At 65.6% G+C, this 55,126-nt stretch carries 64 protein-coding genes and 2 tRNA genes (2 of these 66 only partly in view); 56 read left to right on the forward strand and 10 right to left on the reverse strand.

The window, feature by feature from the left end:
• Positions 1-48, forward strand: partial view of an MBL fold metallo-hydrolase gene (locus CIHUM_RS00755; protein ID WP_034996941.1) — the final stretch only. It extends 765 nt beyond the left edge of the window; only the last 48 of its 813 coding nucleotides appear in the window; its start codon lies off the left edge, out of view; the stop codon is at positions 46-48.
• A 66-nt stretch (positions 49-114) separates the two neighbouring features.
• Here CIHUM_RS00755 and glxR read toward each other — a convergent pair whose 3' ends face one another.
• Complete coding sequence (glxR, locus tag CIHUM_RS00760; protein ID WP_034996942.1) at positions 115-798, reverse strand: CRP-like cAMP-activated global transcriptional regulator GlxR; 684 nt, start codon at positions 796-798, stop codon at positions 115-117.
• Between the two features lie 264 nt (positions 799-1,062).
• Between glxR and nth the strand changes: the two genes are divergently transcribed.
• From nth to CIHUM_RS00780, 4 genes are read left to right on the forward strand one after another with little or no spacing between them, the layout of a single operon-like run.
• Positions 1,063-1,836, forward strand: coding sequence for an endonuclease III (gene nth, locus CIHUM_RS00765; RefSeq protein ID WP_074431973.1), 774 nt, complete (start codon positions 1,063-1,065; stop codon positions 1,834-1,836).
• Positions 1,833-2,366 (forward strand): TlpA family protein disulfide reductase, encoded by a 534-nt coding sequence (locus CIHUM_RS00770; protein ID WP_034996946.1) that lies wholly within the window; start codon positions 1,833-1,835, stop codon positions 2,364-2,366. The genes nth and CIHUM_RS00770 overlap by 4 nt, the downstream gene beginning before the upstream one ends.
• The gene (locus CIHUM_RS00775) at positions 2,367-3,065 is read left to right on the forward strand and encodes an NUDIX hydrolase (protein ID WP_034996947.1); all 699 of its coding nucleotides are present in this window, start codon (positions 2,367-2,369) and stop codon (positions 3,063-3,065) included.
• Between the two features lie 10 nt (positions 3,066-3,075).
• The gene (locus tag CIHUM_RS00780; RefSeq protein ID WP_034997774.1) at positions 3,076-4,263 is read left to right on the forward strand and encodes a MarP family serine protease; all 1,188 of its coding nucleotides are present in this window, start codon (positions 3,076-3,078) and stop codon (positions 4,261-4,263) included.
• Here CIHUM_RS00780 and CIHUM_RS00785 read toward each other — a convergent pair.
• Complete coding sequence (locus CIHUM_RS00785) at positions 4,253-4,810, reverse strand: phage holin family protein (RefSeq protein WP_034996949.1); 558 nt, start codon at positions 4,808-4,810, stop codon at positions 4,253-4,255. The genes CIHUM_RS00780 and CIHUM_RS00785 overlap by 11 nt on opposite strands.
• A 119-nt stretch (positions 4,811-4,929) precedes the next feature.
• Between CIHUM_RS00785 and CIHUM_RS00790 the strand changes: the two genes are divergently transcribed.
• On the forward strand, positions 4,930-5,955 hold the full coding sequence (locus CIHUM_RS00790; protein ID WP_034996951.1) for an alpha/beta hydrolase: 1,026 nt from the start codon (positions 4,930-4,932) through the stop codon (positions 5,953-5,955).
• A gap of 7 nt (positions 5,956-5,962) precedes the next feature.
• On the opposite strand, the gene CIHUM_RS00795 is transcribed toward CIHUM_RS00790, so the two are convergent.
• Positions 5,963-6,775, reverse strand: coding sequence for an HAD family hydrolase (locus CIHUM_RS00795; protein ID WP_034996953.1), 813 nt, complete (start codon positions 6,773-6,775; stop codon positions 5,963-5,965).
• 179 nt (positions 6,776-6,954) lie between these two features.
• On the opposite strand from CIHUM_RS00795, the gene ssd reads away from it, so the two are divergent.
• The 7 genes from ssd (at position 6,955) to CIHUM_RS00830 (ending at position 11,197) form a co-directional block, all read left to right on the forward strand.
• Positions 6,955-7,971 carry a septum site-determining protein Ssd gene (ssd, locus tag CIHUM_RS00800; protein WP_034996954.1) on the forward strand — a complete coding sequence of 339 codons (1,017 nt, stop codon included), beginning with the start codon at positions 6,955-6,957 and terminating at the stop codon, positions 7,969-7,971.
• Positions 7,972-9,093, forward strand: coding sequence for a TadA family conjugal transfer-associated ATPase (locus tag CIHUM_RS00805; RefSeq protein WP_034996956.1), 1,122 nt, complete (start codon positions 7,972-7,974; stop codon positions 9,091-9,093).
• Entirely contained in the window at positions 9,090-9,833 is a 744-nt protein-coding gene (locus CIHUM_RS00810) for a type II secretion system F family protein (RefSeq protein WP_034996958.1), read from the forward strand. Before CIHUM_RS00805 ends, CIHUM_RS00810 begins: the two co-directional genes overlap by 4 nt.
• Entirely contained in the window at positions 9,830-10,378 is a 549-nt protein-coding gene (locus tag CIHUM_RS00815) for a type II secretion system F family protein (protein WP_034996959.1), read from the forward strand. The genes CIHUM_RS00810 and CIHUM_RS00815 overlap by 4 nt, the downstream gene beginning before the upstream one ends.
• A gap of 76 nt (positions 10,379-10,454) precedes the next feature.
• A complete protein-coding gene (locus tag CIHUM_RS00820; protein ID WP_286205689.1) occupies positions 10,455-10,613 on the forward strand; it encodes a DUF4244 domain-containing protein in 159 nt (52 codons plus the stop codon).
• On the forward strand, positions 10,613-10,882 hold the full coding sequence (locus CIHUM_RS00825; RefSeq protein ID WP_034996962.1) for a hypothetical protein: 270 nt from the start codon (positions 10,613-10,615) through the stop codon (positions 10,880-10,882). Before CIHUM_RS00820 ends, CIHUM_RS00825 begins: the two co-directional genes overlap by 1 nt.
• Positions 10,883-11,197, forward strand: a complete 315-nt coding sequence (locus tag CIHUM_RS00830; protein WP_273680226.1) for an Rv3654c family TadE-like protein — start codon at positions 10,883-10,885, stop codon at positions 11,195-11,197. It abuts the gene before it with no gap.
• A gap of 12 nt (positions 11,198-11,209) precedes the next feature.
• Here CIHUM_RS00830 and CIHUM_RS00835 read toward each other — a convergent pair whose 3' ends face one another.
• Positions 11,210-13,555: a DEAD/DEAH box helicase gene (locus tag CIHUM_RS00835; RefSeq protein ID WP_034996966.1), complete on the reverse strand. Its 2,346-nt coding sequence runs from the start codon at positions 13,553-13,555 to the stop codon at positions 11,210-11,212.
• 181 nt (positions 13,556-13,736) lie between these two features.
• Between CIHUM_RS00835 and CIHUM_RS00840 the strand changes: the two genes are divergently transcribed.
• The gene (locus CIHUM_RS00840) at positions 13,737-13,940 is read left to right on the forward strand and encodes a cold-shock protein (protein WP_034996968.1); all 204 of its coding nucleotides are present in this window, start codon (positions 13,737-13,739) and stop codon (positions 13,938-13,940) included.
• A 44-nt stretch (positions 13,941-13,984) separates the two neighbouring features.
• Here CIHUM_RS00840 and CIHUM_RS00845 read toward each other — a convergent pair whose 3' ends face one another.
• The gene (locus tag CIHUM_RS00845; RefSeq protein WP_034996969.1) at positions 13,985-14,611 is read right to left on the reverse strand and encodes a DedA family protein; all 627 of its coding nucleotides are present in this window, start codon (positions 14,609-14,611) and stop codon (positions 13,985-13,987) included.
• Positions 14,612-14,747: 136 nt separating this feature from the next.
• Here CIHUM_RS00845 and topA point away from each other — a divergent pair, with 136 nt between their 5' ends.
• Complete coding sequence (gene topA, locus CIHUM_RS00850) at positions 14,748-17,630, forward strand: type I DNA topoisomerase (RefSeq protein WP_034996971.1); 2,883 nt, start codon at positions 14,748-14,750, stop codon at positions 17,628-17,630.
• Positions 17,631-17,784: 154 nt separating this feature from the next.
• Entirely contained in the window at positions 17,785-18,822 is a 1,038-nt protein-coding gene (locus tag CIHUM_RS00855) for an HNH endonuclease signature motif containing protein (protein ID WP_034996972.1), read from the forward strand.
• A gap of 56 nt (positions 18,823-18,878) precedes the next feature.
• Here the strand turns inward: CIHUM_RS00855 and CIHUM_RS00860 are convergent, their stop codons facing one another.
• Positions 18,879-20,402 (reverse strand): adenylate/guanylate cyclase domain-containing protein, encoded by a 1,524-nt coding sequence (locus tag CIHUM_RS00860; RefSeq protein WP_034996976.1) that lies wholly within the window; start codon positions 20,400-20,402, stop codon positions 18,879-18,881.
• A gap of 37 nt (positions 20,403-20,439) precedes the next feature.
• On the opposite strand from CIHUM_RS00860, the gene CIHUM_RS00865 reads away from it, so the two are divergent.
• From CIHUM_RS00865 to CIHUM_RS00875, 3 genes are all read left to right on the forward strand, one after another.
• A complete protein-coding gene (locus tag CIHUM_RS00865; RefSeq protein ID WP_034996977.1) occupies positions 20,440-21,639 on the forward strand; it encodes a DNA polymerase III subunit delta' in 1,200 nt (399 codons plus the stop codon).
• A 65-nt stretch (positions 21,640-21,704) separates the two neighbouring features.
• Positions 21,705-21,780, forward strand: a tRNA-Thr gene (locus tag CIHUM_RS00870).
• 178 nt (positions 21,781-21,958) lie between these two features.
• Entirely contained in the window at positions 21,959-22,966 is a 1,008-nt protein-coding gene (locus CIHUM_RS00875; RefSeq protein WP_034996979.1) for a DUF3644 domain-containing protein, read from the forward strand.
• A 270-nt stretch (positions 22,967-23,236) separates the two neighbouring features.
• On the opposite strand, the gene CIHUM_RS00880 is transcribed toward CIHUM_RS00875, so the two are convergent.
• The 4 genes from CIHUM_RS00880 to CIHUM_RS00895 all read right to left on the reverse strand — a co-directional run bounded on the left by CIHUM_RS00880 (position 23,237) and on the right by CIHUM_RS00895 (position 25,979).
• Positions 23,237-24,457 carry a tyrosine-type recombinase/integrase gene (locus CIHUM_RS00880; RefSeq protein WP_034996981.1) on the reverse strand — a complete coding sequence of 407 codons (1,221 nt, stop codon included), beginning with the start codon at positions 24,455-24,457 and terminating at the stop codon, positions 23,237-23,239.
• Positions 24,458-24,566: 109 nt separating this feature from the next.
• On the reverse strand, positions 24,567-25,163 hold the full coding sequence (locus CIHUM_RS00885) for a hypothetical protein (RefSeq protein ID WP_034996982.1): 597 nt from the start codon (positions 25,161-25,163) through the stop codon (positions 24,567-24,569).
• Positions 25,164-25,174: 11 nt separating this feature from the next.
• Positions 25,175-25,546, reverse strand: coding sequence for an ImmA/IrrE family metallo-endopeptidase (locus tag CIHUM_RS00890; protein WP_243427112.1), 372 nt, complete (start codon positions 25,544-25,546; stop codon positions 25,175-25,177).
• Between the two features lie 4 nt (positions 25,547-25,550).
• Complete coding sequence (locus tag CIHUM_RS00895; protein WP_051106225.1) at positions 25,551-25,979, reverse strand: hypothetical protein; 429 nt, start codon at positions 25,977-25,979, stop codon at positions 25,551-25,553.
• Between the two features lie 164 nt (positions 25,980-26,143).
• Between CIHUM_RS00895 and CIHUM_RS00900 the strand changes: the two genes are divergently transcribed.
• The 37 genes from CIHUM_RS00900 to CIHUM_RS01080 all read left to right on the forward strand — a co-directional run.
• Positions 26,144-26,377, forward strand: a complete 234-nt coding sequence (locus CIHUM_RS00900) for a hypothetical protein (protein ID WP_034996986.1) — start codon at positions 26,144-26,146, stop codon at positions 26,375-26,377.
• Between the two features lie 24 nt (positions 26,378-26,401).
• Positions 26,402-26,692, forward strand: a complete 291-nt coding sequence (locus CIHUM_RS00905; protein ID WP_034996987.1) for a hypothetical protein — start codon at positions 26,402-26,404, stop codon at positions 26,690-26,692.
• A gap of 51 nt (positions 26,693-26,743) precedes the next feature.
• Positions 26,744-26,944 (forward strand): helix-turn-helix domain-containing protein, encoded by a 201-nt coding sequence (locus tag CIHUM_RS00910; RefSeq protein WP_034996989.1) that lies wholly within the window; start codon positions 26,744-26,746, stop codon positions 26,942-26,944.
• Between the two features lie 241 nt (positions 26,945-27,185).
• Positions 27,186-27,893, forward strand: a complete 708-nt coding sequence (locus tag CIHUM_RS00915; protein ID WP_034996991.1) for a hypothetical protein — start codon at positions 27,186-27,188, stop codon at positions 27,891-27,893.
• 102 nt (positions 27,894-27,995) lie between these two features.
• The gene (locus CIHUM_RS00920; protein WP_034996992.1) at positions 27,996-28,226 is read left to right on the forward strand and encodes a hypothetical protein; all 231 of its coding nucleotides are present in this window, start codon (positions 27,996-27,998) and stop codon (positions 28,224-28,226) included.
• Positions 28,223-28,402, forward strand: a complete 180-nt coding sequence (locus tag CIHUM_RS00925; protein WP_148363818.1) for a hypothetical protein — start codon at positions 28,223-28,225, stop codon at positions 28,400-28,402. The genes CIHUM_RS00920 and CIHUM_RS00925 overlap by 4 nt, the downstream gene beginning before the upstream one ends.
• Positions 28,389-28,544 carry a hypothetical protein gene (locus CIHUM_RS00930; RefSeq protein WP_158293356.1) on the forward strand — a complete coding sequence of 52 codons (156 nt, stop codon included), beginning with the start codon at positions 28,389-28,391 and terminating at the stop codon, positions 28,542-28,544. Before CIHUM_RS00925 ends, CIHUM_RS00930 begins: the two co-directional genes overlap by 14 nt.
• Positions 28,544-28,762, forward strand: coding sequence for a hypothetical protein (locus CIHUM_RS00935; protein WP_034996993.1), 219 nt, complete (start codon positions 28,544-28,546; stop codon positions 28,760-28,762). Before CIHUM_RS00930 ends, CIHUM_RS00935 begins: the two co-directional genes overlap by 1 nt.
• Positions 28,759-29,748 carry a coiled-coil domain-containing protein gene (locus CIHUM_RS00940; RefSeq protein WP_051106227.1) on the forward strand — a complete coding sequence of 330 codons (990 nt, stop codon included), beginning with the start codon at positions 28,759-28,761 and terminating at the stop codon, positions 29,746-29,748. The genes CIHUM_RS00935 and CIHUM_RS00940 overlap by 4 nt, the downstream gene beginning before the upstream one ends.
• A gap of 2 nt (positions 29,749-29,750) precedes the next feature.
• Positions 29,751-30,035 (forward strand): hypothetical protein, encoded by a 285-nt coding sequence (locus tag CIHUM_RS00945; RefSeq protein WP_034996996.1) that lies wholly within the window; start codon positions 29,751-29,753, stop codon positions 30,033-30,035.
• A complete protein-coding gene (locus CIHUM_RS00950) occupies positions 30,032-30,280 on the forward strand; it encodes a hypothetical protein (RefSeq protein ID WP_034996998.1) in 249 nt (82 codons plus the stop codon). The genes CIHUM_RS00945 and CIHUM_RS00950 overlap by 4 nt, the downstream gene beginning before the upstream one ends.
• Positions 30,277-30,573: a hypothetical protein gene (locus tag CIHUM_RS00955; RefSeq protein WP_034996999.1), complete on the forward strand. Its 297-nt coding sequence runs from the start codon at positions 30,277-30,279 to the stop codon at positions 30,571-30,573. The genes CIHUM_RS00950 and CIHUM_RS00955 overlap by 4 nt, the downstream gene beginning before the upstream one ends.
• 425 nt (positions 30,574-30,998) lie before the next feature.
• Complete coding sequence (locus CIHUM_RS00960; protein WP_034997000.1) at positions 30,999-31,736, forward strand: hypothetical protein; 738 nt, start codon at positions 30,999-31,001, stop codon at positions 31,734-31,736.
• Entirely contained in the window at positions 31,733-32,008 is a 276-nt protein-coding gene (locus CIHUM_RS00965; RefSeq protein WP_148363819.1) for a hypothetical protein, read from the forward strand. The genes CIHUM_RS00960 and CIHUM_RS00965 overlap by 4 nt, the downstream gene beginning before the upstream one ends.
• On the forward strand, positions 31,963-32,520 hold the full coding sequence (locus CIHUM_RS00970) for a hypothetical protein (RefSeq protein ID WP_262360347.1): 558 nt from the start codon (positions 31,963-31,965) through the stop codon (positions 32,518-32,520). Before CIHUM_RS00965 ends, CIHUM_RS00970 begins: the two co-directional genes overlap by 46 nt.
• Positions 32,521-32,551: 31 nt before the next feature.
• Positions 32,552-33,727, forward strand: coding sequence for a hypothetical protein (locus tag CIHUM_RS00975; RefSeq protein ID WP_034997005.1), 1,176 nt, complete (start codon positions 32,552-32,554; stop codon positions 33,725-33,727).
• A gap of 149 nt (positions 33,728-33,876) precedes the next feature.
• Positions 33,877-34,338, forward strand: coding sequence for a MerR family transcriptional regulator (locus tag CIHUM_RS00980; RefSeq protein WP_051106229.1), 462 nt, complete (start codon positions 33,877-33,879; stop codon positions 34,336-34,338).
• Positions 34,339-34,408: 70 nt separating this feature from the next.
• The gene (locus CIHUM_RS00985; protein WP_051106232.1) at positions 34,409-35,698 is read left to right on the forward strand and encodes an ATP-binding protein; all 1,290 of its coding nucleotides are present in this window, start codon (positions 34,409-34,411) and stop codon (positions 35,696-35,698) included.
• Between the two features lie 135 nt (positions 35,699-35,833).
• Positions 35,834-36,229, forward strand: a complete 396-nt coding sequence (locus tag CIHUM_RS00990) for a hypothetical protein (RefSeq protein ID WP_051106234.1) — start codon at positions 35,834-35,836, stop codon at positions 36,227-36,229.
• A 22-nt stretch (positions 36,230-36,251) separates the two neighbouring features.
• Complete coding sequence (locus CIHUM_RS00995) at positions 36,252-37,775, forward strand: hypothetical protein (RefSeq protein ID WP_034997006.1); 1,524 nt, start codon at positions 36,252-36,254, stop codon at positions 37,773-37,775.
• A gap of 15 nt (positions 37,776-37,790) precedes the next feature.
• Positions 37,791-39,092, forward strand: coding sequence for a phage portal protein family protein (locus CIHUM_RS01000; RefSeq protein WP_034997007.1), 1,302 nt, complete (start codon positions 37,791-37,793; stop codon positions 39,090-39,092).
• Positions 39,082-40,425 (forward strand): phage protease, encoded by a 1,344-nt coding sequence (locus CIHUM_RS01005; protein WP_034997008.1) that lies wholly within the window; start codon positions 39,082-39,084, stop codon positions 40,423-40,425. Before CIHUM_RS01000 ends, CIHUM_RS01005 begins: the two co-directional genes overlap by 11 nt.
• 9 nt (positions 40,426-40,434) lie before the next feature.
• On the forward strand, positions 40,435-40,827 hold the full coding sequence (locus tag CIHUM_RS01010; protein ID WP_034997010.1) for a structural cement protein Gp24: 393 nt from the start codon (positions 40,435-40,437) through the stop codon (positions 40,825-40,827).
• A gap of 12 nt (positions 40,828-40,839) precedes the next feature.
• Complete coding sequence (locus CIHUM_RS01015) at positions 40,840-41,766, forward strand: phage major capsid protein (protein ID WP_034997011.1); 927 nt, start codon at positions 40,840-40,842, stop codon at positions 41,764-41,766.
• Positions 41,766-42,188, forward strand: coding sequence for a hypothetical protein (locus CIHUM_RS01020; protein ID WP_034997013.1), 423 nt, complete (start codon positions 41,766-41,768; stop codon positions 42,186-42,188). The genes CIHUM_RS01015 and CIHUM_RS01020 overlap by 1 nt, the downstream gene beginning before the upstream one ends.
• 24 nt (positions 42,189-42,212) lie before the next feature.
• Positions 42,213-42,650, forward strand: a complete 438-nt coding sequence (locus CIHUM_RS01025) for a Gp19/Gp15/Gp42 family protein (protein WP_034997014.1) — start codon at positions 42,213-42,215, stop codon at positions 42,648-42,650.
• A 9-nt stretch (positions 42,651-42,659) separates the two neighbouring features.
• Positions 42,660-43,019, forward strand: coding sequence for a hypothetical protein (locus tag CIHUM_RS01030; RefSeq protein ID WP_051106235.1), 360 nt, complete (start codon positions 42,660-42,662; stop codon positions 43,017-43,019).
• Complete coding sequence (locus CIHUM_RS01035) at positions 43,006-43,323, forward strand: hypothetical protein (RefSeq protein WP_034997015.1); 318 nt, start codon at positions 43,006-43,008, stop codon at positions 43,321-43,323. The genes CIHUM_RS01030 and CIHUM_RS01035 overlap by 14 nt, the downstream gene beginning before the upstream one ends.
• A gap of 9 nt (positions 43,324-43,332) precedes the next feature.
• A complete protein-coding gene (locus CIHUM_RS01040) occupies positions 43,333-43,752 on the forward strand; it encodes a hypothetical protein (RefSeq protein ID WP_051106236.1) in 420 nt (139 codons plus the stop codon).
• Positions 43,745-44,551 (forward strand): hypothetical protein, encoded by an 807-nt coding sequence (locus CIHUM_RS01045; protein WP_034997017.1) that lies wholly within the window; start codon positions 43,745-43,747, stop codon positions 44,549-44,551. Before CIHUM_RS01040 ends, CIHUM_RS01045 begins: the two co-directional genes overlap by 8 nt.
• Before the next feature lie 45 nt (positions 44,552-44,596).
• Positions 44,597-44,683 (forward strand) — tRNA-OTHER (locus CIHUM_RS01050).
• Between the two features lie 88 nt (positions 44,684-44,771).
• Entirely contained in the window at positions 44,772-45,110 is a 339-nt protein-coding gene (locus CIHUM_RS01055) for a hypothetical protein (protein ID WP_034997018.1), read from the forward strand.
• 3 nt (positions 45,111-45,113) lie between these two features.
• Positions 45,114-45,728, forward strand: coding sequence for a hypothetical protein (locus CIHUM_RS01060; RefSeq protein WP_034997020.1), 615 nt, complete (start codon positions 45,114-45,116; stop codon positions 45,726-45,728).
• A 26-nt stretch (positions 45,729-45,754) separates the two neighbouring features.
• A complete protein-coding gene (locus CIHUM_RS01065) occupies positions 45,755-52,039 on the forward strand; it encodes a VldE C-terminal domain-containing protein (protein ID WP_051106237.1) in 6,285 nt (2,094 codons plus the stop codon).
• Positions 52,039-52,788, forward strand: a complete 750-nt coding sequence (locus CIHUM_RS01070) for a hypothetical protein (protein ID WP_034997022.1) — start codon at positions 52,039-52,041, stop codon at positions 52,786-52,788. Before CIHUM_RS01065 ends, CIHUM_RS01070 begins: the two co-directional genes overlap by 1 nt.
• Positions 52,789-52,856: 68 nt before the next feature.
• On the forward strand, positions 52,857-53,828 hold the full coding sequence (locus CIHUM_RS01075; protein ID WP_034997023.1) for a hypothetical protein: 972 nt from the start codon (positions 52,857-52,859) through the stop codon (positions 53,826-53,828).
• Positions 53,829-55,126: the start of a hypothetical protein gene (locus CIHUM_RS01080; protein ID WP_034997025.1), read on the forward strand. 1,573 nt of this gene lie beyond the right edge of the window; the window shows 1,298 of its 2,871 coding nt (coding positions 1-1,298); the start codon lies at positions 53,829-53,831; the stop codon falls past the right edge of the window.

Here is a 55,126-nt window from a genome sequence, read left to right on the forward strand (position 1 = left end):
GAGCAGTCCACCCGCGTGGCCCTGCGCTACTTGAAGGCCGCGCCCTAGGGGCGCCCGTCGTAAAAGCTCCGGCCTCTCCCTTAAATGGAAAAGCCGGAGCTTTGTCGCTTCGTGCTAACGGGCGCGGCGGGCCAGGTGCTCGGTGTCGACGATGAGCACGCTCTTGCCCTCCAGGCGGATCCAGCCGCGGTGGGCGAAGGTGGCCAGCGCCTTATTCACCGTCTCGCGGGACGCGCCGACGAGCTGGGCGATTTCTTCCTGCGTCAGGTCGTGGTTGACGCGCAGCGCCCCGCCTTCGTGAGTGCCGAAACGGTTGGCCAGCTGCAGCAGCGTCTTGGCCACGCGGCCGGGCACGTCGGTGAAGATGAGGTCCGCCAGCGAGGCGTTAGTGCGGCGCAGGCGGCGGGCCAGCACGCGCAGCAGCTGCTGGGAAATTTCCGGGTGGGTGTCAATCCAGGTGCGCAGCATGGTGGAGTCCATGGTGGCGCAGGTGACTTCGGTGACGCACACGGCGGAGGAGGTGCGCGGGCCCGGGTCGAAGATGGACAGCTCGCCGAACATGTCGGACGGGCCCATCACGGACAGCAGGTTCTCACGGCCGTCTGGGGCGTGGCGGGCGAGCTTAATTTTGCCGTCCACGATGATGTAGAGACGGTCGCCGGGCTCGCCTTCGTCGAAGATGGTGGTGCCCTTGGGGAAGGTCACCGTGTCCATCTCGTTGATCAGCGCGGCTACGGCTTCCGGGTCCACGCCCTGGAAAATGCCGGCGCGGGCGAGTGTGTCCTGTACACCTTCCATGAATCCTCCTCATTGCGGGACGGCCAGGGGTAGTGGTTACAGTCACTTTCGCGTAACTTTTTAGCAGCCGTCACAGTGCGTTTCGCACTTTACCACCCATTTGCAGTCTTGGTCAGGTGGTTGGCCAAGTTGGTGTTAATCCACTACGCGCGCCTCGAGCCGCTCCATCGCCAGTGGGAACGCCCCGAGCACAAGCGGGACCAGCAGCACGAGGATCACATTCATAGGTGTCATTTTACGCCACGGGTAACTAGCATGTCCGTCATGTCCTCCACCTCTCCGAAGAAGCACCGCCGTGCCGGGGCGCACCCGGCGGCGAAGGGGGCGGAGACGGATTTAGGGCGCACCAGGAGGGCCCGCCGCATCAACCGCACGCTGGCGGAAACGTTCCCAAATGCGCACGCTGAGCTGGACTTTTCCAACCCGCTGGAGCTGCTGGTGGCAACGGTGCTCTCGGCGCAGACCACGGACGTGCGCGTCAACATGGTCACCCCGGCGTTGTTTGCCAAGTACCCCACCGCCGAAGCGTATGCGGAAGCGGATCAGGCGGAGATGGAGGAGCTGATCCGCTCCACCGGTTTTTACCGCTCGAAGGCCAAAAATCTGATCGGCCTGGGACAGAAGCTTGTCACCGATTTCGGCGGGGAAGTGCCCACCAAGCTGGAGGATCTCGTGTCGCTTCCGGGGGTGGGCCGCAAGACGGCGCACGTGGTGCGCGGCAACGCGTTCGGCATCCCGGGGTTGACGGTGGACACACACTTCCAACGGCTGGTGGGCCGCCTCATGCTCACGGATGAGACGGATCCGGTGAAGATCGAGCATGCCATCGCCGAGCTCATCCAGCGCCGCGAGTGGACCATGTTCTCCCACCGCATCATCTTCCACGGCCGCCGCATCTGTCACGCCCGCAAACCGGCGTGCGGCGTGTGCCCGATCGCGTTCGACTGCCCTAGCTTCGGCGCCGGCCCGGTGGACCCCGAGGCGGCCGCGGGGCTGGTCACGGGCCCGGAGCGCGAGCATATTTTGGGGCTTGTATGAAGCGCGCGATCTGGGTGAGTGTTGCGGTCATCGCGGCGGCCACGGTGCTGCTCGTGTTCGGGGTGCGCAGTTTGCTTATGGACGATCAACCTCCGGGGGAACCTGTGGCCGTCGACAAGCAAGTGCCTCAACGGCCCGACTGCCCGGCTGGGCTGGACCTGCCGTGCCTGGGCGGGGACGTGGCCGGCGAAGCCAAGGAGATCACCGTGGTCAACGTATGGGCCTGGTGGTGCGACCCGTGCCGCGCGGAGCTGCCGGCGGTAGAGGAGTTCGCGCGGACGCACCCGGAGTACACCGTGGTGGGCGTGCACGCGGACCGAAACGCCGGCAACGGCGCGGCGCTGCTGGAGGATCTCGGCGTGAGCCTGCCCAGCTACCAGGACGACTCAGGCGCCTTCGCCGCGACGCAGGGGCTGCCGCCAGTGGTGCCGGTGACGGTGGTGCTGCGCGGCAACGAGCAGGTGGCGGTGTTTGCCAAGGAGTTCACCTCGGCCGAAGAGCTCGCCGAGGCGGTCGAGGGGGCCGTGTAAGTGGACGTGCCGCTGCGCCCGGACCGCGCGCCCAGGTGGCTCGTGCCGCTACTTGAGGCCATCGCGGATGGCGGGGCAGAGATCCCGCGCAGGCTCCTGTCGCCGCGCGTGCCGCAAAAAGACGGCGCAGATCAAGCCGCGGTGCTGATCCTGTTCGCCGGCGACCCGCGCGCCACCGAGCTGCCGGAAGACGCGCGGGTGCTGATTACCCACCGTACCCCGCGCATGCGCAGCCACTCCGGGCAGATGGCGTTTCCTGGCGGCCACATCGACGCCGCGGACGGCGGGCCGGTTGGCGCCGCGCTGCGTGAAGCGTGGGAGGAAACCGGCCTGGACCCGGACCGGGTGATCCCGCTGGCCATGCTCGACGCGGCCACCACCGGCGGCAGCAACCGCCGTGTGCGCCCCGTGGTGGCGTTCACCCCGGAGCCGGGCGAGGTCTACCCGGCCAGCGAGGAGGAGACCGACGCGGTGTTTTTCGTGCCGGTTCGCGAGCTAGTGGATCCGCGAAACCGGGCGATGCTGGGCATCAAGGAGTGGTCGGGGCCCGCGTTTTGGGCGGGCGAGTTTCTGGTGTGGGGCTTTACCGGGGTGCTGCTCGCCGTGGTGCTGAAGCTGGGCGGCTGGGTGCGGCCCTGGGACGAAAAGCCCGGCGACTTGCGGGCTGCGCTGGCGCGCTCTGCCAACCGTGAGCGGTAACATCACCGAAATGCACCTGGTTATCGACGTCCTGCTCGCGCTCGCCGTCGTCGCCGCCTTTATCAGCGGCTGGCGTCAGGGGGCGCTGTCCGCGGTGCTTTCTGCTGTTGGCGTTGTGGCGGGCCTGGTCATCGGTCTTGCGTTGGCGCCGTTCACGCTGGACCTGTCGGAATCCCAGACGGTGCGCATCGTCCTGCTCATCGCCCTGGTCGTGCTGTTTGTGGGGCTGGGAAACCTGGTCGGCGTCACCGTCGGCGGGAACCTGCGCGGGCGCGTGCGTTCGAAGGGTCGCCGCACGCTGGATTCCGCGCTCGGCGCGACGTTCCAGTCGGTGGCGGTGGCGGCGGTGCTGTGGTTCATCTCCATCCCGTTGGCTGCCTCGGTGCCGGGCGAGATCGGCGACGGCATCCGCTCCTCCCGCGTCTTCGGCACCATCGACGCCGCCGCCCCCGAGGCGGCCTCGAAGCTGCCGGCGAGGTTCGCCGCGCTTCTCGACGAATCCGGGCTACCGCCTTTGGTCTCGCCCTTCCAATCGCCGGGCGGGGCGCAGGTGGCGGCGCCGGATGAGTCCGTGGTGGCCCCGGGGGTCGTGGAGAAGCTGCGCCCAAGCGTGGTGCACGTGATGGGTGATGCGGAAACCTGCCGGCGGCGCCTCATGGGCACCGGTTTTGTCATCGAGGACGGCTACGTGCTCACCAACGCGCACGTGGTGGCCGGCACCGAGCGGGTGGCACTGGACACCGTGGTGGGAGTCAAGCCCGCGCAGGTGGTGCTGTTCGACCCCGACACCGACATTGCGGTGCTGCGCGCCGAGGCGCTGGGTCTTCCGGAGCTGCAGTGGGCGGACGACGAGCTAGCAGTGGGCGATGACGCCGTGGTGATGGGCCACCCCCGCTCCGGCCCGTTTGAGGCGGCGCCGGTGCGCATCCGCGGCAAGCTGGACATCGCAGGCCCGGACATCTACACCACCGGGCGCGTGGAGCGCGAGGCGTACACCATCCGCGGCAACATCCGCCAGGGCAACTCCGGCGGGCCGCTGCTCACTCCGGACGGTGAGGTCGCGGGCATGATCTTCGGGGCGTCGCTGGACACCTCAGAAACGGGATACGCGCTGACTGCACACCAAGTGCAGCAGCGCGTAGGGGATGTGCGGAGCTTAACGCGCCCCGCGGATACGCAAGCGTGCGTTAGCGGTTAACGGCGGTGGAGCCAGTGCGCGGCAAAGAGGAGCCGGTGCCGGTGGAGGTGTAAAGACCAGCCTCGTCCTTTGCCAGGTTCTTCTGTGCCTGGCCCGGCTTGAGGTTCTTCAGCTCGTTGACAGACTCGATGGTCTTCTCCGGCGCCTTGATCTTCTTGACCTTCTTGAAGCCGATGAAAGCGAGCAGGCCCGCCAGCGCCAGCATGGCCAGGAAAACGATCAGGAACGCCCAGCCGCGGTGCATCCAGGACGCGAGCATCTCCGCGATGGCGAAGAAGAGGAAGAAGGTGGAGTACAGCGCGATCACGCCGGCCGCGGCGAACAGGCCGCCGCCCATCGCGCCCTTCTTCACCTCGCCGACAACCTCGGCCTTGGCCAGCTCGATCTCGCCGCGGACCAGGGTGGAGACCTGCTGGGACGCGTTGGAGATCAGGGCGCCGATGGAGTCGTTGCCCGGCTGGGTGGCGTAGGTGTCGCGCAGCGGGATGGAGTCCACCTTGGCGTTCACGGCGGTGGAGCCGCTGGTGTAAAGGCCTTCGTTGCTCACTTGTAGTTCACCTTCCTGGGTGGCATTTATACGGCACCCGGGAAGGTGCCTGGAAATTCTTCACACGATGTTAGCGATGTATGGAGGTATTTGCCCGAATCGGGGTAGAAAAGTAAAGCATGAGGACGCTGAAACGAATTGGCAAGGCGGTGGCGTGGTGCGTTGCCGTGGTTGTGGCGCTGGGGCTGGTGGTCGCTGGCCTGCGCGCGTACAACGCGAACAAGTACCCGATCGCGCAGATGGAAGCCTCGGGCGGAGCAAGCGGGGAGGAGTACCCGGAAAGCGATCGGGTGCGCAAGATCTCCGGCGAGTACCTCAACGGCTTCCACTTCCTGCCCGCCGAGGGCGCGGAGGCGCGCCGCGGCGTGGTGGTGGTCTACGGCGGGTCCGAGGGCTCGCCGGACTACGCCCGGGCCGAAACGCTGGCCCAGGACGGCTACGAGGTGCTCAGCCTGTACTTCTTCGGCCAGGACAACCAGCGCCCGACGCTGGCCGAGGTGCCCCTGGAGCAGTTCGACGAGGTCACTGATTACATCCGCGAGCATGTCGCGGATCCATCGCCGGTGACGGTCATGGGTACCTCCAAGGGTGCGGAATTTGCAGCGCTGCTGGCCGCCAACGGGTTCGCGGTGGATAACCTTGTCGGGTTCGTGCCCGCGCACTTCTCCTACAGCGGACTGGATTTCTCCTCGGGCCAGGACCTGCCGTCGTTCACCCTGCGCGGCGAGGCAGTGCCGTTCGCCTCCTCCTGGCAGTCCGGCGTGCTCACCGGGCTGAAGATGTTCGGGCGGATGATTGCGGCATACCCCGCGTCCTACCGGCCAACTTACGAGGGGGCGGCAGGATCGGCGGGTGACGATGCCCGGATTGATCTCGGCGGCTTCGACGGCAACGCCGTATTCTTCGGCGCGGGTGACGACCAGATGTGGCAGTCCGACGTCGCTGCGCGTGCGCTAGCGGAGCAGTCCCCGCGCGCCGAGGCGCACGTTTTTGAGGACGCGGGCCACATCTTCTTCGAGGACTCGGACGCGCAGCAGAACGGCTGGCAGATCATGTTCGGCGGCACGCAGGAGGCCAACCGTCGCGCCCACGACGAGTCTTGGCAGGTGCTGCGCGAGCGCCTGGCCAAGTGGCACGGACAGTAGGGGTGGCTTAGGCCGAGCGCTCGCCGTCGCTGCCGCCCATTGCGCGGGCGATGAGGACGCCGGCAACCGCCAGGGCCGTCACGCCCGCGATCACGCCGGCGCCGATACCCACCTCGCGCGCGTTCGGCATCTGGAACAACGGCTCCGGGTTTTTGAAGGTGCGGGCCTGCCAGCCGTTGGCCAGTGCGTGCTTCTTCAGCGCCCGGTCCGGGTTCACGGCCACCGGGTTGCCCACCAGCTCCAGCATGGGGATGTCGGTGGCGGAGTCGGAGTACGCGTAGCTGTTGTCCAGGTCGAAGTCGTGCTCGGCGGCGAACTGGCGCACCGCCTCGGCCTTCGCGTCGCCTTTGAGGTAGCGGGTGATCTCGCCGGTGAGCTTGCCGTTTTCAACAGCCATTTCGGTGGCCACCACGGTGTCCACACCGAGTTCTTCGGCGATCGGCTCCACCAGGATTTTTGCGGAGGCGGAGATGATGATGACGTGGTGGCCGGCGGCGACGTGGTCGTCGATAAGTTGGCGCGCCTCGGCGTAAATGGCGGGGGCGACGACCTCGCGCAGGGTGTCGCGGGTGATGCGCTGGATGTCTTTGACGTCCCAGCCGGCGACCATCTGCGACAGCGCGTCGCGGGTGGAGTCCATCCTCTCGCTGGACTGTCCCACCAGCATGTACTGCGCTTTGGTGATGTAGAGCTCCCAGGCTTCCTGGCGGGTGATCATCCCGTTGTTCAGGAATTCTTTGCCGAAGGCGAACGCGGACGACGTCGCAATGATCGTCTTGTCCAGGTCGAAGAAGGCCGCCACCGGCGTGTTAGCAGACATACTCCTGCAGTGTAGACCCCAATCCCTACGGCTGCGTAGCTATGCGCTGAGAAACCAGTGTGACGTGTGGTGCGACTTATCCACAGGGAAATTGTTGAAGCGTCCGCAAATGGGGCGGGTTATCCACAGAAAAAATTTTGCCCATTGTTTCCGGGTTGTCGCGGTTGCACGCTACCGCCATGACACATACGAACACAGGCCCCATCGTCGTCGCGGTCGCGGACCCGGCGCTGCACTCCGAAGCCATCCATATCGCCGCCGCCACAGGCCGCAAGGTCATCGACGCCGCCGACGACACCCAGCTCGCCCGCCACGCACCCAAGGCGCATGCCTTGCTTATCGACGACCTCCGGGCCCCCTCCCTACACCCCCAACCACGGGGACCGAACGTGTTCACCGTGGTGGCGGACACCGCCCCGGCCGCGACGCGCGAGGACGTCTTTGCCCTGCCTGCGCAGGCCGCGGACGTGCTGCGCAGCATCGGCGCGCTGGCGCTGGCACCGGCGGCGCACACGGCGCGCGGCAAGGTGGTCGCCGTCCTCGGCGCGTGCGGCGGGGCTGGCGCCTCGGTGTTTTCCGCGGTGCTGTGCCGCGTGGCCGGCGACGCCACGTTGATCGACGCCCACCAGTTCTCCGGCGGGCTGGACCTGCTGCTGGGCCTGGAGGCCACGCCCGGCGCGCGCTGGGGCGACATCGATTTCACCGCCGGCGGGGCGGTCTCGCGCGCGGAGATGCGCGGCGCGCTGCCCGCCACCGAGGACGACACCGCCCTTTTGACGTTTCCGCGCACAACCGTGGCGGATCCCTTCCGGCTCTCGCCAGAGGAACTCAACGCGGTGGTCCATGCCGCCGGCACCGAGGGCCTGACAGCGGTGGATACACCGCTTGCGCTGCTGCCGGACCGGTGCGACCTCGCCGTGGTGGTGCTGCGCCCGGAGCTGCGCGCCGCCGCTGCCGCCGCCCGGATCGTCGCCGAGTGCAACGCCGCCGGGGTGGCCAACGCGCTGCTGCTGCGCCAGAGTTCGTGGGCGTCGCTGGAGCCGGCGCAGGTGGAGGACACGGCGAAAGCGTCCGTGATCGCGCAGGTACAGCAGGTCCGCGGGCTGACCAAGCAGCTGGACCAGTCCGGCCTGTCGGCGAAGCTGCCACGCACGCTCGCTCGCGCCGCCGAGGCTGTGCTGGGGGAGGTGGCCTAGATGGACGACGTGCTCGCCCGCGTGAAGCACCGCCTGGCCGACGAGCCGGCCCAGCCCGACCCGGCGCGCATCGCCGCGATCATCCGCGAGGAAGCAGTGGTGATCAGCGACATCGGGGTGCTAGACATCATGCGCAAGCTTCGCGACGACACCACGGGCGCCGGGCCATTAGAAGCCATCCTGGCGGACCCGGCCGTGACCGACATCTGCGTCAACGCCCCGGACGAGGTGTACGTGGACACCGGGCAGGGGCTGGAGCGGACGAGCCTGACGTTCGACTCGGAAGCCTCCGTGCGCCGCCTGGCCACCCGCCTGGCCGTCAGTTGCGGGCGCAGGTTGGACGACGCGCAACCGTTCTGCGACGGGCACGTCACCCGCGACGACGGCACCTTGCTGCGCTTCCACGCCGTGCTCGCACCGACCGCCCAGGCGGGCACCTGCATCTCCCTGCGCGTGCTGCGCACCGCCTCGGCCACGCTGGACGACTTGGTGGCGCGCGGCGCTCTCGACGATGAGAGGGCGGCGCTGGTGCGTGGGATCGTCGCCAAGCGAAAGGCGCTCGTGGTCGTCGGCGGCACCGGCTCCGGCAAGACCACGCTGCTGTCCGCCCTGCTCGCGGAGACGGATCCGGCCGAGCGCATCGTGGCGATTGAAGACACGCTCGAGCTCACGCCGGACCATCCGCACGTGGTGAACCTGACCAGCCGCGGCGCCAACGCCGACGGCGCTGGCGCGATCACGATCGCGGACCTGGTGCGCCAATCGCTGCGCATGAGCCCGGACCGCATCGTCGTCGGCGAGATCCGCGGCGGGGAAGTGGTGGACCTGCTCGCCGCGCTCAACACCGGCCACGACGGCGGCGCCGGCACCCTGCACGCCAACTCCATCGAGGAGGTGCCCGCCCGCTTCGAGGCGCTCGCTGCACTTGGCGGGATGGACCGCGCCGGGCTGCACGCCCAGCTCGCCGCCGCCATCGACGTGGTATTGGTGGTCAAACGGCGCACCGACGGCACCCGCTACCTCCAGCAGATCGGTGTGCTCGAGGGCGAGCCGGTGCGCGCGAAGGTGGTCTGGGACGCCGAGCGCGGCGAACTGGACGGCTACGAGGAGCTGGCCCGATGATCGCCGTGGTACTTCTCGCCTGCGCTGTCGCCGCCGCCGCGCCATCGCCCGTGTACCGGATGGTTGAGCGCACCCTGCGGCCCGCGCCTCGGCTCATCCCGGCCACTGTGGTGCTCGCAGCTGTTGGCGCAGTGCTGTTGGGGCGGGTCAGCCTGGTGGTCGCCGCAGCCATGGCCGGCGCGACACTGGTGCACGTGCTGCGCGCCCGCCGCGACGACAGCACCACCCGGCGGCGCAGCGAGGCGGCCGCGACGTACCTCGGGGCGGTGTCCACTAACCTGCAGGCCGGTGCAGCCATGCCGGACGCGCTCGCGCGTGCCGCCGAGCAGGTGCCGTCGCCGTTGCAGCAAGAAGCTGCCCGTTTAACGCAGCTTGCCCGCTCCGGCGCGACGCTGGAGACCCACGTGCCGGAGCTTGAGCGCCTCGGCACGCTGTGGGCCCTGTCGGTCTCGCGCGGAGTGCCGCTGGCGAAGCTGGTCGCCGCACTTCGCGACGACATCGACCACGCCAACCGCCACCGCGACGCCACCCGCGCAGCCCTCGCCGGTCCGCAGACAACCGCCGTGGTGCTGGCGCTGCTGCCGATTGCCGGGGTGTTCATGGGCACCGCGATGGGTGCGAAACCGCTGGCATTTCTCACCGGCGGCGGGCTCGGCGGGGTGCTGCTGGTTGTCGGCACCGCGCTAGTGTGCGCCGGGGTTGCGGTCTCGCGCCGCATCATCGAGGGGGCCAGCGCATGATCGGCCTTGTTCCTGCACTGCTTGTCGCAGCAGCACTGTGCGTGGCACCAGCCGGGCCCGGCAGCCGCGTCACCGCAACCACGCCGAAGGCGCCCCGCGACGGCCCCACAGGAGCCGACCCGGAGCGCTGCGCCAGCGACATCGAACTGTTCGCGGCATGCGTCTCAGCGGGCCTGCCCGCCGCCACCGCGGCGGCTGCGGTTGCCGACACCCACGGCGAACGCAGCCCGTGGCACACCGTGGCCTCGCTGACGGCGCTGGGGGTAGAGCCCCAGCGCGCCTGGGCCGAGATCCGCCACCTGCCAGGCGGCGAGGACCTCGCCGGGCTTGTTGCCCTATCCGCCACCTCCGGAACCTCGCTGGCCGCAGGCTGCGGTCGCATCGCCGCCCAGCTGCGCGCGGGCGCGGGGGACCGGGCCAAAGCCAAAGCGGAACGCGCGGGCGTGCTCATCGCCATCCCGCTGACCGCGTTTTTCCTGCCGGCGTTTTTCGTCCTCGGGCTCGCGCCCGCGGTGATCAGCCTCGGTACCTCACTGATCAACTAGAAGGAGTTTTCCCATGCACCATCTCAATTCTGCACTCACCACTGCATACCTGTACGCTGCGTCTCGCGCCCAAAAAATGCGCTCTGACCAGGGGATGTCGACCATCGAGTACGCCTTTGGCAGCCTCGCGGCCGCGGCCCTGGCCGGCGTGCTGTACCTCGTGGTCAACGGCGACGCTGTCACAGGCGCCATCGAAAGCGTCATCACCGACGCGCTGAGCAACACGCCGGGCTAATGAGCACCATCGAAACCGCGCTGTCGCTGTCGGCTCTCGTGGTGGTCACCGCCGCGATCGTGGGCGCGATCGCCACCGTTGCCGCCTACATCACGGCCGTGGACATCGCCGGTGCCGCTGCCCGCGCCCACGCCCTGGGGGTGGACTACGCAGTACCCCGCGGCGAGGTCGCCGTCACCGAAAACGCGGGCCTGGCCACCGCGGCGGCCTCGGTTCCGGCACCGATCGGCACCATGCGCGCCACGGCCGTGTTCCCCGTGGAGTTCTAGATGCGTCTGCTTTCTAGCGACGGCTCCGCCACCGTCACCGCCACCGGCATCATCACCTCCGTGGTCTCGCTCGCGCTGGCGGTGGTGGCGTTCGGGGTGCACGTGTCTGACACGCACCGGGCCCGTGTCGCCGCGGACCTCGCCGCCGTGGCCGGGGCAACCGCGATGTATCGCGGCGCCGACGCCTGCGCCAGCGCCGATCGCACCGCGGAGCTCAACGGCGCGCGCGTGGTGTCCTGCGAGGTCACCGCAGGCGACGTCGTGGTGGCAGCCACCCGCCGCCGGGCGGAGGCCGCCGCCCGCGCCGGGCCGTAACGTGCGCACCGCCTAGCGCGGTGCCCCGCCCGCCGTCATGGTCACAAGCGCGCCGAGCAGCTTTAACGCGGCGCGCTTGTCCAGCGGCTGGTTGCCGTTGCCGCACTTCGGCGACTGCACGCACGACGGGCAGCCGTCCTCGCAGCCGCAGGAGCGCACGGTCTCCCAGGTCGCCTCGATCCACTCGTGGAAGCGGGCGAAGCCCTCGTCGGCGAAGCCCGCGCCGCCGGGGTGGCCGTCGTAGACAAAGACGGTGGGCAGCATCGTGTCTGGGTGCAGCGCGGTGGACACGCCGCCGATGTCCCAGCGGTCGCACGTGGCTAAAAGCGGCAAAAGCCCGATCGCGGCGTGCTCGGCGGCGTGCAGGGCGCCGGGGATCTCGCCGGCGGTGATGCCCAGCTCGTCCAGCACCAGCGGGTCGATCGTGTACGCCACCGCCCGGGTGACCAGGCGCTGCTCGGGCAGGTCGAGGGGGATGTGCTCGCTGACGGTGCCGTCTGAAAGCCGCACCACATACCCGGTGACGCGGTCGATGACCTCCACGTCCACGCTGGCCACCCACAGCCCCGGCGACGGGTTGACCAGCTCGTGGGGCTTGCCCAGGATCGTGATATCCGTGGTCGAGCGCGCCTGCGTGGAATAGTCCGGCCGCTCCGGCGCCACCAGCGCGACGTAGTCGTCCAGGTCCAGCGTTTGGACCACGAAGTACTCGCCCTGGTGGATGTAGACCGCCCCGTCGTGCACCTGGCTCATCGCGCGCGCCGCATCCACGGTGCCGAGCAGGCGACCGTCGGTGACGTCCACGATCATCACCTGCTCACCAACCCCGCCACGCAACGACACCGAGGCGTGCGCCGACTCCGGCATGACCTCCCCGTCCAGCTGCGGCACCGCGAACCAGCCAGCCGGCCGGCGGCGCAAAAGGCCCGCGGCGGTCAGGTCATCCACCACGTCGCGCGCGCCGAACACCTCCACGTCGGCCTCACTCAACGGCCGCTCCACCGCCGCGCAGTACACGTGCCCGCGCAGAATGAACGGGTTGGTGGGGTCGAACACGGAGTTTTCCACCGGCGTGCCCAACAGCGCGTCGGGGTGGTGGACCAGGTAGGTGTCCATCGGCTCGTCGCGGGCCACCAGCACCGCCACCGAGCTTTGCCCGCGCCGGCCCGCGCGCCCGGCCTGTTGCCGAAACGACGCCACCGTGCCCGGAAACCCCGCCATCACCACCGCGTCCAGCCCGCCGACGTCGATGCCCAGCTCCAGCGCGTTCGTGGACGCCACCCCCAGCAGCTCACCGGAGTCCAAGCGGCGCTCCAGCTCGCGGCGGTCCTCCGCCAGATACCCCGCCCGGTAGGGTGCGACGCGCTCGGCCACATCCGCCCGGCCCGCCGCCGACAGGTGCTCCTGGGTGCGCATCGCCACCGTTTCCGCGGCGCGCCGGGACCGCACGAACGTCAGCGTCCGCGCGCCTTGCAGCAGCAGCTCCGCGGACACCGAAGCGGCCTCCGTGGTGGCGGGGTAGCGTACCGGCGCGCCACCTTCGCCTTCCGCCCCTTCGATGAAGCCGGGCTCCCACAACACGATGGTGCGCTCGCCAGCCGGGGCGGCGTCGTCGGTTACGGCCACCGCTTCGCGGCCGCTCAACCGGCGAGCCTGGCCCGCCGGGTCCGCCGCGGTGGCTGACGCGTAGATCAGCGTCGGCGACGCACCGTAGGCGGCCGCGATGCGCAGCAGTCGCCGTAGCACCAGCGCCACATTCGCGCCGAAAACACCCCGGTAGGTGTGGCACTCGTCCACCACCACGTACTTCAAATGCCGCAGCACCCGCGCCCACCGCGCGTGCGAGCCCAGCACAGACGCGTGCAGCATGTCCGGGTTGGTGAACACGTAGCGCGTGTGCTCCCTAATGCCCGCGCGCGACTCTGCGGGCGTGTCGCCGTCGTAAGGCGCCGGGTGGATGCCCTCCAGCCCCGCGGCCTGCACCATCCGCAGCGTGGCCTGCAGCTGGTCCGAACCCAGCGCCTTCGTCGGCGTCAGATACACCGCGCACGCCGTCGGATCCTGCGCCAGCGCGGTCAGCACCGGCAGCTGGTAGCCCAAAGACTTGCCGGAAGACGTCCCCGTCTCCACCACCACATCGTCTCCGCGCCAGGCGTGTTCTGCGCACTGGGCTTGGTGGAGGTAGGGGGAGGCGAAGCCTTCGTCGATAAGCAATTGCTGCAAACGCGGCTCCACCCACCCCGGCCATTCGCTGTACCGGGCGTGCCGTGCGGGAACGTGCTCGACATGCGTGATCGTCGCCGCGGGGTGGCGGCGCTTCAGCGCGCCGAGCAGCTCGGCACCGAACGGGGAAACCATAATCACAGGGAAGTATGCCAGTTCCCAGTGCTAAGGCCCGCACTTCATGGCACACTGGGTGGCGGTCACAGGTTTTGTGTGCGCCCGTAAGCGGTGCTCGCGAGGATTGTGCACGCGGGCACCAGGACCCGTTAGGCCCTGGTGGACGACATCTCTACGCAAATTTTTGAAAGGTTTCACCATGGCAACCGGTACCGTGAAGTGGTTCAACGCCGAAAAGGGCTTCGGCTTCATCGCCCCGGACGACGGCTCCTCCGACGTCTTCGTCCACTACTCCGAGATCCAGGGCTCCGGATTCCGCACCCTGGAAGAAAACCAGCAGGTCGAGTTCGAGGTCGGCGAGGGCGCCAAGGGGCCGCAGGCACAGCAGGTGCGCGCGCTCTAAGCACTCATTGCTTATCGACGGGGCTTCGCTCGAAGCCCCGTTTTTTATACGTTACTCACGCCTTGGCGCACATCACGCCACTCGGCCAGCTTGTTCTGGCCCTTTTGGATCAGGTAGCCGACAGACGAGCCGAGCACCACGCCCAGAAGCATCGCCAACAGCGGGTAGTCCTGCAAGATGCGCCCGCCCAGGTAGCCGACGCCGACGCTCAAAAACGCCCACACAATTACACCAATGGTGTCGAAGAAGACGAACTTGAACCAGTTGTAGCGCACCGACCCCAGCACAATCGTTGCCACCCAGCGCGCCCAGGGGATGAAACGCGCGACGATAATCGTCGCGCCCGCGCCGCGGTTCATGTTCCGGCGCACCCAGCGGATCGCCTGGCCCGCTTTCGACTCCGGGTCCAGCGCCTCCACCCGGCTGATGAGCTTTCCGCCGAGCGCGAAGCAGATGTTGTCGCCGATGATCCCGCCGATGATCGCCGCAACGATCACGCCCCACACGCTCGGCACCCCGCGGGAGGCGGAAAACGCGCCCGCCAAGTTCAGCACCGTCTCCGACGGCACCACAGGCGCCAGCGCATCAGCGACAATAAGTACCGTCACCAGCGGGTAAAACACCGGCATCGCCATGAGCGTATGCAGGAAATCGATGAGGGAATCGACCACGTAGACGCATCCTTTCCGCCCCCGACGTACACGGCACCGGGGCACCCGAGCAGTGTAGTCCTATTACCCGGGTGCACAATCGTGTGCTAGTTGTCTGTTAGGCAATAACTCTGTGTAAAGCGAGGTGTCAGTCAACGTGGCTGAAGGCGGCAAGACTCTGGTGATCGTGGAGTCCGCGACGAAGGCGAAGAAGATCCAGAAGTACCTGGGCGACGACTTTATTGTGGAAGCCTCCGTCGGCCACATCCGTGACCTGCCCGGCCGCGCCGCCGACATCCCCGCCAAGTACAAGAAGGAGGCGTGGGCGAAGCTCGGCGTCAACCCCGAGGACGGCTTCACGCCCATCTACGTCGTCTCCGCGGACAAGAAGAAGAAGGTCACCGACCTCAAATCCAAGCTCAAGCAGGCCGACAAACTCCTGCTCGCGACAGACCCGGACCGCGAAGGCGAAGCCATTGCCTGGCACCTGTTGGAAACCCTCAAGCCCAAGGTGCCGGTGGAGCGCATGGTGTTCAACGAGATCACCGAATCCGCGATCCGCGAAGCCGCCGAAAATACCCGCGAGCTGGACATGGCGCTCGTCGACGCCCAGGAGACCCGCCGCATCCTCGACCGCCTCTACGGCTACGAAGTCTCGCCCGTGTTGTGGAAGAAGGTCATGCCGCGCCTGTCCGCCGGGCGCGTGCAGTCCGTGGCCACCCGCGTCATCGTCGAGCGTGAACGCGAACGCATGGCGTTCATCCCCGCCGAGTACTGGGACTTGGTTGCGTCTCTCGTCCCTCAAGACGCATCCAAGCAGACCCCGACGGAGTTCGACGCCAAGCTCGTCGCCCTCGACGGCAAGCGCATCGCCCAGGGCCGCGACTTCGACGACCGGGGGCGGCTGAAGGGCGAGGCGGTGATCGTCGATAAGCAAAAGGCGCACTCGCTTGCCGACGCGCTGGGCACCGCACCCATGCACGTCACCGCAGTGGAGGAAAAGCCCTACTCGCGCAAACCCTACGCGCCGTTTATGACCTCCACGCTGCAGCAAGAAGCCGGGCGCAAACTGCACTTCACCTCCGCGCGCACCATGCGCATCGCGCAACGGCTGTACGAAAACGGCCACATCACCTACATGCGTACAGACTCGACCTCCCTGTCCAAACAGGGCCTCGACGCCGCCCGTTCCGCCGCCCGCGAACTGTACGGCGCCGATTACGTCACCGATGCGCCGCGCACCTACGACCGAAAAGTGAAAAACTCGCAGGAAGCCCACGAAGCCATCCGCCCCGCCGGCGAACGCTTCGCCACCCCCGGGCAACTGGCGGGGTCCTTGGACGCCGAGGAGTTCAAACTCTACGAACTCATCTGGGCGCGCACCGTCGCCTCCCAAATGCAAGACGCCCGCGGCACCTCGATGAAGGTCACCGTCGCCGGCGACGCCTCCGGCGAGGCGTGCGAGTTCGCCGCCACCGGCCGCACCGTCACCTTCCCCGGCTGGCTGCGCGCCTACTCCGACCGCCAAGCCAACGAAACCCGCCTGCCGCAGCTGGCCAAGGGCGACGAGTTGGCCACGCAGAAGGTCACCGCGGATGGCCACTCCACCAACCCGCCGGCGCGCTACACCGAAGCCTCGCTGGTGAAAAAGATGGAGGAGCTCGGCATCGGGCGCCCGTCCACCTACGCGTCGATCATCAAAACCATCCAGGACCGCGGCTACGTCTTCGTCCGCGGCAACGCGCTGGTGCCGTCCTGGGTCGCGTTCTCCGTGGTGGGCCTGCTGGAGAACAACTTCGACGCGCTGGTGGACTACGACTTCACCTCGTCCATGGAGGACGAGCTCGACGAAATCGCTCACGGCAACCAGGACCGCACCAAGTGGCTGTCCGGCTTCTATTTCGGCGACGCCGACGCACGCGAATCCATGGCGCAAGCACTCGCGCGCCGCGGCGGGCTGAAGCACATGATCGAGAACAACCTCGAGGCCATCGACGCGCGCGCCGCGAACTCGCTGAAGCTTTTCGACGACGCCTCCGGCCGCCCCGTCGTCGTCCGCGTCGGACGCTACGGGCCCTACATCGAGCGCGTGATCGGCGAAAAGGACGGCGAGCCCGAGTACCAGCGCGCCAACCTGCCCGAGTCCGCCACCCCGGACGAAATCACCCTGGAGATGGCTGAAAAGCTCTTCGCCACCCCACAGTCCGGCCGCGAACTCGGCGTCAACCCCGCCAACGGCCGCACCGTGGTGGCGAAGGAGGGCCGCTTCGGGCCGTACGTCACGGAGCTCGTGCGTGACGACGAGCGCGCCACCGCCGAAGCCCGCGCCGAGGAAGTCATCGCCGCGGAGCGCGCCGAGGAGGACGCCCAGCGCGCCGAGGAAGGCAAACGCGCGAAGAACTGGGAGACCAAGACGGCGGCTGCTCAGAAGGAGAAGCGCATGGCGCAGCTCGTCGACGAGCAGCTCAAGCCCGCCACCGCGTCACTGTTTTCCACGATGGAGCCGTCGAGCGTCACCTTCGACGAGGCGATGCAGCTGCTGTCGCTGCCGCGCGAGGTCGGCGAGGACCCGTCGGACGGCGAGATGATCACCGCGCAGAACGGCCGCTACGGCCCGTACCTGAAGAAGGGCTCCGATTCGCGCTCGCTGGCCAGCGAAGACCAGATCTTCTCCATCACGCTTGACGAGGCCCGCCGCATCTACGCCGAGCCGAAGCGCCGCGGGCGCGCTGCCGCGAAGCCGCCGCTGAAAATGCTCGGCGACAACGACGTCTCCGGCAAGCCCATGACCGTCAAGGACGGCCGCTTCGGCCCGTATGTCACCGACGGCGAAACGAACGCGTCCCTGCAGCGCGGCGACACCCCGGAAACCATGACGGACCAGCGCGCCAACGAGCTGCTCTCCGCCCGCCGCGCCCGCGAGGCGGAAGGCGGCGGCAAGAAAGCCACCAAGAAGAAGACGACGAAGAAGAAGGCTGCCAAGAAGGCCGCGAAGCCGAAGCAGACCACGAAGCGCGTAGTGAAGGCCCGCAAGCGCTAAAACTTCGCAACGTATACCGCGGTGGCGTGCTTGCGCCACCGCGTTTTGCGTTGCTGCGGATAACTGTGTTGCGGCGTCAACAACCGGCGGGGTTTATCCACAGATTCTGATTTGGGTCTTGTTCGGGTTGTGTGGCCGCCATAGCTTCTGGGCCATGAACTTCACCGACTTTGTCACCGCAGGCGTGGGCATGCTCGCCGACTTCGACCGCGATGTAGCTATGGCCGCTGGCCTGTCCACCGGCCGGGTGCGCGATTTGGCGCGGGTGCACCACGCCTACTTCGGGCCGACCCAGTTCACCCGCAAACAACGCGAAGCTTTAGCCGCCGCCGAGGGCTTACCGGTCGACCAGCTCGTGCACATCGAGAAAAAGCTGCTCGCCGTCGAAGGAGCCGCGGAACGCTGGCGCATCCGGTTGGATTTGGTGCGCCACCGCGGCTCGTATCGGGCCTTAACCAAGCGCATCAAGCGGCTGGTCAAACAACCCGTCAAACCAGCTCCACCCTCGTGCAGGTTTTCCCGCTCGAAGGCGGGCATGCGCACCATGATCCTGACCTACAACGAGCGCGACCTGGCGGACCTAGAACACCTGCTGCGCAAACTCATCGACGCAGACGACCCAGCCGCCGCCCAAATGGCCCACACGCTTATCGGGATCCTGCGCGACGGCAAAGGAGTGCCGAAGGCGAACTTCCGGCCGATCATCCTGGTGCCGATCGCCGACTGGGCCCGCATCCAATCCGGCCACGCAGACGAAGTCACCCTGATCTGCACCGACGGCACCACCATGACAGGGGCCGAATACATGGAGCACGAATTCGGCGACATACTCGAAGTCGCCGCGTTCCACCCCCAAGAAGGCCCCGTCAACCTCTACCACGCAAAGCGCTGCGCCAACCCCAAACAAAAGACCATGTCGAAGCTGCTCTGCCCGTCGTGTGCGTTTCCCGACTGCAAACACTCCGCCGAAACCACCCAAACACACCACATCAACGCGTGGCGCTACGGCGGGATGACCAACATGGATAACCTCGCCGAACTGTGCCCCTTCCACAACGGGGTCAACGCCGACAACAAAAACGGCCCGTTCGGCTACATCGACAACCCCAACGCCCGCATCCGCTGGGTCGCCCCCAACGGGGCCAAAGTCCCCATGACCACCCCGGGCGCGATGGAGCTGCTCTTCGACTAACACTCACCCCACACACCCCGCCCCACCCGCGGCGGGGCACATCGGCATGCCAAAAACTACGAGCGGTCGGCCAATGTGGAGCGCACCGGGCGCGCCAGCTGCGTCATCTTGCCGCGGCCGCGCAGCTCCACGGACTTCATCAGCGTCCAGCGCTGCTGTTCCACCTCGTTCGCTGCGCGCAGGGTCGCGGCGTTGGTCAGCACCAGGCCCGGGGTGTCCTTCGCCATGTCGGTCAGGCGCGCCGCGGCGTTGACGGCGTCGCCGATCACGGTGTACTCGAAGCGGTCCGAGCCGCCGATGTGGCCCGCCACCACGTGCCCGGACGCCACACCGATGCCGGCGCGCAGCTCCTGGCCGGCCAGGTCCCGTTGGAGTTCGCGGGCGGTTTGGAGGGCGTGCGATGCGGCGTCGTGAAGCGAAACGGGCGCCCCGAACACCACCAAGGCCGCATCGCCCTGGAACTTGTTAATCACGCCCTTGTTGCGGTGCACCACCTCGACGACGACGTCGAAGAAGTCGTTCAACGCCGCGACGACCTCCTCCGGGGTGTGGTCCACGGCGTAGGTGGTGGACCCGACGACGTCGATGAACAGCACCGCCACCTTGCGCTCCTCGCCGCCGAGCTCCGGGATCTCCTCCAGCGCCTTCTGCGCCACCTCCGCGCCGACGTACTGGCCGAAGATGTCGCGGACGCGCTGGCGGTCGCGCAGCCCCTTCATCATCTCGTTGAACCCTGCCTGCAGCACGCCGATCTCGGAACCGTCGTAGATGTCCACCTGCGTGTTTTGCTCGCCTCGGCGCACACGGTTGATCGCGGCTTGCAGCTCCTTGATCGGGTCGACCACGCTCATGATCACCAGCGTGGTGCCCACAAACCCGGTGGCCATGCCGGCGGTGATCAGCGCGACGATAGCGGAGGTGAGCTCGCCCACGTTGCCGGTGAAGTAGCCGTGGCGCTGCGCCACCGTCAGCAACAAAACGCCCACCATCGGCACGGCGGAGGTGGTGAACCACGTCAGGTACAGCTGCCACTTGATCGGCGGCTGCAGCGTGGAGTCCTCGAAGCGGCGCGCCAGCGCGGAGGCGGCGATGGGGCGCACGAGGCGCTCGGCCTGCAGGTAGGTCAGCACCGCGGTGACAAAAGCGGTCAGCGAGGCGGTGGCGAGGACGACGGTGGCCAGGCGGGCGTCGACACGCCAGGCCCCCGCGGTGACAATCGCGATGCCGATACCCCACACGCCCACCACAATGATGGTTTGCAGCACCGGCAGCCGCATGACCAGGTGGCGCACCATGTTCGGGTCATGCCCGTCGGGGTGGCGCTGCCATTCCAGCACGGGCCGGAACAGGTACAGCGTGACCACCACGCCCAGCACGACGGCGACCGCCGCGTAGATCACGCCGATGGCGCCGAGTTGCCCGCCAAGGCCGAGTTCACGCACTTCCGGCATGGGGATGAGGTAGCGCACGAACAGCATCGAGCCGATGGCGGCGATGACGTTGGTTCCCAGCACGGTCGCGGCGTACAGGGGCCATGACGTGCCCCAGAGCCACCGCAGATCGCGCCAGAATCGTTCCATGGTGTATCACCTTAGCGCGCGGGTAGTGTGATCATCCGTGACTACCCGTAGCGTCAGTGAGCGGCTTGCCGGTACGCCGGCGGTGCGCGAGGCAATCATGTCGGCGGCGAGGGCCGCAAGGCTTGGCGACGGCTACGCCATGACCCACGCCTGGCTTTTCACCGGCCCTCCGGGGGCGGGCCGCTCGCAGGCCGCGTTGGCGTTCGCGGCGGCGCTGATGTGCACCGACCCGGACGAGATCGGGTGCGGGCGCTGCGAGGCGTGCCGGCTGGCGTTGGCGGGCACGCACACTGATCTGCTGCACGTGGTGCCGCAGCGGGTGAACATCCCGGTGGATTACGTGCGGCGCACGATCGTGCCGCAAGCAGCCCGCCTGCCGACGGTCGCCGCCTGGCGCGTCATCGTCATCGAAAACGCCGACCGTTTGAACACGGATGCCGCCGACGCGTTGCTGAAGACCGTGGAGGAGCCGCCGGAGCACACCGTGATCATCATGTGCGCCCCGTCGGCGGACCCGCAGGACTTTTCGCAGACGCTGCGTTCGCGCTGCCGCCACCTGTACGTGCCGGCGCCGACGGAGCACGAGGTCGTGCGCATCCTGGTCGAAGAGGAGGGCGCGACCGAGCACGACGCGCGCCTTGCCGCCGCCGCGACGATGCGGCATGTGGGGCGTGCGCGGCTTTTGGTGCGCTCGGACCAGGTGCAGAAGCGCCGCTCCATGGCGATCAACCTGGCGGAGCTGGTGTTCCACGGTGCGCAGGCGTTCCAGGCCGTCGGCGGGCTGGTCAAAGCGGCGGAAACCGAGGCGGTGGAGGCCCACAAGGCCGAGGACGAAGCCGAGCGCGCGAAGCTGGAAAACGCGCTCGGCATGGGCGCGAAAGGCAAGGGGGCGGGCAAGGCGTTGGGTGGCGTTGCGTCGTCGATAAAAGCGCTCGAAGAGGAGCAGAAGAAACGCGGCACCCGCCGCAAACGCGACATGTTCGACCTGGTCCTGGTGGACCTGGCGGGGGTGTACCGCGACGCCATGATCATCCAGTCCGGTGCCGGTCTTGCCCTGATCCACCCGGACTACGAGGGCCTGGCGCGAGAGATCGCGGAGCGCACCACCCCAGAAGACCTGGTGGAGTGCCAGGAGGCCATCGCGCAATGCCGCGAGCGGCTGGCGCAGCAGGTGCAGCCGGCGGTGGCGTTTGGTGGGATGCTCGGCCGGATCCGGCTCGCCTGCAAGGTGTCCTGAGCTGCCGGTTTCTCAGTTCCCTTCGGCTGCACTACACTTTCGCGGTGGTGCATCTTGTATGCCCGGCCACTATAGCTCAGTCGGTAGAGCATCTCACTCGTAATGAGAAGGTCGCGAGTTCGATTCTCGCTGGTGGCTCCACCAAAACCCCAGCTAAACACCCGTTTTAGCTGGGGTTTCTTCTCGTCTCGCCGTCTCCGGGTTGTCCCGAGTTGTCCCAGGTTGTTTCTTTTATTGGCGCACACAGAGCGCACACAGAGCGCACACGCGGTGTCAGTGCAAGCGGACCTAATTTGGGCAATCGATAGACTGAACCTTTATGGATGAGGGACAAGAACAGATCGTCGAGCGGCTGCTAGAGAAGAGCAAGGAAGCTTTTGCACTAGGAGTGGAGCTATACAACCGGCCAACATTGAAGTATCACGCGGAAACCTGCTCGATCTTCCTCTGCAATGCCTGGGAGCTGATGCTCAAAGCGCACCTAATCCAAAAGCGAGGTATTGACTCGATTTACTACTCGGACGGATCAGGAAGAACCCTCGCTCTCAAAGATTGCCTGAAAAAGGTCTATACGAACGACAAGGACCCCCTCCGGGTCAACATGGATGAGCTAATCAAATTTCGCAATGTAAACACTCACTTCATCACCGACGAGTATGAGATATTTATCGGGCCGTTCCTTCAAAAGTCAGTAATGAACTATGCGGACAAACTTTTAGAACTTCACGGAGAATCGGTCAGCGACCTTATCCCAGAGAACTATCTAGCCCTTGCTGTTCGTCGCGGCACAATCGACCCGGACATCATCCGCGCGAAGTATGAACCGCGCGTGGCAGAAAAACTTCTCAAAATGAGCCGATCGGCTGCCGATGCGGCAGGAACGGGGGAAGGCGGAAGCGCGGCAGCGATCTACGAAACTAATCTTCGAATCGTCAAGAAGGCACAAGACGCTGACCTAAACGTTTATGTCGATAACACGGCAGATGCCGGCGTAGCCATCGTTAAGGACGTTCGAGACGCAGCTAGTTACTACCCGTACACGGCAAAAAACGCGGTCCAGGAGGTGAAGAGTCGCTTAGAAAATTCTGAAACGAATATTTACTTCCGGGGGGAGAAGCGGGTTTTCAATAAGTGGCACTTCGACCTCTTCAGCAAGGTGTTTCAATTCAAGGGAGACGAGCGGTATGCCCACGATCGGAGTACAGCCGGAGAAAGCAACCCATCCTGGACTTACTCACAAAGGGCTATCGAATTTATCGTCGCTCAACTTAAGAAAGAGCCTGAAACTTGTATCGACGCGTTACAGGCAAAGGCGGCGGAAAGGTAAAACGCCAACCCTCGGAGCAAAGGAATTCTCAGGCCGAAGCCCTACTCCCATTCGGGAACCCAGCTTTATCCTTCTCGGGTTGGCGTTGTACCCGCAAGCGTAATTGCGCGACTGCACTTGCACAACACATACACGCACATCGAGCAATACGTTTTGCAAAAAGACAAGGTCGAAGAGACAAAAAGGTTCACGCAATCACCCCGAATTACCCCCCCAAACGCCAGTCTGGTTGTCCCCGAACCAGCGAAAGCAAAGAGTTCGTCAGACTCACTAACCCACATCCGGCACCGCGCGCAGGCCGTCGCGCCGGGCGGTGCGCTCCGCGCGGCGTTGTGCGCGGGCGGCGTCGCGTTCGCGTTCGGCGGCGAGGTAGGCGTCCATGGCGTTCGGAATCGCGTCGAGACCCTCGTCCCACAAGTGCCCGTAGACGTTGAGGGTGGTGGAGGCATCGGCGTGTCCGCACATGCGCTGCACGGCGTACACGTCGGCGCCGGCGGCGATGGCCATGGACACGGCGGTGTGCTTGAGCGTGTAGGTGTCCACGTGGCCAAGCTCGGCGTCCTTGCACATCTGCGCCCAGATGCGCCGCCATCGTGCGGTGGTCCACACGTTGCCGTGCTCGTCGGGGAGCAGCGGAGCGGTGGGGGACTTGCCGACGCATTCGTCCTCGAGGTCTAGGAGGAGTTCTCCGCCGACGGGCACATCGCGGTGGCGGTGGTTTTTGGTGTCGCCGGCGTGGCCAAGCTGATCGACGGAGCGCCGCACAATCAGGCGTCGGCGGCGATAATCGAGGTCCTCCACGCGCAGGCCTTTGGCTTCGCCGGGGCGCATGGCGGTCATGAGCAGCACCCGGACGAAAAGCTTGGCCTCCGGCGTGGGTGCCGCTTCGAGCAGGCGGTCGACTTCGGCCACGCGTAAGGCGCGCCGCCGGCCTTTTTCTTGCCGCACGAGGTCGCCGGATTCGAGCGGGTGGTCGTAGATGATCTTTTGTTTCACCGCCAGCGTGCACAGCGCGTTGATGACGATGCCCACCTTGCGTTTCTGCCCGGAGCCGAGCGGTTTCGCTTCCTTCTGGTGCGGCCGTCGTGATTGCAGGCTGTCGATCCAGGTGGTGATTGTCGGCCCGTCGAGCTCGCACACGGGCGTCTTGCCGAAGGCCGGGGCGACGTGCGCCCATGCGGAGCGATAGGACGCCACCGTCGACTTGGCTTTGCCTTCCTTGGACTTAATCCACGGGTCCCAGAGATCCTCTAGCGTGATGTCGCGCTTGTCTTTGGTGATCCAGGTGCCTTGCTCCTGGCCGACAGTGACCTTGGCGCACCATGCTTCGGCGGCGTCCTGTGTGGGGAAGGTCTTGGAGACCTTGCGCCCGTTTTCTTCCCAGACGGCGCGCCACCGGTTGCCCTTGCCCCACCGGGCGGACTTCACGCGTGTTTTGCGGCTGGTTTTGTCTGGATTGGGTTTTGTCCAGTCATCACGGACGTGTGCCATGTATTCTTCTCCTTGTCTGACCACCCAGTCCCCCGAGGTGGTTGGGCACTCCATAAGTCGCCCCGCGGTTGAAGCATGCCGGCTCCCGCGGGGCGCACCCCTTTATGCGTTACACCTTTTTCAGGCACTTCTCGGCTGCGTATGCGCCGTCCAGTTTCCCGTTCGGTGTCTCCGGCCAATTGAAAAGTTGCGCGGTGCCCTTGGTCGCAGAGGTAATCGGGCCGGTGCCATCAATCGGGCTAGTGAACACTGCCTTGAACGGGGTCTTATCACCCGGGTAAATCACTTCAGCAGCAACGAAGAAGTTGTCCACTCCCCGCACCATCGTGGACTTATCCACCCCAAGGTCGCCGACGTTGTAAGAGCTGCCATCGAGGAGACGCCCTAGTAGATCTTCAGGAACGGGTAGGCAGGTCCACTCTTGACCACCGAATTCCACAGTCTCGGCCTCCGGCTTCTCCGTCTGCTCGCTGGGCTCCTCCGTCTGCTCGCTGGGATCTTCCGCCTGCTCGCTTTCCTGCGACGCTGCGGCGGTCGCCGCCTCCTCCGACTTAGCCTCCGTAGCGGCCGAGTCCGATGAAGAACCACTCTCGGAACTGTCACCGAGGGAGCCGATAACGGCCAAGGCTACGACCACGATAATTGCCCAAAACCACCAGCGCTTCGTGATCGGCTTCTTAGGAGGATTGGTTGAGACGCTGCTCATGTTGCTTCCTTTCACGCACTGGCGCGCCGGGGTGCACGCCAGACTTCCAATAGGTGGACAGTGACCCCGAGCTCGGCGGCGATCGCGCCGGGGTGGGGGCCGAGCGCTGCTTCGGCGCTCCTGTATTCATCTTCGCTGATTAAGGTTTCGGCCGCCCAGCGATCGGCGGAACGTTCTTGCTTCTCGACGACCCACCGCGGCAGCTCCGGCCCCGCATCGTGGCCAAGGACGGCGTGGCCGAGCTCGTGCGCGAGTGTGCACCGCCGCGCGCGGGCGGGGAGGTCGGCCCGGAGGCTGATCGTCCGCCGGGCGGGATACCACCGCCCCTTGTCGCCCCCACGGTGGGTGACGACCTCGACGCCGTGTTCTAGCGCAATCTCCACGAGGCTAGGGACCTTCGCCAAAGCCCTCATCCCCCTCCTCCGGCTCGTCCGGCGAGGAGTCCGCCGCATACGCACCCAACTCGATTACCTCGGCATCCTCGTCCGCGAGCTCACCGAATGTGCCGAACCACGAGTGTGGATCTGCATCAATCCGCAGCGCTAGAAGGCGGACCAACTGCTGATCGGTTAAAAGCTCCCCAACCTGATCAATCGAGACATCGGCAATTTCTTCGGTTTCGAGATGGCCTGTGGCCGCCAGAGCTTGAGCGGGGTTCTCCCCGTATGCACGCGCTAGTGCGATGACATTCTCCGCAGATAAGTGGCCTGCCGCCAGTTGTCGGTGCAATGTCGAGGGGGTCACGCCGGCTGCGAGGGCGGCCGCACGCTCAGCTTCTCCACCCGTGAGCCTTACATACCAATTCTTGTGGTTCATGCGTTCCATTTTGCACTACTGGGGGCCTCTGTGCAACTTGCACTGCACCTAATTTGAAACTCTCTACCTGCGGAAACGAAACAGGTTTGTAATTCCGCTTGTGCAATTCGAAGTAATAGTGCATGATGGAGCGTGCGCTGCGAAACGCACAGGAGGTATGCGCGATGACCATCTCAATCCGCCCGGAGGTGCTCGACAAAATCCGGGAAGAACAGGAATTGAACTCGGACGAAGCTCTCGCCCACCACCTCGGGTTGTCGCTCGGAACGGTCCACGGGCTCCGCAAGGGTAGGACCCCAACTGTTCCGACGCTCGTCCGAGTGATGGATGCGGCCAACGTCAAGTTCATCAAGTCCGCACTAGTCAAAAAGAAAAAGGAAGAGAACCCCGCCGCGTAATCGCGCCGGGCAGAGGAGAAAACCATGAAGAAGGAAAGCGTGAACAAGATCTTCGACCAGTGGGTCGAGGCCCGGGTGCTGTTTGACGCCGGCCCCGACGAGTTCGGGCAGGACGCCTGGCATCAGTCAGTAGGGCGGATGCTGGCATTCTCGGAGGTGTTCCTAGAGCTTGCCGGCGACCAGACCACCTACCAGCAGACGTACTTGGCGGATTGCAAGGAGCAGGCAGCAGTGCGCGCCGACGAGATTCTCACGAAGTGCCGCGCCCACCGAGCCGAAATCCTCGCCGCCGAGCGAGCATCCACCCACGCATAAGAAAACCCGCCTGGTAGCAGCAGGCGGGTGTGGATCCAGAAAAGGAAAACCATGCAGAACAATACCACCTTCCTCACCGTCCGCGAGTTCGCGGAGCGCACTGGCTACTCGGAGAAAACAATCCGCAAGCTCGTCCGCCGCGGCGAGATTCACTCCGGCCGGCGCCGTGGCCAGAAGCCCGGCAAGGGGGTCAAGATCCTGATCCCCGAGGCGGAGGTCGAGCGCTTCGTGCGCATGGAAGCCGTCGCGTAACCACCCCGGCCACTCGTTTGGCCACCGGCCCGTCCGCTGCCAGGAATGGCCTGGCTGACATTGTCCCCCTCGCGCTGCAGGCTTGCGCGCCGGTTCGAATCCGGGGACGGGCACCAGGAGGCGTAGCGAGGCCTCTCTTGTCCTCGCGCAAGGACGCATCCGTGCCAGTCGTTCGCTTTCCGCTAAGCGCACGGCAAGGCGTTCCTGCGCCTCCACCCAACGTCAACTGAAAGGGAAAAAGATGATTCCACCAATCGCAGGCCTCAAGCTGGCCGCGAACGCTCTTTTAGCGAAACTGTCCGCGACAGCTTCGATAGTCGCGGCGAAGGGGAACCCTGCAGCGGCGGAGCAAATATCCGACACAATCCGGGATCTTCGCGAAGTATTTGATTTGTTCGTCAGCGCCATCGAGCGACTGGTGCTGGTCCTCGATGGCAAGGAAGAGCGCCCCACAATCCTGCAGGCGGGTGGTGCTGCGGCGTACACGCATGATCAAGTTACGCAAACAATGGCGGCGGCTGACGCCGCTCGTGCGGAGGCGAAGAAGTACCGGGAAGAGGCAGAGAAATACCGGAAGAATGCCGAAGCCGCCCGGAAAAACGCGGAGGCACAGATGCAGGACCTCAACCCGGAGGCCGCGAGGCAGCGTGCGGAAGCTAAGCGCCGTCGCGCGTTTCTCAAGATGGACATCGAGCTTCGCAGCTATTCACGGGCTATGAAGCTCGTGGACCCGAGCGGAAGGATGGTGTCCCGCACGGAGACGCCAGGGGACGAGCAGCTGGCCCGATTCTCAAAGGCCGTGCAGATAGCCACCGGGCAGGTGAAAACCGCCATCGAGCAACGCAACGCTGCGCAGCGCGAGGTCGACACGGCCAGGAAGACTCGAGACATCCTCAACGGTTGGCTTAAGGACGTCGAGCGCGCCGAGAGGGAAAACGGCGATGCGTAATTTCGACCAGAGCCTTATCTCCGTGTTCACCAACTCCGCGCTGGATGTGTGCTGGCCAATTTTCTCACAGTCGGTTCTCGATGGGTTGGCGCTGGTGTAGCCATGAATAACGCTGAAATCACCGCTATGGCCACGGCCGTGGACGTGCTGCACGACGACCGCCACCGCCCGCCGCTGGACCAGGTCTCGCCGGCCGCGGCTGCCCTCCGCGACGAGGAAGAAGGCGAGCAGTTCACTCCCACGTGGCGAGACCTCGGTCTCGTCATCGTCGGAATTCTCGTGTTCTGGGTCCTCTACGTCGGCGCATGGGTCGTCTTCGGAGGTGCCGCATGAGTGTGCAGATGACCGAGCGCCCCGAGCGCTGCACCCCCATCTCCAAAGCGAACTTCGTTGCGGAGGTCCGCGACCTGGCCGCGTTCTACAAGGACCGAATTCCCCTCCATTGGGAGGACGCGCTGCACGACTTGATCTACACGATCGGAATGGAGCCTGACGATGCCGCAGATTAATGCTGAGCTCTACGCCAAAAACCACGCCGATAAGGCCGCGTCCCCGTGGCTTGTGAAGGTCGTAGTCGCATGGCTGACCGGCTTCGCCACCGCGAGCGCAGTGTTCGCCCTCATTGGCTTTTGGGTGCTGGGGGTCCTGTGATGGCCGCCCCGAAACCAAGCGACGTCGCCGCTAAGAACCGAGACCGCCTCCTCCGCGAGCGTCTTGGCCACCTGGCCGACGATTTCGACGAAGTCAGCCGAATCTTCTCCTGCTTCCTGGAAGACCTGGAAGGCGAAAGCACACAGGAGATGCACACCGCCGCACTACTGACCTTGGCAGTGGTGCTCCACCACCAACCAGAAGAGGAGGAACTATGACCACGGCACAACCGTCCGCCGACCTCGTGCCGGCCGTCCTCGATCTTGTCTCCGACATCCGCGCCGAACGTGACCGGCTCCTAGACAACCTCCGGGACCAATCCGCCCGCCTCGCGGCGAAGGACGCCCTGTGCGCCACCCTCGAAGCAGCCCTCGCGGCGGCGAACCGCGAACTCGGCAACTACATCCCACCCGCCGGCGATTCGTCCGCACCTGCAGGGGAGCAGACACGCAAGGACCTCGCCGCGATCAAGAAGCGTAACAAGGACTTGCAAACCGACCTTGCCGCGGCCACGAAGCGCGCTACCAAGCTCGAAGTCGACCTCGCAAACGCGCGGCACGACTACCAGCAGACCCGACAGCACGCAGCCTCACTAGAAGACAAGCTCGCACGCAAGTCCAAGGAGCTCAACAGCGTCACCGAGAAGCTGCACGACCGCACCGACGAGCGCGACAAGGAAGCCGACCGACTCCGCCAAGCGCACAAGGAACTCGACGCCCGGGGCGAGCGGATCAGTGAGTACCACGCCCAGGCCAAACGCGCCCACGACGAGAAAGAGCACACCGCGGAGAAGCTACGCAGCGCCGAGCATGCTCTCGACAACGAGCGCGAGGCCCATGCCCGCCACCTAGACGAGGCGGAGAGAACGATCCACAAGCTCAAAGAAGACTTGGCCGCCGTCGAAAAGAACCTCGCCCACGCCCAAAAGAACAACCAGGTGGCAATCAAGAAGTGGACTGACGACTACGCCAAGCTCCAAGAGAAGCTGACAAAAACAGAGGCAGAACTCGAAGAGCTCAAGAGCAAACCCCGCGTGGCCACCGACACTGCCCAGGCGCACGACGCGCCGGGTGTGGACGCGGCTGCACTTCGCCGGCACTTGGCCACCGCGTTCAACCAGTTTGAGGTCGACGAGGAGAAGTCTCTCCGCGCAATCAAGCGCGCGCTGTCACTCCTGGACGAAGACGAGGGGAGGGGGCAGTAGCAATGAGCAAGCAGCCATACGCAATCAGTCTGTTTAGCCACGACCAGCAGACGCTCGTCCTCCCGCTCGACCCGGCGGACGCGCAGAAGATCGCGAACCTCGCCTCACTATTCGGCGATGTCGAAACGCACGAGGGGCAGATCGTCCTGATGGTCCGGCCTCTGCAGGTCGCCCCGATCATCGAGGCCCCAGACGGGCACATCCGCTACTGCGGCCGCAACTACACCACCGGCCGCCCAATCACCGCGAAGGACCCCAACTCCCAAGCGAAAGCAGGCACACCATGACCATCCCAATAACCACCCTCGCGCCGGGTGAAGAGAACGAATACGTCGGCTGCTGGTGCGAGATCGTCGGCGTTGAGGGCTTCCTCGGCATCTACGAAGGCGATTACCTCGGCGGCCGCGTCAAGGTGCCGAACGAGCACGCTCCGCTCTACCCGGGCACCGAGAAGATCATCATCCGCACCGACATCCCCCGCGCCTGGACACCAGCCGGACAGCCTCCCGCAAAGGAGAACCCACCAGCATGAGCACCTCCACCCAGACCTACAGCCCGTTCCCATCGATTAGCCCGTCTCGGCGGGACGCCGAGAGCAAGCAGCTCACCGCCGACGAGCTGATCCGCATCACCCCACGTGGCGTCCGCACCGCCGTCGAATCACTCGCGCACGGCGAAATGCCCTTCGACGCGATGCCGGACTATGCGCTGCAGTGGCTCAAAAAGCACGGCGCTCTCAAACCCGCTCAAAAGTCTGGGATGAAGTGGAAGTACACCCCATTGATGCGCAGCTACCTGACCAAGATCGCCGCGAGATACCGATGAACAAAAAGTGGTGCCCACTATGTGGTGCGGAAACCTGGGAAGTCCAAGGGCGAACAGGCCCCGTCCTGCTCGACCCCTCAACTCCCGACGCCGCCGCAACAGACCGCATAAGCGTCCGCTTCCACGGAGCAGGCGGAACCACCACCAGCAACCACAGCTGGATCATCCACCGCTGCAAGCAGATCAAGTTCCCCAAACCCCACAGCACCGCCGCCGTCAACGCCGCGCGCCGGGTGGTGGGGCTCGACCCGGTCAAGGAGAGGGGAGACAGTGCGTGAACGTGACCTTGACGAGTGGTGGGCGCGGCTACCCGAGAAACGCAAAGCCCAGATCCACTCGTGGCTGGCCAAAGAAACCGATCCCTCCGACCTACCGAACCAAATCCCCCTGTTTCCGCAGGGACAGGCACAGAAAGGAGAAACACTGTGACTGACTCCCGCTTCCTCTGCCGCATGGACAGCCTCTCGTGCGCTTTGCGCGCTGCCGTCAAGGTCGCCGGCAAGGATGAGATCGCCTACGTCCGACTGCACCGACTGAACGAGCACACCCTGTCCATCTCAGCACTCGGGGAGAAGGCGTCGTTTCGGGCGAAGCTCAAAGTCGACTTCGTTCACTGGGATGACGAGCGCGACGACCGAGTCGAGCTGTCCAAGCACGCGGCGGCGTCTCTGGCCGGCTACGAGGTCAAGACCCCGGACGGGATCGATGCGGAGCCGACCGTCTCCGTCACCATCGGCCAGGAGCGCATCCGCGTTCAGGACGAGACGGGCCTGTTCCAAACTGCCGGCGGCCGTGACGAGCACCGCCTCGCTCACGCCGTGCTCCCCGGCGACCACGAGAAGATCTTCTTCGACGCCGCATCCGCGCCTGGTGCCCCGTTCTGGATCCCACCCGAGACCCTGGCCACCATCTCCGGCGTGGCCAAGCTACTCCGCCGCCGGATCGTCATGCTCACTCGCTCCGAGCCGGAAGAACTGACGTCGCGGTGGTACGTCCTTGGCGACGACTGGCAGATGACCGTGTCCCACAAGGAAAAGCTCCAGATAAAGCAGGACCAGGAAGACACCGCCGGCAAAGACTCCCCGGCCACCGAAGCAAACGAGCAAAGCGATGGCGGTACCCGCCGACTCGTCGCCGCCGCTCCTGCCGGAGGTATCGCATGACCAACCCCAAAAACCCAATACCGATGCTCATCAAGCGCCGCCACCGGGCAGACCCCGAACTACTCCGAGCCGTTTTCCAACCGATGATCGATGCCGTCCGCTTCCTCCGACCTGTCATAGAGCACTACGAAGAACTTGGTATCCACATCCCATCACCACTGGAGAAAGAGTGCCAACGAGCAGTTCAGGCCTACTTCAACGAGCACGCCAGCGACTTCGGCCCGACATGGCCATTCGTCGCCACGCGCGCCGGGAAGGCAGGTCGTCGTTGATGTCGGGCGCGATAGAACACCTTTGGGGCCTGGAGCCAGGCGAAGAGACCGCGGCTCTGTGCTGGTACAAGCGCCAGAACACCGGCGTCTCGCCGTGGGACGGTTCACACCCCCGCGAATCGTACGAGGAAGTCGCCGCACGCCACGAGGAGGCCCGCCTGCGGTGCCACCGCTGCCCACTGCTCGAAGCATGCGAACGCGCACTCAGCGACATGGAAAAGCAGGGCCTCCGGGTCGACGGCGTCATGGCTGGCCGGTACTCCGACGTCATCGCGTACTCCAATGGCGAGCGCAGGTTCGTGCAAACCACGTGCCGCGGCTGCCGCGCACCCTTACGGCCACAAGGAGATGTGAGCAACAACCGGAAGTTCCCCGCCGGCGCCCGCGCCCATCGGGGTGAAGGGCTTTGCGAGAAGTGCTACCCGCGGCTCGCGCGGGCGGTGCGCAACCCGCCACCACCACCGCCGAAACGCTCGTATCAACAGAACAACCCAATCGGGACACCCGTATGACCGCCACTACGAATAGAGAGGAGATGCGCACATGCCCTGGCTGCGGATCGGCGACGACGCCACCACCCACCCGTACATGGCCAAGCTCCTCGTCGCTACCAACCTCAACCACCAAGAAAAGAACGAAGCCTTTGGAGTACTCGTTCAACTCGCCTCCGTCTCCGCCGGACACCTCACCGACTACCTCGTCGAATACGGCTCCCTCGCCCAAGTCGCGCCGGGTCGCGAGCGCGAGGTGCTCAACGTGCTCAAAAAGGCCGGCCTCGCCACCGAAGTGGAGGTGGACGAGCATAAGGCGATTCGCCTGGTCATTAATGACGAAAAGTTTGTCCACGCGAAGCGGCGTGAGGAGGTTGAGGCAGACAGGCGTCGGGCGAGGGATAAGCGCACTCCCGGACTTCTCGCGCAGGTGCGCGTACGCGATGGAGACAGCTGCCGTTGGTGTGCGAAGTCTGTCAGCTGGTCCGTTCGAACCGGCTTCCGTGCTGCGACGTACGATTCGCTCAGCAGCCACAAGGACAGCACCGTCGACACCCTCGTCGTAGCGTGTAGTCCCTGCAATACGAAACGCGGCAATGGTGAGCAGCTGAAACTCCTTGCGCCACCGACCCCAGAAAGGATGATTTACGGGCCAGAAACAGTAGAATTCGTCAATCGAGACAAGTGGTGCCAGGACCACGGCATCCACATTGAGCCAACCCAGCCGACACTTCCCTTCGAGGAAGGTCAGGCAGCAGCGGCCACTAGGCAGCAGCAGGACGAGAAGGCAGCAGCGCCCGAAGCGGCAGCAGCGCCAGACCACCGAGCAGCGCCACGGCAAGCAGCGCCGACCTCCGACGAGGACGAGCCGGCATGGCTCCGGCAACCGAGTTCCGATTTCGTATCCCGCCCCACCCCCGCAGCAGCGCCCGAAGCGGCAGCAGCGCGACCCGGCGACGAGGCAGCAGCGGCCACTAGGCAGCAGCAGGACGAGAAGGCAGCAGCGCCAGACCACCGAGCAGCGCCACGGCAAGCAGCGCCCGATGCACCGGAAGGCGGCGAAGATAACGAAAAGGTAACGAAACCGGGATGCGTCCTAGGACGCCCGGGTGACGGACCCGAGAACGTCGGGTCGGGACGGGTCGGGACGGGTCGGGACGGGTCGGGACGGGAAGGATCGGTTCGAAAGCGCCGAAGGCGCGGGAAGAGGGGAGGGAAGAATAAGTGATTGTTGATGATTTGGGTAGGAATCTTCATTGGTTGTCGGTAAGGGCTGACCTTGTCGATGATCTGCTTTTCCCTAGACAGGCTTCTTCTGGTGAGAACGCTGGTAAGCCTCCTGCTCGGAGGAAGTCGAAGCCTCCGCTTGTTGTTGATGTGGCTGACTTCATTCGGGACGGGGAGAACATGCTCGGCTTCTGGTGTGGTCGGCTGGTTGAGTCGTGCCCGGAGGTTGGTCGGCCGCCTGCGTCTCGGCGTATGTCGGCGCGCGCGGCGTGGCTCGGTGGCCACGTCCCGGAGCTGGAGGCGATGCCGTGGGTGGAGATGATGGCGGGCGAGGTGGCGTCGTTGTCGGCGATGGTTATGGATTTGGTTGATCCGTTGCCGGCGGCGTCTGATCCCGAGCCGATCGAGGAGGGCACCACGCGCGAAATCGCGGGGTGGTTGCGGCACCTTGGGTGGCCTACGAGTCGGACGACGATTCGGCGGTGGGTTGAGTCGGGCCAGTTGCCCGCGCGGTTGTTGCTTGACGGCCGTGTTGTTGTCCGGTTAGACGATGCACTCGACCTGGCGAAACGCCACGGATTTATGGGTGGCCCACCCCGTACCGTAAGCTGACGCTCGAAAGAGCTGTGAGCCCCGGAAGCCTGGTTAGGCCCGGGGCTCTTGTCGTGGGCGGGAGGTGGCCATGCTCTACGTCGTCACCGGCGCGCCGGCCGCTGGCAAGTCCACGTGGGTGCGAGCGCATGCCAAACCGGGGGATCTACGCTTCGACACCGACGCCTTGACCAACGTGATCACGGGCCGCGAGCCTGGCAAACACCACCACGACACGAAGTCCAAGACCGTCACCGCCGCCGCACGGCAGGCCGGTATCGACGCAGCTTTGCCGGTGGCCACCGAGCGCGACGTCTACGTGATCCACTCCAACCTGTCCAAGGACCTCGAAGCGAAGTACCGTGCGCGCGGTGCCCAGTTCGTCATTGTGGACCCAGGCGAGGAGGAGAACCTGCGCCGCTGTGCCGCGCACCGCCCCGGCTACAAGCAGCGGCAGGTGCGCGCGTGGTACGCCCGCCGGGACGAGTGGCCACGCGACGCGCTCATCGTCTCCGGCTCCGAGCCGGTGGCGCAGGACCAGGCGGTGGCCACCGAAGCCGACCCAGTAGATGGTGTCGGCGACATGGCCAACGTCCACGTGGTCATCGGCCCGCCGGCCGCCGGCAAGTCCACCTTCGTGCGCGAGCATGCCGGCCCCGGCGACGTGGTGGTGGACTTCGACCTGCTGGCCAACGCACTGTCGAACCAGGACGCGGCCAACCACGACCACAGCAAGGACGTGAAGATGGTGACGAAAGCGGCTCGCGCCGCTGCCGTGGCGAAGGCCTGCAGCATGGGCGTGGCCACGTGGATGATTCACTCCTCGCCCGCGCCTTCCACCCTCGACCGCTACACGGCCGCCGGCGCCACGATCCACGTGGTGGACCCGGGCAAGGACGTGGTCATGTCGCGCTGTAAGCGGGAGCGGCCACCGGCCATGCTCGTGGCCGCAGCCAAGTGGTACGACGACCGCAAGGCCACCCCGCCGAAGACCACCACCGAGCGCGGTCTCGGTTGGGGGCACCAGCGCAAGCGCGAGGCACTGCTCGCCGTCCACCGCGACGGCGCGCCCTGCTGGTGGTGCACCCGGCCCATGTACCGCGACAAGACCCGCAACTTCGACGGCCAGGCGCTCGCCGCCGACCACATCCAGGCCCGCGCCAACGGCGGCACCACCGCCGGCCGCCTGCTCCACGGCAGCTGCAACTCGTCCCGCGGCGACGGCTCACGCGACGCTCTGCGCCCCGCAGTCGCCCCGCCCGGGGGAGAACCCACCCCACGCCCCGTTAGCCCGCCAGCGGCCCCGCTAGGCCCCGCCCCGGCGCTGTCACCCGCCGCCGACTACGAACCGGCCACGGTCTACGACTGGCCGAGCCTCTGACCCCCCTGGTCGAAATATCCGAGGCCCCATCTCCTGACCCTCCCTCGGCCGCGCAGTCAGGGCATTTGTGTGGGCGCTGAAACTCACAGAACCCGCAGGCAGCAGGCCTGCCAGACCCCCGGAAGGGAGGACCCCGTGCCAGAAGCCGAACCAACCGAAACCGCGCCGGGCAGCCTGGGCCTAGCCCGCGGCCTGCTCGGGCCAGGCAAGGCCGTGTACGAAGCCCTTGTCCAACCGGGGATGGACTTTGCCGACCTCTCCCTGTGCGAGGAGGCAGGCAGGCTCCGCGACCGGCTGGACCGGCTGCAGAAGATCATCTCCGGCGACGAGGAGGACTGGGCGCGCATCGTCAAAACCTCTGGCGAGACTCTCGTCCTGCGAATCGACGGCGCGCTGCTCGAAGCCCGCCAGCTCACCACCGTCTACCGGCAGCTCATCGGGGACATCAAGAGGAGGTGGCCGGATGTGTTCAGCGGCGCTGACGTTGACGGACTCGAAGGACTTGGCGAGCTGGCCTACTCTGACGGGTAGGCAAGAGCCAGAGAACCTGGTCATGACCCCTGGCGATACCCGCCAGGGAAACGAAGTGATCACCCTGGCCAAGCGCGCCGGGTCGAATCAGATGCCGTGGCAGTGCGGTCTGATCCGCGGTATCTCCGCGAAGACCCCCGCCGGCACGTGGGTTCACATGACCTGCGTGGTCATCGTCCCGCGGCAGAACGGCAAGTCCGAGGCCATCGTCGCGCTGATCCTCTACCGGATCTTCGTCCTGGACGAGACGGTGGTCTACACCGCTCACGAGTGGAAGTCCGCCCAGCCGGTGGCCGAGCGTCTGATCGAGATGATCGAAGCCCGCCCATGGCTCGACGCGCGGGTGGCCAAGAAGCTCAACTCCCAGGGCGAGGCCCGCGTCGTGCTCGCCGGGCCGAACAACCCGGCCCGCCCGAACCTCGACTCCAAGGGAGAGCCGAAGATCGGCAAGGTCATCTTCCGCACCCGCTCCGCTAAGGCGGGACGTGGCCTGGACGAGGTGGACACGCTGATCTACGACGAGGCGTTCGACATCACCGATTCCTCGGTGGCGTCGCTCAACCCAACCCAGGACGCGGCCAAGGACCCGCAGGTGATTTACGTGTCCTCTGCGGTCAACCAGGAAGAGCACCCCAACGGAGTCCAGCTGTCCTCGCTTCGCGCTGCCGCACTTCGCCGCGACGACCCGACCATGTTCCTGGCCGAGTTCCGCGTGCCGGAGGGCAGCGACCGCGAAGACCCGGACACGTGGGCGCTCGGCAACCCGAGCTACGGCGTGATCAAGAATGAGCGCAAGATTCGCAACCTCATGGCCAACATGAAAACGCCGCGCGGCCAGAAGAACTTCGACGTCGAGGCGCTCGGCATCGGCGATTACTTCTCCTTCGAGGAGGTCGTCGAGGAATCGCACACCGTGGTCGACCTCGACTACTTCGACATGCTGCGCGACCCGGCCCCGGAGCTCACCGGCAAGTCGTGTCTGGCCATCGACGCGTCCAACGACGTCACCAACCGCACCTGGACTATCGCGGTCGCGGTGCGCACCGCGCGCGGCATCCATGGCCAGATCGGATACTCCGGCCCGGCCACCGTCGCCCAGATGGTCGGCTTCATCGAGAAGGTGGTCGAGCGCAACGACCCCCTGGCCGTGATCGTCGATCCGCGCTCCGGCGCCGGGGTGATGATCCGCCCGCTCACCGATGCCGGCATCGAGCCGGAGGAAATGACCTCCACCAAGGTTGCCGCGGCCACCCAAGGATTCCTGCAGAAAGTCGACGATGGCGTTTTTACACATGACGGCGACGAACGCCTGGCCGACGCCCTGGCCGTCGCCCGCCTCCGAGAGATCGGAGACGGCGGCATCGCCTGGGCGAAACGCAAGTCCGAAGGCGACATCAGCCCACTGGTCTCCATGTCGAACGCCATGTGGGGACTCGATGCGTTCGACATCAAACCTGCCGCGCCGCCACCCGCCCCGCTGCAACTCGATGACCCCGACGAGTTCACCCCTGACCTGACCGACGAACTGACCAGCCTGAACTGGTGAGAGGAGGGATAGCCCATGGCCACCAACACCCCAGCCCCGCCCGCGCCCACCGAGCTCGGATACCTCAACCCCGGCGGACTCGATTTTTACGCAGACGCCGCCTGGGATCCGGCACTCGCCCGCGAGCTGCAATGGCCCGAGTCAATCAGCACCTACGACCAGATGCGCAACGGCTCCGGCCAGACCGCCGCCATCGTCGACGCCGTCACCCTCCCCATCGAGGGCACCAGCTGGCGACTCGACCCCAACGGCGCACCCGAAGAGATCGTCCAGTTCATCTCCGACCAACTCGACCTGCCGATCATCGGCGCCGAAGGCCAGAAGCGAACCACACGTCGCGCCGGGCGGTTCACCTGGTCGGAGCATCTGCACTCCGCGCTCCTCATGGTCGTCTACGGCCACATGTTCTTCGAGCAGGTAGTCCAGCCAACCGCTGACGGCAAGTGGGGACTGCGCAAGCTCGCCCCGCGCATGCCGCAGACAATCGCCGCGATCAATGTGGCCCGCGACGGCGGACTGGACTCCATCGAGCAGCGCCCGCCGCACGACCTCCGCGTCGTTCGCCCCGGGGACTTCACCGGCAACGTGCGTATCCCCGTCAACCGGCTGGTGGCCTACAGCTACCGCCGCGAGGGCGGCGACTGGGCCGGCCGCTCGCTCTTCCGCCCCGCCTACCCGCACTGGCGAGCAAAGAAGTTCCTCGAAAAGATCGAGCTGCAGGCCATCGAGCGCAACTCCATGGGCGTACCCGTCTACGAAGCCCCCTCCGGGGCAACGGAGAAAGACATCGAAGCAGGAAAACGCCTCGCGCAGTCGCACCGCGCCGGGTCGAACTCCGGCGCCGCACTTCCGAACGGTGCCTCGCTCAAGCTGATTGGCGTGTCCGGCCAGCTGCTCGCCCCGCGCGAGGCCATCGAGTACCACAACGCTGAGATCGGCAAGGTGGCGCTGACGCACTTCCTCAACCTCAACAAGGGCGGCTCTTACGCTCTCGCCCGCCCGCTGGAAGAGCTTTTTACGCAGTCGCTCACCGCGACCGCGGACATCGTCGCGGACACGGCCACCCAGCACATCGTGGCCGACCTCGTGGATTGGAACTTCGGAGAGGACGAAGCAATCCCGCGCATCGTCTACGACGATCTGCGCACTGACACCAACGCGGTGGCCAACGCCATCCGCACCCTCGCCGACGCCGGCATCATCCGCCCGGACCGCTCGCTTGAGGAATGGGTACGCCGAGACCTCGGCGCACCTGTGAAGGACACGCCGCCGCCCGAAGGGTGGCAATCCCCGCAGGAGGTGGACGATGGCGGATAGACCCGTGCTTCGCAAGGTGCCAGATGTGGAGCTGCTCAAGACAGGGGAGTGGCCACTAGCTACTGGCACCTGCTCGTTCACCACCGAGGACCTCGCGGCCGCGGTGCGCGCCGCGCAGTCGCCCTCCGTCGCCCGCCCAGTAATCAAGCTCGGCCACGATGACCCGCGCTTCTCGGGGGAGCCGGCCGTCGGCTTCGTCGACAACCTCCGGCTCTCCCAGGACGGCTCAACGCTCGTGGGCGACTTGTGCGGCGTGCCCGGGTGGCTGGCGGACATCATGCCGTCGGCCTACCCGCGGCGCTCCATCGAGGGGCAGTTCAACTACCGCGACCAGGCCGGCACCGTCCACCCGTTCGCGCTGACCGGACTGGCTCTCCTCGGAGTCACCCCACCTGCAGTCGGCACGCTCGCGACCCTGCGCGACGTCGCCGCCCTCTATCAAGTCGAAGCTTCGACCGGGCCAGGCGGCCCGGAGAAAGGAATCAGGACCATGCCTGAAGCAACCGTCGCCGCGGCCGCCTCCGTCGAGGACATCCGCCGCGACTTCTACGAGCAAGGCCCCGGCAAGGAGACCTTCTGGTGGATCGAGGAGATGTTCCTCGCCCCGTCCGAGGTCATTGCCATGGACGACGAAACCGGCGAACTCAAGAAGATCCCCTTCACCGTCGCCGAAGACGAATCCATCACCTGGGGCGAGGCCAAAGACGTCAAACGCGAATACGTCGAGGCCTCCGCCCGCACGCCCGACGCGGTCTGGGCGTCGCGCGACGAATCCGCCGCCCTGGGCGAGCCTGAAACACCGGCAGCCCCGGGCGACACCACCACCGACGAAGGAAAGGACCCCATGGAGTTCACCGAAGACCAGGCGGCCAAGCTCACCGCAGCCCTTGGCCTTGGCGACGACGCCACTGCAGCCGACATCGTCACCGCCGTGGAAAAGCTCGCCGCCGACAACACCACCGAAGAGACCAAGGCCAACAAGGAGAACGCAGACCTCGCCGACGAGACCATCGTCGCCGCAGCCAAGAAGCGCGGCTTCAACCTCGTCTCTGCCTCCTCCTTCGACACCATGCAGAAGCAGCTCGCCGAGCTGCAGGACGACAAGCGCCACCGCATCGTCGAAGACGCCATCGCCGCTGGAAAGTTCATGCCGTCCGCCCGCAATGCCGCCATCGAGCAGATGCGCGCCGGGCTGCTCACCGAGGAGACCATCGCCGCGATGTCTCCGATCGTCACCGTGGCCGGCGCCGAAGTTGGCCACGGCCACACCGACGACAACACCGAACCCGAGGACGTCCGCGAAACGGACGTCTACAAGAACTGGATTTCCTAGGAGGCCCCAATGTCTGCCGTACTCGCAAAGTTCCACACCGGCCCTATCACCTTCGAAGCCGAGGAAGCCGTCACCGGCGGCCAGGTCGTCGAAGCCGGTAGCACCGACCGCACCATCAAGCCGGCTGCCGCCGGTTCCGCCAAGGTCCTCGGCGTCGCCCTGATCGACGCTGAGCCGAAGGGCGAAAAGTACACCGGCACCCCGAACCACGCGTCCGTGGCCATGGCCCCGGCACATGTCCCCGTCGAAGCAGACGGCGACGTCGCCCCGGGCGACCTCGTCGTTGCTGCCGACGGCGGCAAGGTCACTAAGGCCGACGATGCCGCCCCGCAGGCGCAGATCGTCGGCCGCGTGATCGAGACCCTCAACGACAAGACCGTCAGCGTCCGTCTCTACTGCTAAGGAGCACCACCAATGGCTAACAAGCTTATTTCCATCGACGACGGGCGCCGCGACGTCCGCGTCTCCGACCTCATGGCCCGCCCGGAGATCATCCCGACCCGAGCCATCGACCGCCTGCGCAACGAATTCCCCGCCGAGGACATTCTCACCGACGGCGGCACGGCCAACACCTTGGAGTTTGAGTTCACCCAGAACGCGAACCGCTACATGGACTCCGACCCGGAAGTCATCGCCGAGTTCGCCGAGTTCCCCACCGTCGCCCCCTCCCATGGCGACAAGATCCTCGGCCGCGCAACCAAGGTCGGCTACCGCATGGTCTTCTCCCGCGAGATGAAAGACTTCAACCAAGTCCAGCAGGTCAACAAGACCATCACTCGCGCGGTTAACACGTTCAAGCGTTACAACGAGAAGCAGCTCTGGGAAGCACTCCTCGCCGCACCCATCCCCGAAATCGCAGCCGGCGTGCCGTGGAACCAGCAGGGATCCGACCCGCGCTACGACATGGCACTCGCGATGGAAACCGTCTCCTCCGGCAACGCCGTCTATGACGAGAACATCGAAGAGTCCTGGGACCCGGACATGATCGTGCTCAACAAGGCACTCGCCCCGACCCTCGTCGCGAACGACAAGTTCAACGCCATCTTCGACAAGGACGGCACCAATCCGGAGAACATCCGCTACACCGGTAAGTTGCCCAAGAAACCCTTGGGCCTGAACGCCCTCGGCGTCCGCTTCCTCGCCAAGGATCGCGTCCTGGTCCTGCAGAAGGGCGCGCCGGGCTTCTTCAAGGATCCGCGCCGTCTCGAAGCCACGCCGCTTCGTGCCGACGACGAGTGGGGCGGCGACACCGAGACGTTTTCGTCCCGTATCTCCCAGATCCGCTTCATCGGCATCGACGAGCCTTTCTCCGCATGCTGGATCACGGGGGTGACTGGCTAATGCCTCGCATTAAGGTTCTCGCGAAAATCTGGCCGCAGCACGTCGACGGCAGCCGCTACGAGCGCCGCGCCGGCGACATCGTGGACGCCTCCGACGCCGATGCCGCCCGCTTGATCAAGGCGGGTGCCGCCGAGCCGACGAAGCGCAAGGTCACCGTCGCAGACCAGAAGGACGCCTCCGAGGACACCACCCCCAAGACCACGGAGGCCGTCGCGGAGAAGCAGGTCGAGGAGGAGCTACCGCCCCAGACCGAGACCTACCAGGACACCTTCACGCTGCTGCCGGCAGACGAAATCGAAATGGAGATGCCGGCGCAGTCGGCCACCACCGAGCTGTGGCAGGAGTACGCGATCGCCGCCGGCATGCCGGCAGACGTCGCTCGCGAAAAGAAGCGTGACGAGCTGCGCCAGCTCTTCGCATAGCGCACAGAAAAGGAGGACAACGCCATGCAGCCACACCTCCTTGTCACCCCGGAAGACATCACCAAGCGTCTACCGGAAACCGTCAAGCCGCTAAGCCCCGGAGACCTGGAGCGCGTGGCCACGCTCATCGAGGACGCCGAGTTCCTCATCCGCGACGAGTTCACCCTCGCGTGCCGGGACTTCGACGCTGAAATGACCGTGCCGCACCGCGCGCGCACGGCGGCGCGTGTGATCCGACAGATGGTTGCCGCCGCGATCATCGTGGGGCCACACGTCGGGGTGAAGTCCCTCTCCTCCACGACGGGGCCCGCCAGCGACTCCATCACCTACCAGGACCCGCCGAAGGTCAGCTTCGACGGCGTCTTTCTCACCGACGAGCAGCGCCGGCTGCTCGGCCTGGACGTGTTTGCGGACAGGCCGTCGTACTACTATCCGCGCTCCCAGTGGGGACCGCACGAGTAGGAGGTGCACATGCTTCTCGCTCAGGGAGAAACCGTCAAGGTGCTGGGAGACAAACCAGTACGCAACGAGTTCGGGGCCGTCCTCGGGTGGAAAGTTATCCGCGAGCTGCCGCACTGCATGGTCTCGCCCGCGGGTGACCAAGTCGTCAGCGGTGACGGATTCGTCCAGGGCGACTTGTCCAAGCTGCAGGTGCTTGCCCCGCCCGGCTCCATTGTCGAGGAAGGGCAGCTCGTGCAGATCCGTGGCCACGTCTACCGGGTTGAGTTCACGCCGTTTGACTACTCCCACGGCCGCCGGCCGGTATTCAGCCGGCACCGGCCGCGGATGATGTTCACCGTAGTCAGGGGTGATGCGCATGACCACGTCTAGGGCGGTGCACCACCGCGACCCGGCTGCATTCCGGGAGTTCATGAAGTCCCCAGAGATTGAGGCGCGGGTGCAAGCGGCTGCCGCGTCCATCGTCAAGAAAATGCAGGCGGCGTGGCCAGAAGGGGCCGACACCCCGACAAAAGACGGCGTCGAGAAGGTCTTCGAGGTCCGCGACTTCGAGATGGCCGATGGGCGCCCGACAACCTGGGTCTTCGTCAATCACCCGTATGCGGCAGCCCACGAGGCGACTACCGGCTTTGTCACAAAGTCGATTTCCGCCTCCGGCTACCGGATCAGATCGTAGGGGGAGGGCATGCAGAATCCGATAGCGGACATCCTTTTCTCCCCGGATCCGGTGGAGAAGCTTTACAGAGACCTCCGGCAAGCACTGCCGGACGAGCTACCGCTTTACCGGGACTCGCTGCCGGAGAAGTGGAACGCCGATAAGGGCGCGGCCGTCGTCGTCGCTGACGGTGCGCCGCAGGGCGGTGATACGGCCCACGACCGCGATCTGGTGCGCGTCACTGTCCACGCCCCTACGCGAGACCTCGCCCGCCGCCTTGGGCGTGCAATCGCGGACTACCTGTTCAGCCCGGTCGGAGGGCTGGGCCTAGCAATTATCCGCACCCGCTCTACCCGCCCCATCGTTGGGCCGGACAGCTTGCGGGGCGGCTACGTCTCCACAGCGTCATACAGCTGTGGCCAATCACGAAGGAGAATCACCAATGCCTAAGAATCGCGCCGCGGGCCTCGATGTCCGCACGCTGGAGGACCGCGAGGTCCTCTTTTTCTTTGACGATAACCCCGCCATCGACCGAGCCACCGGCGTGTTCGGCCCTGGCTGGCACTCCGGCGGTCTCGAGCCTGCCGACGGCTCGCACGACATGTCGCGCAACGTCGAATCGAACAAAACCAACCTCACCGGTGGCCAGACCGCGACCTCCTACAAGGCCGCGGACGTTGGCGGCACCGTCAACCTCATTCAGGGGTCCCCGGTGCTCGACAAAATCGAGTGGCCAGACACCGTCGTGCAGGGCGGCACCCTGTACCGCAAGCACACCTCGCAGGTGGCCAAGGCGTACACCGCCACCGTGCACAAGTACACCTCGGGCATCACGCACATTCGCGTGTCCCGCGAAAAGGCACAGCTCACCGCCGCGGAGCGCAACCGCGCAACGGACCCGGCCGGCCGCCCGGTGAACATCGACTACCAGAACGGCTCCGACGAAGTCATGTTCGAGGAGCGCTACTACAAGATCGGAGAGGACGGTTCCGTGACCCAGGTCAAGGAGAAGATCTTCCAGGACATCTCGAACCTCGACAAGCTCGTCAATGACGGCAAGGCGTTCGTCCCGAAGGCATCCGCCGACGGCATGAAGGCCTTCGTCCCGGTCGAAGACACCGATGCCGAAGACGGTGTCGAGCTGATCGAGTTCCAGGACCCGGACACCGGCGAGACCACCACCCAGGACGAGGACACCACCTCCGTCAAGCCTGCCGGCAGCACCTCCACCTCCGGCACTACCGGATAGGCCGAACCAACGTCGTTAAAGCGCTAGGGGTGACGCACCCTGCGTGCTGGCGTAGCTCAAAGGAAGAGCTTTCAAAATCTGCGACACGCTTGGAAGACAGGTTGGGTGCGGGTTCGAGTCCCGCCGTCAGCACCCGGCGCTCGCTCTCTACTCGGCGGTTCCGAGAGAGCGAGCGCCCCTACACGTACACCACGGAACCGCCGCAATAGGAGGAACCGCCATGTCTGAGAAAGACAAGCCGAAGAACAGCACCGATGTCGCCAAGGTGGACGAGACGAAGAGTACGGGCGAAGAACAAGCCTCTGGCCCCGAGCTCATCCACTTTGACGTCACGCTGGCAAACGGCAACGAAGTCACGCTGTCCGCTTTGAAAAACATGGAAGACTGGGATCTCGAACTACTCGAGCACGCCCAGCTTGGAAACACCGCTGTATTCCTGTTCGGCGTGTTGACGTGGGCATCCAGGTTTAAGCTCCGTGCCGCGGGCGCGAAGACCCCCGACTTCGAGACCATTTCCATCGCATACGGCGAGGCAACTGGCAACGTCACACCGGAGTAAACCGTGACCGTCCCGCCGATCTTTACCGAAGCAGCGGGACGCGACAACATCACGTTTACTGTCCCGCTCGTCTCCGGCCGTCAAGTCAAAGTAGAAGCCGTCGCTGAACCAATGAGCCTCGGCGCCGACACCGTCGCTTTGCTGGCCTCAGGCGATCACGCGATCTTCCCGCTGCTCACCCCTCGCGGCATGGTCAACTGGCAGATCGCCAGGGCTAAGCCGCAAGATGTCGCCACACTGTGTGAGCAGTGGGCCCTCGCCGCAGGACTAGGAGAGTACGGCTTCGGCCGCCTCGTCTACATCCTGCGCCACACCGACCTAGTCGAAGCCGACCTGCAGCGTTTCTACAACGTCGACCTCTCCGGGTGGCCACGCGGAGAAATCACGACTCGCCGGGTCGTCTGCCTCGTCTCGGGGCTTTGGCACGAGCACGCTTCGCTCTTCTGGTCCGAGGTGGCAGACCTCGACCCGCTCACGAAGGAAGCCACCATTCTCGCCCAGCTCGCAAGCGCGCCGGGCGACCCCCACCCATTCCTGGTGTCGCGCGAAATCCGCCGCCAGAAAGCCGAAGACGCCGCCAAGATCGCGCGCATGCGCGCTCGTGGCTTGTCCGGCTAATCACCACTGTCAGAGGAGGTTTGACCATGGCCAACGCTCTAGGCTGGGTGCAAGTCCCCGTCGTGCCCGTATTCGAGGGCATTAACGCCAAGCTCTCGAAATCGCTGGTGAAGCCAGCCGAGGAAGCCGGACGCAAAGCCGCTAAGTCGGTAGACCAGTCGGCCAAGGACATGGCTGACAGCCTTGATCGCCAGGCAGCCGCGTCGTCGCGCAAGCTGAAGCAGCTCGACCGTGAGTACGACACCGCGATGAAGCAGCGCGAGGCACAGCAAAACCGCGTCAACGCCGCCACCCTTGAACTCGCAGCCGCGGAAGAGAAGTACCAAACCGCAGCAGCCAAAGGTAAGAACACCGATGCAGAGCTGGCACGAGTAGAACGGGCGAAAGCGAAACTTACCGCCGAAAATATCAAGCTGGCCGGTGCTGAGGAGCGCGTCGAGCAGGCAGAGCAGGCACATGCCGCTCAGCTCAAGGACCTTGAGCAAACCCTCGACCGGGCAGAGCAAGCTCAGCGCGAGCTGAACAGCGAGGTGGAGAAGTCCCCCTCAGTTATGGGTCGCGCCGGGGAGAAGATGCGCGAGCTCGGTGACGCTGCCAAGAACATGGGCGGCAAGGCCATGGAGGTCGCGGAGAAGTACAAGGTGCACGCTGGCGTGGCCTTGGGCGCCATCGGCGCTATGGGTAAAGGCGCAGCGGACTACGCGTCCGAAGCGGAGCAGTCCTACGGCGCCGTCGAGTCCATCTTTGGGCAGCACGCCGAGTCGATCATCTCGAAGTCCAAGGAGGCGTCCACCGCCGTCGGTCTTTCCGGGCGTGAGTATCGCGAGCTGTCCTCCACGACGGGCGCGATGCTTAAGAACATGGGTATGCCCATGGAGGAGGTATCCGGGCAGACCCAGGAGCTGGTGACGCTCGGCGCTGACCTGGCCGCCACGTTCGGTGGTCCGACGAAGGACGCAATGGAGGCCATCGGGTCGCTGCTGCGCGGCGAAGCTAACCCGATTGAGCGCTACGGTGTCTCGATCAAGAAAGCTGATGTCAATGCGCGTATGGCCGCCGACGGGCTGGACAAGCTTGAGGGCGAAGCGCTCAAGCAGGCTGAGGCGCAGACGATGCTGGCGCTGCTCATGGAGCAGACCGCCGACGCGCAGGGGCAGTTCGCCCGCGAGACTGACACCGCAGCCCATAAGCAGCAGGTGGCCACCGCGAAGATGAATGACGCTAAGGAAGCCATCGGCACGCGACTGCTTCCGATCATGGCTGATCTCATGGATAAGTTCGCAGATGTGGCGGGCGTGGTTGCCGACCACCCGCGCCTGTTCATCGCTGCCGCCGGGGCCGTCGCAACCTTTGCTGGCGCTATTGTCAGCCTGGCCACCCTCGGCGCAGTCACACGTAACCTCAAGGAGCTATCCGACATTATGAGCGCCGGCAAGGGGCTCAAGAATGTGTCGAAGCTACTTGGCGGCATCAAGATCAACCCGTGGATCGCTGCGATCACCGCCGCAGTCGGAGCCCTAACGTGGTTCTTCACCCAAACCGAGATCGGGAAGAAGCTCTGGGGCGACTTCACCGAGTTCATGGCCGACGCATGGCAACGGGTAACCGAAAAACTAGGTGCCGGAATCGACTGGATTGGCGAGAAGTGGGGCCAGCTCACTGGCTTTCTTGGCGACGTCAAGGACTCCGTGTCGGAGGTCTTCGGCATCCTCTTTAACGGGGACTTCACCGGCGAAGGCAAGCTGTTCGGCCTGGACGACGAATCGTCAGGGTTCGTGGATTTCCTTTTCAACGTCCGCGAAGCCGCCCTCGTCGTAAAGGACGCGGTTGTTGCATCCTTCCAGTGGATGGGGGACAAGTGGGCCGAATTCTCCACCGGTGTCGGGCAGTTTTACGACACCTGGATTGCGCCCGCCTGGGAGCTCTTCCAGCTCTCTACCGACCTATTGGCCGCGGCGGTGGCAGACGCATGGCAGCGCATCGCGGACAAGGCGCGGGAGATGTGGGACATCGTCAGCCCGATCTTCGATTTCTTCCTCCAGGGGTGGCAGATCCTCTCCGACGGAATTGCAGCCATCGGTTCTACGGTGATCGAGGCGGTGTGGGTGTCTATCCAGGCCGCCGCGCAGGTCATGTGGACCGTCCTGCAGGGTGTGTTCGAGCAGATCAAGATCGGCTTCCAGCTCGTCGGTGACGTGCTGCGCTCCGTGTGGGACAACATGATCGCGCCAGTATTCGGCATCCTCCGTGAGGGCGCAGGCCTGACCGCCGACATCCTTACGGGCAACTTCGCGAACATCGCCAACCGCTTCCAGTCGATGGGTGAGCACCTCCGCACCATCGTCATGGGGCCGATTACCGTGGCCAAGGATGCCTTCCTCGGTCTCATCTCCGCCATGGGTAAGACCATGGACAACTTCAAGGAGACCGCCGCGCGCGCTGTGGCCGGAGTCGTGACCAAGATGCAGGAGATGGTGCGCACCCTGCGCAGGATCCCGAGGCAAATTGGCGACATCTTCTCTAACGCAGGGGAATGGCTTGTCAACGCCGGAAAGAACATCGTCCAGGGGCTTGTCAACGGCATTTTGTCGATGACCGGCAGAATCGGCGACGCCATCACCTCGATCATGCCCTCGTCTATCGGCGGCATGATCGGCTTTTCTGGCGGTGGACAGCTGCCCGACTACGCTCACGGTGGTTACCTGCCGTCCGAGCCGGGGAGTGGGCTTCTGCCGCGCATCCCTGGCATTCCGCGCTCGGTGCGTGACCCCATCCTGGGGTTCAACCGGGCTGGGATCCCCATCGCGCGCATCGAGCCCGAGGAATTCATCGTCAACCGCGACGATACGGCGAAGAACCTGCCACTTTTGCGCGCCATCAACTCCGGCGCTGAGATCGCATGGCAAGTGCTCAAGGACGGCCGCACCGGTGGCCACGCCCAGCCGACCGGTGACCTTCCGGGATACGCCTCCGGCGGCGTCATCGACGCGATGAAGCGGGTCGTGTTCGCCAAGTACCCAAACTGGGGCCTGATCACCGATCTGCGCCCGGGTGAAGCGAACAACCACGGCGCCGGCCTGGCGGTGGACTTCTCCAACGGCACCGGCAACACCCCGCAACAGCTCGCGCTCGCGCGCGACATCGCACGGGTCTACCCAGAGTCCTTGGAGCTGATCTACGACGCGCCGGGCTGGACCGGCAACATCAAAAACGGCAAGAACGTCGGCGCATTCGGACAGTTCTACACGCTCGGCCAAGCCGGCCCGCACCACCACCACGTGCACTGGGCCATCAAGAACCCGCCAACCAAGTCGCTCGACTCCACCGGCGGCGGCAGCGGTGGCCAAACCCCCCAGGGGCCGGCCAACCTGCCGCCAATGAAGTGGTCGGAGAACATGCTCACCGTCAACGCAGTGCGCGCCGGGCGAGCAATCGCCCTACAGTTCCCCGAAGTCCGAGCAATCGGCGGCTACCGAGCGCAAGACCCCTACCCGGACCACCCGTCCGGCCGTGCGCTCGACGTCATGACCGACACCAACAAGGCACTCGGCGACCGAATCTTGAACTGGCTGTTCGACCACAACGACAGGCTCAAGATGGAGTACGCAATCTGGCAGCAAGCCATGTGGTACAAGAAGGGAGCCCCGCAGCCGATGGCTGACCGCGGATCCCCGACCGCAAACCACATGGACCACGTCCACGCCTACTTCGCCGCCTCGCCACGAGCAACAGGAAAGGAGCTATACCCCAACGAGGTCGGCGCCGGCGGCGGTGCCGCCACCGCAGCCATGCAAATGGGCGACGCCAACCTGCCCCTCAACATCAACACGGGCGCGCCGGGTGAGTCCGCGGCGCTGGCGAAGACGGTCAACGTGCCGAATGTGGATTACGGCACGGCGGCTCAGCTGGCCACCAAGTGGGAGGCGGAGCGCCACCGCGACGAGTCGCTGCGCGAGTTCCTCAAGCGTGCTCGCGTGTACGACAAGGGCGGAATCGTCCCGAAGGGTGGTGTCATGGTCAACCTCGATGACCCCGAGGTTGTGTTCCCGAAGAAGGAGTCGGCCACCCTGCTCGAGGGCATGCGTCACATGCCGGGTGTAGCGCAGGCGCTCGATGTGATCGCCCGTCATTCGCCGGCGACTGCCGCGGCCGTCGAGAAGATGGCGTCTCTGGATTACCAGGCGGTAGGAGAGGAAATGGCCGTCGCATTCCGCGGCGGTGATTTCGGCTACGGCGAGCTCGCCCGGGCCGTAGGTGACGAGGCCGCGGAGAAGATCGTCACGAAGCTTGCCTTCATTGGTGATCAGATCCGCGACATGCAGGACGGCTCCAACATGCGCGCCTACCTGTCGTCACTTCGTGGCTCGGAGGCGCTCGGCCTGGCCGATCAGGTCGGCCAGCTCGCCGGCATCACGCAGATCAACTCGACTCTTGGCGGCGTCGTCAAGGGCTTCGAGGGGATGGAAGATGCCGCGGTGCAGCAGGTCGATGCCGCGAACGCGGTGCAGCAGGCTGAGGAAAACCTCGCGTCCGCCCGCAAGCAGTACGCGGAGATGCTGGCCGAGTCCGGTGGCGACCCGGAGGCATCCGTCAAGACGCAGCGCAAGATCGAGGACGCGGAGCGCAAGCTGCGCGAGGCCAAGGAAGCGCCGCGCTCGAAATCCGACAAGGACGGTGCGGCGAAGGCGAAGAAGATTGCCGACGCCGAGCGGAACTTGTCTCGGGTCCGCGAGGATGCCGCCGAGGAGCTCAAAAAGTCTGGCGCTAAGAACGCCGACGAGCTGCTCAAGGCGTCCGAGGCCGTCACGGCTGCGGAGAACGAGCGGACAAAGGCACTCGGAGTGGTCAAGATGGCAGCCAGCGCCGCCGGGCAGGCGCAGGTGGCCATGGTGCTGGAAATCGCGGAACTCGCCGTCAAGGTGGGCAAGTGGATTAAGGAGCAGATCGACCGGATCCGCCAGTCCTACGTCGACGCGAAGAAGGCGCTTGCCGCCGGCATGGGCGAGGTAGCCAAGTGGGCCGAGCTGGTCCACGGGTGGCAAGTCCAGGTGGCCACGCTGCAGCAGCAGCTTGTCCGTGGCGTAAACGAGCAGCGCGAGGCGGAGTACGCCCTGCGCATTGCTACGCATGATCGTCTGACCCAGCAGGCCGCCTCGGAAGTCGAGGTGGCCAAGGCTCGCCTGGGCCTGGATAAGGAGATCGAGCGTGGCGCGAAGATTGCTCAGCTGAAGATGATGGGGCTGCACGAGGACTGGGACTCCTATCTCGCTTACGAGGCGCTCGTCGCCCAGGGCGTGATGAAGGAGTGGTCGGATCAGGCCATCTCTGAGCTGTACCGCTACGAGTCCGCGCGTGCTCAGGCTGCGAAGGCTGAGCTGGAAGCCCGGGTCAACCAGATCAAGGCTGAGTCCGCGCTTGCCGCGGCCACCCGCCAGAACGCGCGCAATCAAGCCGATTTGCTCACGGCGCAGGAGCGTCTGATCAAGATGTCGGCCAAGGTCGCGGGCGTGGATCTGGTGGAGGCCACCGCCGGCGCCCAGCTGTCCAAGCTGTTCGCCCAGATGGCGGAAGTGCAGATGGGTATCGAGGACAACTGGAAGGGCCGTTGGGGAGTAGGTCTAGGTGCTCAGGGCAAGCACGCCAACGAGTATCGCGGCCAGCTCGCCCAGCGTGCCGCTATCCAGGAGTCCATCGACGCGGTGCTTGCCGAGTCCGGGCTCTCGCTCGAAGGTGTGGATTACGACCGGATGCTTAAGCAGATGGCGTACGTCCAGCGCCACGGCGGCGACGCGCTCAATGTGGCGCGATCGTTCATGCCGCAGCTGGTCGAGGCGGAGTCCGCCATGATGCGGCACGACTCGCTCAAGCCCATCTGGGACGCGCAGGACAAGCTCATCGAGAACAACCGCCAGGTCGAGGACTTCCTCGCGGAGATCGACCTCTTTGAGGCCACCACGCCGCTAGAGGAGACCATCAAGGCCCTGGACTACACCGTCAAGGGCCTGGACTCCTCCGCGGAGGCGTGGGCTGACGGCAATGAGGAGCTGCGCGGCGAGTACCTCAACGAGGCCCGGGCTAACCGCCAGGCCGCCGAATCACTCGGCGTGCGCTGGCAGTTCGATCAGCAATACGCCACTGGCAACCTCCGCGAGCGCATCGCGAAGGAAGAAACCATCTACCTCGACGGCGAGCAGATGTACACGGCAGATCAGATCGACCAGCTGCTTGACCAGCTCACAGCAGGCTCGAACATCCGCTACAACATCCGCTCGTCCTCCGAGGTGGTCAACCGCAGAAGGGAGCGACTCTAATGCTCGAAGTCACCCTCACCACGGTCAAGGGGCAGAAGTATCTGCTGACCGGAACTGAATCCGAGTCGGCAGTTCTCGCCCCAGAGGCCGCCTGGGAGACTCTGGTCGGACAGGCCACCCGCTCCGATCAGGTGGTGCCCTCACGCGCTGGCGCACTTGCCGGCCGCACCCGGTGGGGCGTGATCGAGCAGGACATCCAGTTCTATCTTCACGCCGACACCGGCGAGGAGATGGAGCAGGTCTACAAGGACTTCCGCCAGGGGATCAAGGTGTGGGCGCCTGACCGCGTCCAGCGCCCCAAAGCGGCCGTCCTTGAGTTGGTCACCGATCACCCGGCCGCACCGCTGTACCTCGATGTGTGGCTGGCGCGGCCGCTGCCGGGCACCCCGGTGGATATGCGCACACGCACCGACACCACGGTCGCGGGCACGCTGTTCAATCGAGACGGACTCTTCCGCACCGCGCCGAAAACCGGCACAGGCAGCGTGCGGGTGGAAAACCTCGGCGACGAGATCATCTACCCACGCCTAGCCGGCATCGGCACTGGCGGCACCGTGACCGTCCCCTCCGGGGCGAAGTTCGCGTGGCCATCAACCGGCAAACCGGTGGCCGTCAGCCTCGACCCTCGAGACCTCCGACTACCCGGAGCATTCCCCGAGGGAGTGCCACCCGGCGGCAGCGCAACCTACCGCGTACCAACCGGCGTGACCGTCAGCTACTCGACGCTCTACGCCGACCCCTGGGCATAAAACCCTCGCGGAGCCCGCCCAGCTCCGCCCCCTTTTACAACGTGAACTCAATATCGGAGGTGATCTGCGTGACCGACTGGCCATCCTGGCGAAAGCACGTCGACTACGTCGTGGCCACCCGCGGCCGCTGGTTCGGACTCGGCGACGGCGACGGCACCCCAATCATGACGCTGCCCGACCCCACCGGCATCACCGCACCAGACCAATGGGCCGAAGCAGAAGACCTCGCCTTCACCATGCCGGCGCTCACAAGCGACTACCTCACCCACCCCGCCGTCGAAAAGCTGATCATGAACGCCATCGGCACATTCAGCCGCGACGGCCGCCTCGCCACCGCAGTCGAAGACCTCACCCTCCTAGCCGCATTCCCCGGCCCCGGTGGCCACGTCCAGCGACGCGGCGGCATGATCACCCACGCCGACGGCATCGACCAGGACAACGACGGCACCCCCACCGAACTCACCATCAACGCCACCTCCATCATGGACGCCTGGAAAACCACCATCGCCGCATCATGGCCAGCAGCATGGTGGACCGCCCGTCCATACGCCCGCCGCGAAGACGAAGCCGGCATCCGCTACACCGAACCCTGGGACATCGCCCGCGTCGAACTCGCCACCCGCAGCACCTTCGTCTGGAAGCACGGACGCGCCGGGTTCGTCATCCGCCGCCTGGCGCAAGAGTCCTTGGACGTCACCATGGCCACCCAAGCCGACCCCGACGGCACCCTCTGGGTAGACGACCCCTTCCACGTCGTAGAAGTCCCCGAGACCGACACCTCACCCGAGATCTCCCTCGAAGCCCGCGACGACACCATCTGGGACACCGTCAGCGCCCAAGCCAGAAACGCTGGCATCGTCCTCGGCGCCCACGCCTGGTGGCCCGGGGACCCCGCCATCCGCACCTGGAAACCGGTCAAATCCACCATGGCCCCCGCAGAAGTCGACATCAGCCCGTCGGAAGGCGAATCGCAGCGCCCCATCGGCAAACACACCTACCCCCACGCCATGATCGTCCTCACCGCCAAGGAGGTGAAGTAAATGACCACCGCCGTGGCCACCCCGTACCTCATCGCCGACTCCGCGCACGTGACCATCATGCGGTCGCTCGCCTCCTCAGCCTTCGGCACCTACAACCTCGATGTCCCCGACGACATCGACCTCGAAGACATCCACACCTTCGCCGCGCCGGGCAACGAGCTCGGCTACGTGGCGTCACTGGTCAAAGGGCGTCGTGTCGGCGGGTGGGCGAGACGCTTTGTGCGTTGCGACGTCTCCGTCACCGCCAAGGATGACCGCGACCGGCTCCGGGTATCGGAGTCCAATGTGGATGCCGTCCTCCGCGAAGCGCGCGATCGCACCGCGGGGGATTTTTTCTTGGAGTCCTCCATCACCCAGGCGGGCCTTGGGCCGTGGGTGCCGCTAGTCGATTTCGCAGTGGGCGACATCGTCAACGTGGAGATTTTCGGCCGCGTCGTGCAGCTGCCGGTTACCCGCATTGAGCCGATTGTCGACGATGCGGTCATCGTCGGCTGGACCGTACACGTCGGCGGCCAGGTCGTCGGTGATGCCAAGGCCCGAGAGGAAGAAAACGCGGAGATTCGGCGCGCGCTGGTCCGCGACCAGCGCGACCTTGCCGGCATCGAGGCGCAGGTATCCAAGGCCGTCCGCGACGCCACGGACGCCAAGTCCACCGCGGACACCGCCCTGCAGGAGGTCCGCGATGCGGATGGCGTGATTCAGGGCTACGTGCGTGAGTCGCGTGAGCACGTGGATTCGGCGCGGGCGCATAGCGAGTCGGCTGCGGCGTCGTCGGATGCGTCGATTCGGGCGTCTGGCGAGGCCCGGGCGGCGTCGGAAGAGTCTGCACGCCACTCGAGCGAGTCGCAGGTGCACTCCGCGAAGTCCAAGGACCATGCGGACGCCGCGCAGGTCGACGCGGAGAAAGCTCGTCTGGCGAGTCTCGCGTCGTCGGAGTCCTCGCGGCGGTCGCAGGTGGCGTCGCAGCAGTCCTCGGCGGCGTCCGCCTCGTCCTCGGCGTTCAGCGCGATTTCCGTTGAGCATAGCGAGGAGGCCCGCCGCCACTCGGATACCGCGCATGAGCATTCCGTGACGTCGCAGGAGCACTCCGCGAAGTCCAAGGACCATGCGGACGCGGCACAGGTAGACGCGGAGCGGGCAGAGGCAGCATCGGAGGAGTCGTCGCGTCACTCGCAGGCGTCGCAGGAATCCTCCCGGAGGGCGGAGGCGGCGTCGGAGCAAGCACGCTTGTCCACGGCACAGTCCAGAGCCGCGTCCGCCTCCTCGTCGGCGTACAGCGTCGTGTCGCTGCAGTACAG

Source organism: Corynebacterium ihumii (assembly GCF_028609825.1).
In the GTDB taxonomy this organism is placed as follows: domain Bacteria; phylum Actinomycetota; class Actinomycetes; order Mycobacteriales; family Mycobacteriaceae; genus Corynebacterium; species Corynebacterium afermentans.

Bases quoted from the DNA above. Each gene is read 5' to 3' on its own strand.
- glxR (WP_034996942.1), bottom strand. From the start codon at position 798: ATGGAAGGTGTACAGGACACACTCGCCCGCGCCGGCATTTTCCAGGGC.
- nth (WP_074431973.1), top strand. From the start codon at position 1,063: ATGTCCTCCACCTCTCCGAAGAAGCACCGCCGTGCCGGGGCGCACCCG.
- CIHUM_RS00770 (WP_034996946.1), top strand. From the start codon at position 1,833: ATGAAGCGCGCGATCTGGGTGAGTGTTGCGGTCATCGCGGCGGCCACG.
- CIHUM_RS00780 (WP_034997774.1), top strand. From the start codon at position 3,076: ATGCACCTGGTTATCGACGTCCTGCTCGCGCTCGCCGTCGTCGCCGCC.
- CIHUM_RS00790 (WP_034996951.1), top strand. From the start codon at position 4,930: ATGAGGACGCTGAAACGAATTGGCAAGGCGGTGGCGTGGTGCGTTGCC.
- CIHUM_RS00795 (WP_034996953.1), bottom strand. From the start codon at position 6,775: ATGTCTGCTAACACGCCGGTGGCGGCCTTCTTCGACCTGGACAAGACG.
- ssd (WP_034996954.1), top strand. From the start codon at position 6,955: ATGACACATACGAACACAGGCCCCATCGTCGTCGCGGTCGCGGACCCG.
- CIHUM_RS00805 (WP_034996956.1), top strand. From the start codon at position 7,972: ATGGACGACGTGCTCGCCCGCGTGAAGCACCGCCTGGCCGACGAGCCG.
- CIHUM_RS00810 (WP_034996958.1), top strand. From the start codon at position 9,090: ATGATCGCCGTGGTACTTCTCGCCTGCGCTGTCGCCGCCGCCGCGCCA.
- CIHUM_RS00815 (WP_034996959.1), top strand. From the start codon at position 9,830: ATGATCGGCCTTGTTCCTGCACTGCTTGTCGCAGCAGCACTGTGCGTG.
- CIHUM_RS00820 (WP_286205689.1), top strand. From the start codon at position 10,455: ATGCGCTCTGACCAGGGGATGTCGACCATCGAGTACGCCTTTGGCAGC.
- CIHUM_RS00825 (WP_034996962.1), top strand. From the start codon at position 10,613: ATGAGCACCATCGAAACCGCGCTGTCGCTGTCGGCTCTCGTGGTGGTC.
- CIHUM_RS00830 (WP_273680226.1), top strand. From the start codon at position 10,883: ATGCGTCTGCTTTCTAGCGACGGCTCCGCCACCGTCACCGCCACCGGC.
- CIHUM_RS00835 (WP_034996966.1), bottom strand. From the start codon at position 13,555: ATGGTTTCCCCGTTCGGTGCCGAGCTGCTCGGCGCGCTGAAGCGCCGC.
- CIHUM_RS00840 (WP_034996968.1), top strand. From the start codon at position 13,737: ATGGCAACCGGTACCGTGAAGTGGTTCAACGCCGAAAAGGGCTTCGGC.
- CIHUM_RS00855 (WP_034996972.1), top strand. From the start codon at position 17,785: ATGAACTTCACCGACTTTGTCACCGCAGGCGTGGGCATGCTCGCCGAC.
- CIHUM_RS00860 (WP_034996976.1), bottom strand. From the start codon at position 20,402: ATGGAACGATTCTGGCGCGATCTGCGGTGGCTCTGGGGCACGTCATGG.
- CIHUM_RS00875 (WP_034996979.1), top strand. From the start codon at position 21,959: ATGGATGAGGGACAAGAACAGATCGTCGAGCGGCTGCTAGAGAAGAGC.
- CIHUM_RS00880 (WP_034996981.1), bottom strand. From the start codon at position 24,457: ATGGCACACGTCCGTGATGACTGGACAAAACCCAATCCAGACAAAACC.
- CIHUM_RS00885 (WP_034996982.1), bottom strand. From the start codon at position 25,163: ATGAGCAGCGTCTCAACCAATCCTCCTAAGAAGCCGATCACGAAGCGC.
- CIHUM_RS00895 (WP_051106225.1), bottom strand. From the start codon at position 25,979: ATGAACCACAAGAATTGGTATGTAAGGCTCACGGGTGGAGAAGCTGAG.
- CIHUM_RS00900 (WP_034996986.1), top strand. From the start codon at position 26,144: ATGACCATCTCAATCCGCCCGGAGGTGCTCGACAAAATCCGGGAAGAA.
- CIHUM_RS00905 (WP_034996987.1), top strand. From the start codon at position 26,402: ATGAAGAAGGAAAGCGTGAACAAGATCTTCGACCAGTGGGTCGAGGCC.
- CIHUM_RS00910 (WP_034996989.1), top strand. From the start codon at position 26,744: ATGCAGAACAATACCACCTTCCTCACCGTCCGCGAGTTCGCGGAGCGC.
- CIHUM_RS00915 (WP_034996991.1), top strand. From the start codon at position 27,186: ATGATTCCACCAATCGCAGGCCTCAAGCTGGCCGCGAACGCTCTTTTA.
- CIHUM_RS00920 (WP_034996992.1), top strand. From the start codon at position 27,996: ATGAATAACGCTGAAATCACCGCTATGGCCACGGCCGTGGACGTGCTG.
- CIHUM_RS00925 (WP_148363818.1), top strand. From the start codon at position 28,223: ATGAGTGTGCAGATGACCGAGCGCCCCGAGCGCTGCACCCCCATCTCC.
- CIHUM_RS00930 (WP_158293356.1), top strand. From the start codon at position 28,389: ATGCCGCAGATTAATGCTGAGCTCTACGCCAAAAACCACGCCGATAAG.
- CIHUM_RS00935 (WP_034996993.1), top strand. From the start codon at position 28,544: ATGGCCGCCCCGAAACCAAGCGACGTCGCCGCTAAGAACCGAGACCGC.
- CIHUM_RS00940 (WP_051106227.1), top strand. From the start codon at position 28,759: ATGACCACGGCACAACCGTCCGCCGACCTCGTGCCGGCCGTCCTCGAT.
- CIHUM_RS00945 (WP_034996996.1), top strand. From the start codon at position 29,751: ATGAGCAAGCAGCCATACGCAATCAGTCTGTTTAGCCACGACCAGCAG.
- CIHUM_RS00950 (WP_034996998.1), top strand. From the start codon at position 30,032: ATGACCATCCCAATAACCACCCTCGCGCCGGGTGAAGAGAACGAATAC.
- CIHUM_RS00955 (WP_034996999.1), top strand. From the start codon at position 30,277: ATGAGCACCTCCACCCAGACCTACAGCCCGTTCCCATCGATTAGCCCG.
- CIHUM_RS00965 (WP_148363819.1), top strand. From the start codon at position 31,733: ATGACCAACCCCAAAAACCCAATACCGATGCTCATCAAGCGCCGCCAC.
- CIHUM_RS00970 (WP_262360347.1), top strand. From the start codon at position 31,963: ATGGCCATTCGTCGCCACGCGCGCCGGGAAGGCAGGTCGTCGTTGATG.
- CIHUM_RS00975 (WP_034997005.1), top strand. From the start codon at position 32,552: ATGCCCTGGCTGCGGATCGGCGACGACGCCACCACCCACCCGTACATG.
- CIHUM_RS00985 (WP_051106232.1), top strand. From the start codon at position 34,409: ATGCTCTACGTCGTCACCGGCGCGCCGGCCGCTGGCAAGTCCACGTGG.
- CIHUM_RS00995 (WP_034997006.1), top strand. From the start codon at position 36,252: ATGACCCCTGGCGATACCCGCCAGGGAAACGAAGTGATCACCCTGGCC.
- CIHUM_RS01000 (WP_034997007.1), top strand. From the start codon at position 37,791: ATGGCCACCAACACCCCAGCCCCGCCCGCGCCCACCGAGCTCGGATAC.
- CIHUM_RS01005 (WP_034997008.1), top strand. From the start codon at position 39,082: ATGGCGGATAGACCCGTGCTTCGCAAGGTGCCAGATGTGGAGCTGCTC.
- CIHUM_RS01010 (WP_034997010.1), top strand. From the start codon at position 40,435: ATGTCTGCCGTACTCGCAAAGTTCCACACCGGCCCTATCACCTTCGAA.
- CIHUM_RS01015 (WP_034997011.1), top strand. From the start codon at position 40,840: ATGGCTAACAAGCTTATTTCCATCGACGACGGGCGCCGCGACGTCCGC.
- CIHUM_RS01020 (WP_034997013.1), top strand. From the start codon at position 41,766: ATGCCTCGCATTAAGGTTCTCGCGAAAATCTGGCCGCAGCACGTCGAC.
- CIHUM_RS01025 (WP_034997014.1), top strand. From the start codon at position 42,213: ATGCAGCCACACCTCCTTGTCACCCCGGAAGACATCACCAAGCGTCTA.
- CIHUM_RS01030 (WP_051106235.1), top strand. From the start codon at position 42,660: ATGCTTCTCGCTCAGGGAGAAACCGTCAAGGTGCTGGGAGACAAACCA.
- CIHUM_RS01035 (WP_034997015.1), top strand. From the start codon at position 43,006: ATGACCACGTCTAGGGCGGTGCACCACCGCGACCCGGCTGCATTCCGG.
- CIHUM_RS01040 (WP_051106236.1), top strand. From the start codon at position 43,333: ATGCAGAATCCGATAGCGGACATCCTTTTCTCCCCGGATCCGGTGGAG.
- CIHUM_RS01045 (WP_034997017.1), top strand. From the start codon at position 43,745: ATGCCTAAGAATCGCGCCGCGGGCCTCGATGTCCGCACGCTGGAGGAC.
- CIHUM_RS01055 (WP_034997018.1), top strand. From the start codon at position 44,772: ATGTCTGAGAAAGACAAGCCGAAGAACAGCACCGATGTCGCCAAGGTG.
- CIHUM_RS01065 (WP_051106237.1), top strand. From the start codon at position 45,755: ATGGCCAACGCTCTAGGCTGGGTGCAAGTCCCCGTCGTGCCCGTATTC.
- CIHUM_RS01070 (WP_034997022.1), top strand. From the start codon at position 52,039: ATGCTCGAAGTCACCCTCACCACGGTCAAGGGGCAGAAGTATCTGCTG.